The 55522-nt window shown below is 64.0% G+C and carries 54 protein-coding genes, 1 other RNA gene and 1 pseudogene (2 of these 56 only partly in view); 27 read left to right on the top strand and 29 right to left on the bottom strand.

The window, feature by feature from the left end; translation table 11 throughout:
* Positions 1-128: the end of a glutamine synthetase family protein gene (locus tag CAG18_RS18700; RefSeq protein WP_015272222.1), read on the top strand. Its footprint begins 1249 nt before the window's first position; only the last 128 of its 1377 coding nucleotides appear in the window; the start codon falls outside the window, past its left edge; it ends in the stop codon at positions 126-128.
* A gap of 151 nt (positions 129-279) precedes the next feature.
* Here the strand turns inward: CAG18_RS18700 and argA are convergent, their stop codons facing one another.
* Positions 280-1578, bottom strand: a complete 1299-nt coding sequence (argA, locus tag CAG18_RS18695) for an amino-acid N-acetyltransferase (RefSeq protein WP_013974710.1) — start codon at positions 1576-1578, stop codon at positions 280-282.
* 124 nt (positions 1579-1702) lie between these two features.
* Positions 1703-2845 carry an acetylornithine deacetylase gene (gene argE, locus CAG18_RS18690; protein WP_085721352.1) on the bottom strand — a complete coding sequence of 381 codons (1143 nt, stop codon included), beginning with the start codon at positions 2843-2845 and terminating at the stop codon, positions 1703-1705.
* 156 nt (positions 2846-3001) lie between these two features.
* Between argE and CAG18_RS18685 the strand changes: the two genes are divergently transcribed.
* Entirely contained in the window at positions 3002-4369 is a 1368-nt protein-coding gene (locus CAG18_RS18685; RefSeq protein WP_015272224.1) for a CYTH domain-containing protein, read from the top strand.
* Between the two features lie 85 nt (positions 4370-4454).
* Here the strand turns inward: CAG18_RS18685 and CAG18_RS18680 are convergent, their stop codons facing one another.
* Positions 4455-4925 (bottom strand): Lrp/AsnC family transcriptional regulator, encoded by a 471-nt coding sequence (locus CAG18_RS18680; RefSeq protein ID WP_085721351.1) that lies wholly within the window; start codon positions 4923-4925, stop codon positions 4455-4457.
* Positions 4926-5051: 126 nt separating this feature from the next.
* Here CAG18_RS18680 and CAG18_RS18675 point away from each other — a divergent pair, with 126 nt between their 5' ends.
* From CAG18_RS18675 to CAG18_RS18665, 3 genes are all read left to right on the top strand, one after another.
* Complete coding sequence (locus CAG18_RS18675) at positions 5052-5357, top strand: hypothetical protein (RefSeq protein ID WP_003259353.1); 306 nt, start codon at positions 5052-5054, stop codon at positions 5355-5357.
* Between the two features lie 203 nt (positions 5358-5560).
* Complete coding sequence (locus tag CAG18_RS18670; protein ID WP_015272226.1) at positions 5561-7246, top strand: GspE/PulE family protein; 1686 nt, start codon at positions 5561-5563, stop codon at positions 7244-7246.
* A gap of 89 nt (positions 7247-7335) precedes the next feature.
* Positions 7336-7650: a DUF2388 domain-containing protein gene (locus CAG18_RS18665; protein WP_085721350.1), complete on the top strand. Its 315-nt coding sequence runs from the start codon at positions 7336-7338 to the stop codon at positions 7648-7650.
* A gap of 119 nt (positions 7651-7769) precedes the next feature.
* Here CAG18_RS18665 and gcvP read toward each other — a convergent pair whose 3' ends face one another.
* The 10 genes from gcvP to CAG18_RS18615 all read right to left on the bottom strand — a co-directional run bounded on the left by gcvP (position 7770) and on the right by CAG18_RS18615 (position 20282).
* Entirely contained in the window at positions 7770-10643 is a 2874-nt protein-coding gene (gcvP, locus tag CAG18_RS18660; RefSeq protein ID WP_085721349.1) for an aminomethyl-transferring glycine dehydrogenase, read from the bottom strand.
* 193 nt (positions 10644-10836) lie between these two features.
* Positions 10837-11220, bottom strand: a complete 384-nt coding sequence (gcvH, locus tag CAG18_RS18655) for a glycine cleavage system protein GcvH (protein ID WP_085721348.1) — start codon at positions 11218-11220, stop codon at positions 10837-10839.
* A gap of 51 nt (positions 11221-11271) precedes the next feature.
* Positions 11272-12354 carry a glycine cleavage system aminomethyltransferase GcvT gene (gene gcvT / locus CAG18_RS18650; protein WP_013974716.1) on the bottom strand — a complete coding sequence of 361 codons (1083 nt, stop codon included), beginning with the start codon at positions 12352-12354 and terminating at the stop codon, positions 11272-11274.
* Positions 12355-12479: 125 nt separating this feature from the next.
* Entirely contained in the window at positions 12480-14102 is a 1623-nt protein-coding gene (locus CAG18_RS18645; RefSeq protein WP_085721347.1) for an iron ABC transporter permease, read from the bottom strand.
* Positions 14103-14245: 143 nt separating this feature from the next.
* The gene (locus CAG18_RS18640) at positions 14246-15247 is read right to left on the bottom strand and encodes an extracellular solute-binding protein (RefSeq protein WP_015272231.1); all 1002 of its coding nucleotides are present in this window, start codon (positions 15245-15247) and stop codon (positions 14246-14248) included.
* 219 nt (positions 15248-15466) lie between these two features.
* Complete coding sequence (locus CAG18_RS18635; RefSeq protein WP_178075736.1) at positions 15467-16684, bottom strand: 2-octaprenyl-3-methyl-6-methoxy-1,4-benzoquinol hydroxylase; 1218 nt, start codon at positions 16682-16684, stop codon at positions 15467-15469.
* Between the two features lie 9 nt (positions 16685-16693).
* The gene (locus tag CAG18_RS18630; protein WP_013974720.1) at positions 16694-17179 is read right to left on the bottom strand and encodes a DUF4442 domain-containing protein; all 486 of its coding nucleotides are present in this window, start codon (positions 17177-17179) and stop codon (positions 16694-16696) included.
* Positions 17176-18375 carry a 2-octaprenyl-6-methoxyphenyl hydroxylase gene (ubiH, locus tag CAG18_RS18625; RefSeq protein WP_015272233.1) on the bottom strand — a complete coding sequence of 400 codons (1200 nt, stop codon included), beginning with the start codon at positions 18373-18375 and terminating at the stop codon, positions 17176-17178. The genes CAG18_RS18630 and ubiH overlap by 4 nt, the downstream gene beginning before the upstream one ends.
* The gene (pepP, locus tag CAG18_RS18620) at positions 18372-19706 is read right to left on the bottom strand and encodes a Xaa-Pro aminopeptidase (protein ID WP_085721345.1); all 1335 of its coding nucleotides are present in this window, start codon (positions 19704-19706) and stop codon (positions 18372-18374) included. The genes ubiH and pepP overlap by 4 nt, the downstream gene beginning before the upstream one ends.
* A gap of 21 nt (positions 19707-19727) precedes the next feature.
* Entirely contained in the window at positions 19728-20282 is a 555-nt protein-coding gene (locus CAG18_RS18615) for a YecA family protein (RefSeq protein WP_013974723.1), read from the bottom strand.
* A 181-nt stretch (positions 20283-20463) separates the two neighbouring features.
* Here CAG18_RS18615 and CAG18_RS18610 point away from each other — a divergent pair, with 181 nt between their 5' ends.
* The 4 genes from CAG18_RS18610 (at position 20464) to CAG18_RS18595 (ending at position 21847) form a co-directional block, all read left to right on the top strand.
* Positions 20464-20646, top strand: coding sequence for a TIGR02449 family protein (locus tag CAG18_RS18610; RefSeq protein ID WP_029886233.1), 183 nt, complete (start codon positions 20464-20466; stop codon positions 20644-20646).
* Positions 20643-20963, top strand: a complete 321-nt coding sequence (locus CAG18_RS18605) for a cell division protein ZapA (RefSeq protein WP_003259368.1) — start codon at positions 20643-20645, stop codon at positions 20961-20963. The genes CAG18_RS18610 and CAG18_RS18605 overlap by 4 nt, the downstream gene beginning before the upstream one ends.
* 17 nt (positions 20964-20980) lie before the next feature.
* A non-coding RNA gene (ssrS, locus tag CAG18_RS18600) (6S RNA) lies at positions 20981-21160 on the top strand.
* A 78-nt stretch (positions 21161-21238) separates the two neighbouring features.
* Entirely contained in the window at positions 21239-21847 is a 609-nt protein-coding gene (locus CAG18_RS18595; protein WP_003259369.1) for a 5-formyltetrahydrofolate cyclo-ligase, read from the top strand.
* 18 nt (positions 21848-21865) lie between these two features.
* On the opposite strand, the gene CAG18_RS27125 is transcribed toward CAG18_RS18595, so the two are convergent.
* Positions 21866-22018, bottom strand: coding sequence for a hypothetical protein (locus CAG18_RS27125; protein ID WP_178075735.1), 153 nt, complete (start codon positions 22016-22018; stop codon positions 21866-21868).
* A gap of 179 nt (positions 22019-22197) precedes the next feature.
* Between CAG18_RS27125 and CAG18_RS18590 the strand changes: the two genes are divergently transcribed.
* From CAG18_RS18590 to CAG18_RS18575, 4 genes are all read left to right on the top strand, one after another.
* The gene (locus CAG18_RS18590; protein ID WP_015272237.1) at positions 22198-22647 is read left to right on the top strand and encodes an EVE domain-containing protein; all 450 of its coding nucleotides are present in this window, start codon (positions 22198-22200) and stop codon (positions 22645-22647) included.
* 248 nt (positions 22648-22895) lie between these two features.
* A complete protein-coding gene (locus tag CAG18_RS18585) occupies positions 22896-23855 on the top strand; it encodes an HlyD family secretion protein (RefSeq protein ID WP_085721344.1) in 960 nt (319 codons plus the stop codon).
* Positions 23852-26572: a ribosome-associated ATPase/putative transporter RbbA gene (rbbA, locus tag CAG18_RS18580; RefSeq protein ID WP_085721343.1), complete on the top strand. Its 2721-nt coding sequence runs from the start codon at positions 23852-23854 to the stop codon at positions 26570-26572. Before CAG18_RS18585 ends, rbbA begins: the two co-directional genes overlap by 4 nt.
* Before the next feature lies 1 nt (position 26573).
* Positions 26574-27686: an ABC transporter permease gene (locus CAG18_RS18575; RefSeq protein WP_054573424.1), complete on the top strand. Its 1113-nt coding sequence runs from the start codon at positions 26574-26576 to the stop codon at positions 27684-27686.
* 198 nt (positions 27687-27884) lie between these two features.
* On the opposite strand, the gene CAG18_RS18570 is transcribed toward CAG18_RS18575, so the two are convergent.
* The gene (locus CAG18_RS18570; RefSeq protein WP_003259380.1) at positions 27885-28289 is read right to left on the bottom strand and encodes a flagellar basal body-associated protein FliL; all 405 of its coding nucleotides are present in this window, start codon (positions 28287-28289) and stop codon (positions 27885-27887) included.
* Between the two features lie 169 nt (positions 28290-28458).
* Between CAG18_RS18570 and CAG18_RS18565 the strand changes: the two genes are divergently transcribed.
* On the top strand, positions 28459-29436 hold the full coding sequence (locus CAG18_RS18565) for an NADPH:quinone oxidoreductase family protein (protein ID WP_015272242.1): 978 nt from the start codon (positions 28459-28461) through the stop codon (positions 29434-29436).
* 132 nt (positions 29437-29568) lie between these two features.
* On the opposite strand, the gene CAG18_RS18560 is transcribed toward CAG18_RS18565, so the two are convergent.
* From CAG18_RS18560 to trxA, 5 genes are all read right to left on the bottom strand, one after another.
* Positions 29569-30219 carry a gamma-glutamylcyclotransferase gene (locus tag CAG18_RS18560; RefSeq protein WP_043935995.1) on the bottom strand — a complete coding sequence of 217 codons (651 nt, stop codon included), beginning with the start codon at positions 30217-30219 and terminating at the stop codon, positions 29569-29571.
* Between the two features lie 245 nt (positions 30220-30464).
* Positions 30465-31433, bottom strand: a complete 969-nt coding sequence (locus CAG18_RS18555; protein ID WP_013974732.1) for a CDP-6-deoxy-delta-3,4-glucoseen reductase — start codon at positions 31431-31433, stop codon at positions 30465-30467.
* Positions 31433-32899: a 4-hydroxy-3-polyprenylbenzoate decarboxylase gene (gene ubiD / locus CAG18_RS18550; RefSeq protein WP_013974733.1), complete on the bottom strand. Its 1467-nt coding sequence runs from the start codon at positions 32897-32899 to the stop codon at positions 31433-31435. The genes CAG18_RS18555 and ubiD overlap by 1 nt, the downstream gene beginning before the upstream one ends.
* 219 nt (positions 32900-33118) lie before the next feature.
* Positions 33119-34378 (bottom strand): transcription termination factor Rho, encoded by a 1260-nt coding sequence (rho, locus tag CAG18_RS18545; RefSeq protein ID WP_003253661.1) that lies wholly within the window; start codon positions 34376-34378, stop codon positions 33119-33121.
* A gap of 373 nt (positions 34379-34751) precedes the next feature.
* Positions 34752-35078, bottom strand: a complete 327-nt coding sequence (trxA, locus tag CAG18_RS18540; RefSeq protein WP_012274768.1) for a thioredoxin TrxA — start codon at positions 35076-35078, stop codon at positions 34752-34754.
* Between the two features lie 256 nt (positions 35079-35334).
* On the opposite strand from trxA, the gene ppx reads away from it, so the two are divergent.
* On the top strand, positions 35335-36837 hold the full coding sequence (gene ppx / locus CAG18_RS18535; RefSeq protein ID WP_004375529.1) for an exopolyphosphatase: 1503 nt from the start codon (positions 35335-35337) through the stop codon (positions 36835-36837).
* Here ppx and ppk1 read toward each other — a convergent pair.
* Positions 36824-39064: a polyphosphate kinase 1 gene (gene ppk1, locus CAG18_RS18530; RefSeq protein ID WP_013974735.1), complete on the bottom strand. Its 2241-nt coding sequence runs from the start codon at positions 39062-39064 to the stop codon at positions 36824-36826. The two genes, ppx and ppk1, sit on opposite strands and share 14 nt — an antisense overlap.
* A gap of 213 nt (positions 39065-39277) precedes the next feature.
* On the opposite strand from ppk1, the gene CAG18_RS18525 reads away from it, so the two are divergent.
* Positions 39278-39922: a DedA family protein gene (locus CAG18_RS18525; protein ID WP_085721342.1), complete on the top strand. Its 645-nt coding sequence runs from the start codon at positions 39278-39280 to the stop codon at positions 39920-39922.
* Between the two features lie 501 nt (positions 39923-40423).
* On the opposite strand, the pseudogene CAG18_RS27335 reads toward CAG18_RS18525, so the two are convergent.
* A pseudogene (locus CAG18_RS27335) lies at positions 40424-40852 on the bottom strand (sterol desaturase family protein); the annotation flags it as partial.
* A 310-nt stretch (positions 40853-41162) separates the two neighbouring features.
* Between CAG18_RS27335 and elbB the strand changes: the two are divergent.
* Positions 41163-41822, top strand: a complete 660-nt coding sequence (elbB, locus tag CAG18_RS18515; protein ID WP_004375530.1) for an isoprenoid biosynthesis glyoxalase ElbB — start codon at positions 41163-41165, stop codon at positions 41820-41822.
* A gap of 179 nt (positions 41823-42001) precedes the next feature.
* On the opposite strand, the gene CAG18_RS18510 is transcribed toward elbB, so the two are convergent.
* Positions 42002-42454, bottom strand: a complete 453-nt coding sequence (locus CAG18_RS18510) for a YaiI/YqxD family protein (protein ID WP_013974739.1) — start codon at positions 42452-42454, stop codon at positions 42002-42004.
* 172 nt (positions 42455-42626) lie between these two features.
* Here CAG18_RS18510 and CAG18_RS18505 point away from each other — a divergent pair, with 172 nt between their 5' ends.
* Positions 42627-45482 (top strand): class I adenylate cyclase, encoded by a 2856-nt coding sequence (locus CAG18_RS18505; protein WP_085721340.1) that lies wholly within the window; start codon positions 42627-42629, stop codon positions 45480-45482.
* Between the two features lie 115 nt (positions 45483-45597).
* On the opposite strand, the gene rnk is transcribed toward CAG18_RS18505, so the two are convergent.
* The 3 genes from rnk to cyaY all read right to left on the bottom strand — a co-directional run bounded on the left by rnk (position 45598) and on the right by cyaY (position 46713).
* Positions 45598-46008 carry a nucleoside diphosphate kinase regulator gene (gene rnk / locus CAG18_RS18500; RefSeq protein WP_023661830.1) on the bottom strand — a complete coding sequence of 137 codons (411 nt, stop codon included), beginning with the start codon at positions 46006-46008 and terminating at the stop codon, positions 45598-45600.
* A gap of 146 nt (positions 46009-46154) precedes the next feature.
* A complete protein-coding gene (locus tag CAG18_RS18495; protein WP_013974742.1) occupies positions 46155-46379 on the bottom strand; it encodes a DUF1289 domain-containing protein in 225 nt (74 codons plus the stop codon).
* 1 nt (position 46380) lies between these two features.
* Complete coding sequence (cyaY, locus tag CAG18_RS18490) at positions 46381-46713, bottom strand: iron donor protein CyaY (RefSeq protein ID WP_004375540.1); 333 nt, start codon at positions 46711-46713, stop codon at positions 46381-46383.
* Positions 46714-47046: 333 nt separating this feature from the next.
* Between cyaY and CAG18_RS18485 the strand changes: the two genes are divergently transcribed.
* From CAG18_RS18485 to CAG18_RS18460, 6 genes are read left to right on the top strand one after another with little or no spacing between them, the layout of a single operon-like run.
* Complete coding sequence (locus CAG18_RS18485; protein WP_004375542.1) at positions 47047-47262, top strand: lipoprotein; 216 nt, start codon at positions 47047-47049, stop codon at positions 47260-47262.
* 9 nt (positions 47263-47271) lie between these two features.
* On the top strand, positions 47272-48519 hold the full coding sequence (lysA, locus tag CAG18_RS18480; protein ID WP_015272250.1) for a diaminopimelate decarboxylase: 1248 nt from the start codon (positions 47272-47274) through the stop codon (positions 48517-48519).
* Between the two features lie 4 nt (positions 48520-48523).
* On the top strand, positions 48524-49354 hold the full coding sequence (gene dapF, locus CAG18_RS18475) for a diaminopimelate epimerase (protein WP_013974744.1): 831 nt from the start codon (positions 48524-48526) through the stop codon (positions 49352-49354).
* Positions 49355-49367: 13 nt separating this feature from the next.
* A complete protein-coding gene (locus CAG18_RS18470; RefSeq protein WP_054573426.1) occupies positions 49368-50078 on the top strand; it encodes a DUF484 family protein in 711 nt (236 codons plus the stop codon).
* Positions 50078-50977, top strand: coding sequence for a tyrosine recombinase XerC (xerC, locus tag CAG18_RS18465; protein WP_015272253.1), 900 nt, complete (start codon positions 50078-50080; stop codon positions 50975-50977). Before CAG18_RS18470 ends, xerC begins: the two co-directional genes overlap by 1 nt.
* Positions 50974-51669, top strand: a complete 696-nt coding sequence (locus CAG18_RS18460) for an HAD family hydrolase (RefSeq protein WP_085721339.1) — start codon at positions 50974-50976, stop codon at positions 51667-51669. The genes xerC and CAG18_RS18460 overlap by 4 nt, the downstream gene beginning before the upstream one ends.
* 180 nt (positions 51670-51849) lie before the next feature.
* Here the strand turns inward: CAG18_RS18460 and sutA are convergent, their stop codons facing one another.
* The 3 genes from sutA to glnK form a co-directional block, all read right to left on the bottom strand.
* A complete protein-coding gene (sutA, locus tag CAG18_RS18455; protein ID WP_013974748.1) occupies positions 51850-52179 on the bottom strand; it encodes a transcriptional regulator SutA in 330 nt (109 codons plus the stop codon).
* 430 nt (positions 52180-52609) lie between these two features.
* Complete coding sequence (locus tag CAG18_RS18450) at positions 52610-53941, bottom strand: ammonium transporter (RefSeq protein ID WP_015272254.1); 1332 nt, start codon at positions 53939-53941, stop codon at positions 52610-52612.
* 46 nt (positions 53942-53987) lie between these two features.
* Entirely contained in the window at positions 53988-54326 is a 339-nt protein-coding gene (gene glnK / locus CAG18_RS18445) for a P-II family nitrogen regulator (protein ID WP_002555808.1), read from the bottom strand.
* Positions 54327-54727: 401 nt separating this feature from the next.
* Between glnK and CAG18_RS18440 the strand changes: the two genes are divergently transcribed.
* The 3 genes from CAG18_RS18440 to CAG18_RS18430 all read left to right on the top strand — a co-directional run.
* Positions 54728-54994: an accessory factor UbiK family protein gene (locus CAG18_RS18440; protein ID WP_015272255.1), complete on the top strand. Its 267-nt coding sequence runs from the start codon at positions 54728-54730 to the stop codon at positions 54992-54994.
* Complete coding sequence (locus CAG18_RS18435; RefSeq protein WP_015272256.1) at positions 54995-55348, top strand: gamma-glutamylcyclotransferase family protein; 354 nt, start codon at positions 54995-54997, stop codon at positions 55346-55348.
* 162 nt (positions 55349-55510) lie between these two features.
* On the top strand, positions 55511-55522 hold the beginning of the coding sequence (locus CAG18_RS18430; RefSeq protein ID WP_085721338.1) for a YifB family Mg chelatase-like AAA ATPase. Its footprint extends 1479 nt past the window's final position; only the first 12 of its 1491 coding nucleotides appear in the window; it begins with the start codon at positions 55511-55513; its stop codon lies beyond the right edge, outside the window.

The following is a 55522-nucleotide window of genomic DNA, read 5'->3' as shown; positions in this document are numbered from 1 at the left end:
AGATCCTGAACAAGTACATCGATCCGAAGTACATCGACATCTTCGTCGCGTGCAAGGAGAGCGAGCTGGAGGAGTTCGAGCACTCGATCTCCGACCTCGAGTACAACTGGTACCTGCATACCGTGTAAACGAAAACGCCGCCCACAAGGGCGGCGTTTTTGTTCGAGATCGGTGTCGCCTGCTTCGCGGGTAAACCCGCTCCCACAGGGACCGCGCCGGCCTCAGGTCCGGTGAAGATCCTGTGGGAGCGGGTTCACCCGCGAAGCGGCCAGTACAGGTTTACAAGGGCTTCTCGAAGATCTTCGAATTACGCTGGTAGTTGTACAGCGAAGCCCGCGCCGCTGGCAGTCGCTCGACCCCACTCGGCGCAAACCCGCGTTCGCGGAACCAGTGCGCGGTACGCGTCGTCAGCACGAACAAGGTGTTCAGCCCCAACTGTCGCGCCCGGCTTTCGATGCGCTCCAGCAGCTCGTCGCCACGCCCGCCATGGCGGTACTCCGGGTTCACCGCCAGGCACGCCAGCTCGCCGGCATCGGAGTCGGCAATCGGGTACAACGCCGCACAGGCGATGATCATGCCTTCGCGCTCGACCACGCTGAACTGCTCGATCTCCCGCTCCAGCACCTCACGCGAACGGCGTACCAGGATGCCCTGCTCTTCCAGCGGGCTGATCAGCTCCAGCAAACCGCCCACGTCCTCGATGGTCGCCTCGCGTACCACTTCGAACTGCTCCTGCGACACCAGCGTGCCGCCACCGCCACGGGTGAACAGCTCGGTCAGCAAGGCGCCGTCCTCGGCATAGCTGACGATATGGCTGCGCGCCACGCCGCCTTTGCAGGCTTCGGCCGCGGCATCCAGCAATTCGCCCTGGTAATCGCTGCCCAGGCGCTGCAGATGCGGGGCAACCTGCTGCGGGCGCAGCTCACGCACCAGCTTGCCATCGGCATCCAGCAAGCCCGGCTCGGCACCGAACAGCAGCAGCTTGTCGGCACCCAGTTCGATGGCGGCGCGGGTGGCCACGTCTTCGCAGGCCAGGTTGAAGATTTCACCCGTGGGCGAATAGCCCAGCGGTGACAACAGCACGATGGAGCGCTCGTCGAGCAGGCGGCTGATGCCCTTGCGGTCAACTCGACGCACTTCGCCGGTGTGGTGGTAGTCCACGCCTTCTAGCACACCGATCGGCCGCGCCGTGACCAGGTTGCCGGACGCCACGCGCAGGCGCGAGCCCTGCATCGGCGAAGCGGCGATGTCCATCGACAGGCGTGCCTCGATGGCCAGGCGCAGGGCGCCGACGGCATCGATCACGCAGTCCAGGGTGGCGGCATCGGTGATGCGCAGGCCACGGTGGTAGTGCGGGGTCAAGCCGCGATCAGCCAGGCGGCTTTCGATCTGCGGGCGCGAGCCATGCACCAGTACCAGGCGCACGCCCAGGCTGTGCAGCAGCACCAGGTCGTGGACGATGTTGCCGAAATTAGGGTGTTCCACCCCATCGCCAGGGAGCATGACCACGAAGGTGCAGTCGCGATGGGCATTGATATACGGGGAGGCATGACGCAGCCAGTTGACGTAGTCGGGCATGACAGGGCCTGTGGATAAGTGGACGGAGAACGGCGATACAGGGGGCGTTCAGGATCATCGTCGGAACAGGCTTGCGGTCACGCGCGGTCTCCTCTAGGCAGGAACGAAACAGTTCGGTTGACGTTTAGTCCAGGCAATAGTGCCGGATCAGGTCACGCAATAGACGCACGGTAGGCTCGATTCGTGACATTTCCAGGTATTCGCCGGGCTGGTGAGCACAGGCGATGTCGCCGGGGCCCAGCACGATGGTCTGGCAACCCAGTTGCTGAAGATAAGGCGCTTCGGTGCCGAACGCCACCGCTTCGGCGCGATGGCCGGTCAGGCGCTCCGCCACTTGCACCAACTCGGCGTCGGCTGCCTGCTCGAAAGGCGGCACCTCCGGGAACAACGGCGCATAGTCGATGCGCACCTCAAAGCGCTCTGCCACCGGCATCAGCTTGGCGCGAATGGCCGCGCGCAGTTGCTCCACATCCATGCCTGGCAGTGGGCGCAGGTCGAACTCCAGGGCACATTGGCCGCAGATACGGTTGGGATTGTCGCCGCCGTGGATGCAGCCGAAGTTCATGGTCGGGGTCGGTACGGTGAACTGCGGGTTGCGGTAGGTTTGCTGCCATTGCTGGCGCAACCCCATCAGCTCGCCCATCACTGCGTGCATGGCCTCCAAGGCGCTGCGGCCCAGGCTTGGGTCCGAGGAGTGGCCGCTGCGCCCGAGGATGTCGATGCGGTCCATGAGGATGCCTTTGTGCATGCGGATCGGCCGCAGCCCGGTGGGCTCGCCGATCACCGCCGCACGGCCGAGCGGCTGGCCGGCCTCGGCCAGGGCACGGGCCCCGGACATGGAGCTTTCTTCGTCACAGGTGGCGAGGATCAGCAGCGGCTGCTTGAAATCGTGCTCCAGCAGCGGGATGACCGCTTCGATGACCAGAGCGAAGAAGCCCTTCATGTCACAGCTGCCCAGGCCGACCCAGCGGCCGTCGGTTTCGGTCAGTTTCAGCGGGGCGCTGGCCCACAGCTGTTCGTCGTAGGGCACCGTGTCGCTGTGCCCCGCCAGCACCAGGCCACCCGGGCCGGTGCCACGGCTGGCCAGCAGGTTGAACTTGCCGGGGCTGACCTGCTGGATGTCGCACTTGAAACCCAGGTCGCCCAACCAACCGGCCAGCAGGTCGATGACCTGGCGATTGGACTGGTCCAGCGCAGGCTGGGTGCAACTGACCGAGGGCGCGGCGATCAGGGCGGCGAACTGGTCTTTCAGCGTCGGCAACGGCATGCGCGTACTCCTCGGAAGCGTTGCCCATCATAGCAATGCCGTCCAATCGTGTGGGCTTCTTCGCGGGTTCACCCGCGAAGAAGCCTCCACGATCCAACAGACGAGAGCCGACTCCTGTAGACTGCTGGGCAACCACGCCCCTCCTTCGAGCCTGTGATGCACAAAGAAACCGAACTCAAGCTCCGCGCCAGCCGCGAGACCCTTGCCGCCCTGCGCGAGCACCCTCTGCTGAAAAAGCGCAACAAGTCCGGCTGGCAGACCCGCGAACTGCTCAACCAGTACTTCGACACCCCCGAACGCGAGCTCTCTGCTGCCCGTGTCGCCCTGCGCCTGCGCCGCGATGGCGAGGCCATCATCCAGACCCTCAAGTGCCGCGGCACCAGCGTGGCCGGCCTGTCCGAACGCAACGAGCACGAATGGCAGTTGGACAAGGTCAAGCTCGACCTGAAGAAGCTCGACGACAGCTGCTGGCCCGCGCAACTGGCCAACCTGGACAAAAAGACCATCAAGCCGCTGTTCACCACTGACTTCAGCCGTGAATACGCCGAAATCGCCTGGGGCCGTGGCAAGAGCAAGGTGGTGATCGAGGCCGCACTGGACCAGGGTTTCGTGATCGCCGGCAAGCGCAAGGAAGAAATCTGCGAGTTGGAACTGGAACTGCGTGAAGGTGAGCCGCAGGCACTGCTGGAACTGGCCGCCGAGCTGGCCGCCAGCCTGCCGCTGATGCCATGCGACATCAGCAAGGCCGAGCGTGGCTATCGCCTGCTGGAGCCGGACAGCTACGAGCTGGGCCTGCCGCACACCGAGCTGGAAGCCGAAATGGCCGTGGACGACGCCTACGCCGCACTGGCCTGGCAACTGCTGGGCAGCAGCCAGCGCCTGGCCGAGCAATACCGCCACAACGGCCACTGGCGCCTGCTGCAGGACTGGGTCGAGTGCCTGAGCGAGCTGCGTGCCATTACCGCCAGCCTGGGCCAGGCCGCGCCACGCGCCATCACCCGTGACCTGCGCAGCAGCCTGGACGCCTTGCTCGAAGACTGGCGCCCGCTGGTGCAGGCCGGTAACGAAGACGAAGATATCCGCCGCGCCGCCCCCGAGCAGTTCGCCGAAGAACTGGAAGACGTGCGCTGGGGCCAGTTCTCGCTGGAAACCTCGCGCTGGCTGCTGGCCCGTGCCTGGACCGTGGAGCGCAAAGGCCGTGGCGAGCGCCAGGGCAAGGCGCAGCTGGCAAGCTGGCTGGCGCACCTGCTGGGCGAAGAAGGCCGAGCGTTGAAGCTGCCGCTGTACACCCAGCGGCCGGAAGACCTGGCCGAGCAACTGCCGCGTATCGAGCAGCTGCTGGCCTGGCTGCACCATGCTCGTCAGGTGCTGGAAGCGCCCCAGATGGACCGCCTGTATGGCGACCTGAAGAAGCTACATGAGCTGGCTGAGCAGCCGATCAGCGATGAGGTACTGGAAGCGCGTATCGAGCAGGCTCGGGCGGTGGATCAGAGCCGCGGCTGGAAGCACCTGCTCAAGGCTTGATACCGCGTCGCCTGCTTCGCAGCACAAGGCTGCTCCTACAGGGCACCGATATCCCCTGTAGGAGCAGCCTTGTGCTGCGAAGACCTCACCGCGACAGTGGCAGGCTGGTGGTGGACTTGATCTCCGACAGCGCCACGATCGAGTTCACCTCCTGAATCCCCGGCACGTTCGACAGCTTTTCGAAGAAGAACCGTTCATAAGCCTCGATATCCGGGGTGACGATGCGCAACAGAAAGTCCACCGACCCCATCAGCACATAACACTCCAGCACCTCCGGAAACCCGCGGATCGCTTCGGTGAACTCTGTGAAGTTGGAGCGCCCGTGGGCGTTCAGTTTCACCTCGGCGAAAATCTGCGTGTTCAGGCCGACCTTCTTGCGGTCCAGCAAGGTCACCTGCCCACGAATCACTCCCTCCTCCTTCAACCGTTGGACACGCCGCCAGCACGGCGATTGCGACAGCCCCACGCGTTCGGCGATCTGCGCGCTGGACAGCGAAGCGTCCTCCTGCAGCAGTTTGAGGATACGGCGGTCGTAGGCATCCAGCTCGCTGTGCAAAGACAATTCTCCTGAAAATCATTTTATGAATAGATCAATTCGCCAATACCGCGAAATGCTCAAATAATAGCGAAAAAATACCGCCACCAACGTGCAAGAATTTCTCCAACATTTGCGGAGACCAGCATGAACGCACAGCCCCGTACCGACGCCTGGGCCGCCAGCAGCGCCCACAGCACCGTGCACTATCGCCTGCAGGCCGAGGCCGAGCCTGACAGCCTGTGCCGGGTACTCAACCTGTTTGCCCTGCAGTTCCTGACCCCGCACAGCGTGCAGGTCAGTCAGCAGGACGACTGGCTGGATATCGAGGTCGGCATCGGCGGCCTGAGCTGGCACCGGGCCGAGGTGATTGCGCAAAAACTGCGTAACCTGGTGTGTGTGGGTGAGGTGAGCCTGAGCAACCTGCAGCGGGTGGAGCTGGCGGTTGTGTAAGCATTTACCGACCCTATCGCCGGCAAGCCGGCTCCCACAGGTACAGCGCAATCTTCGAGCCTGTGGTGGTCCTGTGGGAGCTGGCTTGCCAGCGATAGGGCCAGTACAGGCACAGTAAATTTCCGAAACTTTTCACTTCCGTTAACCTTCCGCCGTCCGGCTAGCCTTGATCAGCACTCCCCTATCAGGCACGGACGCCAACCATGCACTCCCCCGACAACCCGGCACTCGACCTCAAGCGCGTGCTCCAGGCCCTGCTCGCCGACCAGCACCTGCACGCCAACGACACCCTGCAGGTACTCGAACACGCCGCCAATCACCCCACCGCCCACCCGCTGGAACAGATCGCCGCCTGCGCCCTGGAAGACCGCCGACACCCTGGCGAGCCCCTGGACCTGGATCGCCTCTGCCAATGGCTGGCCAACAAGGTCGGCCAGCCCTACCTGCGCATCGACCCGCTGCAACTGGACCTGCCCCAGGTCACCGGCCTGATATCCCCGGCCTTCGCCCAGCGCCACGGCATCCTTATCGTCGCCGCCGACGCCTCCAGCGTCACCGTCGCCAGCGCCCAGCCCTACCAGGACGACTGGCTGGCCGACCTCACCCGCAGCCTGGGCCGGCCGATACGGCGCGTGCTGGCCAGCCCGCAGCAGGTCCGCCAGGCAGGGCAGTCGTTCCACCGCCTGGCCCAATCGGTAAAGGGCGCGCAACACCAGCAGTCAGCCAGCCTGGGCGAACTCGAACAGCTGCTGGAGCTGGGCAAGCGCCAGGCCGAGGCCAGTGCGGACGACGCGCACATCGTGCATATCGTCGACTGGCTGCTGCAGTACGCCATCGAGCAACGCGCCAGCGATATCCACCTGGAACCACGCCGCGAACAGGGCCAACTGCGCTACCGTATCGACGGCCTGCTGCACAACGTCTACGCCTTCCCCGCCGGGGTGACCCTGGCGCTGGTCAGCCGCCTGAAACACCTGGGGCGCATGGACGTCGCGGAAAAACGGCGGCCGCAGGATGGCCGGCTGCATAGCCGCCTGCCTGGCGGCGGCGAGGTGGAACTGCGACTGTCGACCTTACCGACTCCGTTCGGCGAGAAACTGGTGCTGCGCCTGTTCGACCCGCAACAGTTGCAAGAGGGCTTCGACCGGCTCGGCCTGGACGGGGCGCAACTGGACCAGTGGCAAGGCCTGCTGCGTCATCGTCAGGGCATCATCCTGGTTACCGGCCCCACCGGGTCCGGCAAGACCAGCACGCTTTACGCCAGCCTCAAGTTGCTGGCCACGCCGCAGGTCAACCTGTGCACCATCGAAGACCCGATCGAGCGCCTGGAACCCGCCTTCAACCAGTTGCAGGTGCAACCCGCCCTGGACCTGGGATTCGCCAATGGTGTGCGGGCCATGCTGCGCCAGGACCCGGACATCATCATGATCGGCGAAATCCGTGATCGCGAGACCGCCCTGGTGGCGGTACAGGCAGCCCTTACCGGGCACCTGGTCCTGTCGACCCTGCATACCAACGACGCCTGTGGCGCGATCACCCGCCTGCAGGAGCTGGGTGTGGCCGACTACCTGATCAAGGCGACGCTGGTGGGGGTCATGGCCCAGCGGCTGGTGCGCACACTGTGCGCGGATTGCCGGGGTGATACAGCGCTGCGCGAAGGGCAGCCATGCCGTACCTGTCGTGGCACGGGGTTCCATGGCCGCACAGGGTTGTTCGAGCTGCTGATACCCAGCGACAGACTGCGCGCCCTGATAGGCCCGGACAGCGATCTGGCCAGTTTGCGTCGTCAGGCCGTGGCCGATGGCTTGCTCGATCTGCGCCGCTGCGGCGATGCCAAGGTAGCCTGTGGGCAGACCCGCCAAGAGGAAGTGCTACGGGCCTGTTCCTGAGCAAAAATCCTTTGTATTCAAGGAACTTGCCCCCCTGTGGCAGGATCAAACCGCGCATCTTCAACCCTCACCCTTCGAGGTGTTTCAACATGCGTTTCAAAACCGCCATCGCTGCCGCTGCCTTGCTTTCGCTGCCTATCGGCTCGGCCATGGCCGATACCTTCTGGCGTAACGTGATGACTACCGGTGCTACCACGGCATCGAGCTACCTGACTTCCGGGGATCACAAGCTGGTGATGGCGGCGCAGGATGACGCCGGCAGCTTCGTGGCCAGCAAAGGCGCGATCCGTGGGCCGTTCCTCGAAGCGGCGATTCGCCAGGCTCGCGCGGAGAACCCGGGGATGCAGGCTTCCGACATGGAACTGGCCAATGCCATCCTGGCCAAGAATGCGGTAGCCGAGTAACCGCGTCGCCTGCTTCGCGGGTGAACCCGCTCCCACAGGTACTGCACAGTATTCGAAACTTGTACAAGTCCTGTAGGAGCGGGTTTACCCGCGAAGGGGCCGGCACAGGCAAACCACAATTAGCGATACGCCTCCACCGGCACACAAGCACAGAACAGATTCCTGTCCCCATACACGTTGTCGACCCGGTTCACCGCTGGCCAGTACTTGTGCTGGCGCACGTGAGCACTGGGCGCCACCGCCTGCTCCAGGCTGTAAGGCCTGTCCCACACCGTCAGCACATCGGCCAGGGTATGCGGCGCATGCTTGAGCGGGTTGTTCTCCGCAGGCCAGTTGCCCTCCTGAACTTCGCCAATTTCCGCCCTAATCGCCAGCATCGCCTCGACGAAGCGGTCCAGTTCAGCCTTCGATTCACTCTCGGTCGGCTCGACCATCAGCGTGCCCGGCACCGGGAACGACATGGTCGGCGCATGGAAGCCATAGTCCATCAGGCGCTTGGCCACGTCCTCTTCACTGATGCCGGTCAGCGCCTTCAGCGGCCGCAGGTCGAGGATGCACTCATGCGCCACCCGCTGGTTGCGCCCGCGATAGAGCACCGGGAAGGCACCACCCAGCTGGCTGGCCAGGTAATTGGCCGAGAGGATCGCCACCTCGCTGGCATCGGCCAGTTGCGGGCCCATCATGGCTATGTACATCCAGCTGATCGGCAGGATGCTCGCACTGCCCCAGGGCGCAGCACTGACCGCGCTGTTGTTCGGGTCCAGGCCGGGTACCGGCACCACCGGATGGCTGGCAACGAACGGCTTGAGGTGCGCGCGAATGCCGATCGGGCCCATGCCCGGGCCGCCACCACCGTGGGGGATGCAGAAGGTCTTGTGCAGGTTCATGTGTGAAACGTCGGCGCCGATATCCGCCGGACGCGCCAGGCCCACCTGGGCATTGAGGTTGGCACCATCCATATACACTTGGCCACCGTGCTGGTGGACCACTTCGCAGATTTCGCGAATCCCCTCTTCATAAACGCCGTGGGTCGACGGGTAAGTGATCATCAGGCACGACAACCGATCCCCGGCCGAGTGGGCCTTGGCCTTGAGGTCGGCCAGGTCGACGTTGCCATCGTCGTCGCAATCGACGATCACCACCTCCATGCCGGCCATTTGCGCCGATGCCGGGTTGGTGCCGTGGGCCGACGACGGGATCAGGCAGAGCGTGCGTTGCGGTTGGTGGCGGCTGCGATGATAGCGGGTAATGGCCATCAGGCCGGCATACTCGCCCTGGGCGCCGGAGTTGGGCTGCATGCAGATGGCATCGAAGCCGGTAATGGCGCACAGCCAGCTTTCCAGTTCGTCGATCATCGCCTTGTAGCCGGTGGCCTGGGCCGCCGGGGCAAACGGGTGCAGCTGGGCAAAGCCGGGCCAGGTGATGGGGATCATCTCGCTGGTAGCGTTGAGCTTCATGGTGCACGAGCCCAGCGGGATCATCGACTGGTTCAGCGCCAGGTCCTTGTTCTCGAGTTGCTTGAGGTAGCGCAGCATCTCGGTTTCGCTGTGGTGCAGGTTGAACACCGGGTGGGCGAGAAACGGCGTGCGCCGCACCAGGCTGGCAGGGATGCCTTCGGGCAGGGCCAGTTGGTCGAGTGCGGCTATATCCAGGCCGTGATCCACCCCCAGGAAGATATCGAACAGGCGCAACACCGTCTGCTCCGAGCAAGTCTCGTCCAGGCTCACGCCCAGATGCCCGCGGCCAAGGATTCGCAGGTTGATCTGGGCGGCCTCGGCGCTTTCGATGATGGCCGCCTGGGCACCGCCGACGTCCAGGGTAAGGGTGTCGAAGAAGTGCTGGTTGAGGCGCTTGATGCCCTTGGCCTCAAGGCCGGCGGCCAGGATGAAGGTCAGCCGGTGCACGCGCTGGGCAATGCGCTGCAGGCCTTCGGGGCCATGGTATACCGCATAGAAGCCGGCAATGTTGGCCAGCAGCACCTGGGCCGTGCAGATGTTGGAGTTGGCCTTCTCGCGGCGGATATGCTGCTCGCGGGTCTGCAGTGCCATGCGCAGCGCGGTGTTGCCACGGGCATCGCGCGACACGCCGATGATGCGCCCCGGCATGGCTCGCTTGTAGTCATCGCGGCAGGCGAAATAGGCCGCGTGGGGGCCGCCATAGCCCATCGGTACGCCAAAGCGTTGGGTTGAACCCAGCACAACATCGGCTCCCAGCTCCCCGGGCGGTGCCAGCACCACCAGGCTGAGCAAGTCGGCGGCTACGCAGGCCAGGGCATGCTGGCTGTGCAAATGGTCGACCAGCGGGCGCAGGTCGCGCACCTCGCCATGAGTATCCGGGTACTGCAGCAAGGCCCCGAAAACCGCGTGTTTGCCAAGGTTATCCACAGAGTCGACGATCAGCTCGAAGCCGAAGCCCTCGGCACGGGTCTTGAGTACCGACAGGGTTTGCGGGTGACAGTGCTCGTCGGCGAAGAAGGCATTGCTCTTGTTGCGCGCCACCCGCTTGGCCAGGGCCATTGCCTCGGCGGCGGCGGTGGCTTCGTCGAGCAGCGAGGCATTGGCCAGGGCCAGCCCGGTGAGGTCGATGACCATCTGCTGGAAGTTCAGCAGCGCCTCCAGCCGGCCTTGGGCAATCTCGGGTTGATAAGGCGTGTAGGCGGTGTACCAGCCCGGGTTCTCCAGCACGTTGCGCAGGATGACCGTGGGGGTGATGGTGCCGTGGTAGCCCATGCCGATCAGACTGGTCCAGACCTGGTTCTGCCCGGCGTAACCGGCGAGCTTGGCCAGAGCGGCCTGTTCGTCCAGTGCCGGCGGCAGGTCGAGGGGGCGGTTGAGGCGGATGTCTGGCGGTACGGTCTGCTCGATCAGCTCACTGCGGCTGGCGACACCCAGCGCGTTGAGCATGGCCTGCTGCTCCGTGGCATCCGGGCCAAGGTGGCGACGCAGGAATGGGTTGAGCTCTTGCAGTTGATGCAGGGATGGCGACTGGGACATGACGACGCTCTCTTCCTGGAACAGCTCTCATGGAGACTTACAAGTCTAGGAAGGGATTGCCGATTCTGCGGGGAAACTTGTTTTGCCAGTACCGGCCCTATCGCCGGCAAGCCAGCTCCCACAGGTAACCACAGGCCCTGAGGCGCGCGCTATCTCTGTGGGAGCTGGCTTGCCGGCGATGAGGCCTGAAGCCCTATTCGCCGATAGCGGCCGCGTAACCAGCAGCATCCAGCAGCTTGTCCAGCTCAGACTTGTCGCTTGGCATCAGCTTGAAAATCCAAGAATCGTAAGGTTCTTCGTTGAGCAGCTCAGGGCTATCAGCCAGCTCTTCGTTGACCGCAATCACTTCGCCACCGACCGGGGCGTAGATGTCCGAAGCGGCCTTGACCGACTCGACCACACCGGCCGCATCGCCAGCGGCGAATACCTTGCCGACTTCGGCCAACTCGACGAACACCACGTCACCCAGGGCTTGCTGGGCGTGGTCGCTGATACCAACAGTCACGGTGCCGTCGGCTTCCAGGCGAGCCCACTCGTGGCTTTCGGCAAAACGCAGTTCGGCGGGGATATTGCTCATGTCTTGAATTCCTCGATTGGCTCAGCGGTACGCCCGCCGGTTAAAAATTGTTCAGATCAGGATCTTGCCGTGGCGCACGAAGGTCGGTTTGACCACCCGCACCGGGTACCACTTGCTGCGAATTTCCACCTCGGCCCGGTCGCCGGTGGCCATGGGCACGCGTGCAAGGGCAATGGACTTGCTCAGCGTAGGCGAGAAACTACCACTGGTGATCTCCCCTTCGCCAATCCCGGCTACACGCACCACCTGGTGGGCACGCAGCACGCCACGCTCTTCCAGCACCAGGCCGACCAGTTTTTCCTGCACGCCGTGCTCGATTTCCGCCAGCAGCCCGGCGCGCCCGATGAAATCGCGCTCGGCCGGCTCCCAGGCGATGCTCCAGCCGAGGTTGGAGGTGAGCGGTGTGTGGTTTTCGTCGATGTCCTGGCCGTACAGGTTCATGCCGGCTTCCAGGCGCAGGGTATCGCGGGCACCAAGGCCGCTGGGGGCGATGCCGGCACCGACCAGGTCGTTGAAGAAGGCCACGGCCTGCTCGCCGGGGAGGATGATCTCCAGGCCGTCTTCACCGGTATAACCGGTGCGGGCAATGAACCAGTCGCCTTCGGCAAAGCCTTCGAAAGGACGCAGTTCGCGGATCAGCGCCGCACGCGAGGGGCTGAGCAGGGCTGCAACCTTTTCTCGAGCATGCGGGCCCTGGATGGCAAGGATGGCCAGGTCTGGGCGGACCTGGAAGTCCACGGCAAAACCGTCACGCTGCTGCTGCAGCCAGTCGAGTACCTTGGCACGGGTGGCGGCGTTGGTGACCAGGCGATAGCCATGTTGTGTGCGGTAGACGATCAGGTCGTCGATCACCCTGCCCTGTTCCTGCAACAGCGGGCTGTACAGCGCCTTGCCGGTGTCGTCGAGGCGGGCCACGTCGTTGGCCAGCAGACGCTGCAACCAGGCAGTGGCGTCGCTACCATCGACATCGATCACGGTCATGTGGGAAACATCGAACACCCCGCAATCGCTGCGCACCTGATGGTGCTCCTCGACCTGCGAGCCATAGTGCAGGGGCATGTCCCAGCCACCGAAATCGACCGTCTTGGCGCCAAGCGCCAGGTGCAGGTCATACAAAAGCGTGCGCTGTCCCATGGGTTTCTCCTTCCGGGCGTGGCGAAGCGGCGGCGGTCGATGACGTCGGGTCGTCAGCTCTTCTTGTGTAGGACCCGCCGCGCGAATGCCGCGCATTGTAGCCGCAAGGGCGCGGGCTGGCACCCTCAGTGACTGTGACCGGGTCGACGTGCCGAACGGCGGATCAGGCCGATGACCGGCAGCAGGCCCACCAGCACCAGGGTCAGTGCCGGCAACGATGCACGCGCCCACTCACCCTCGCTGGTCATCTCGAACACCCTTACCGCCAAGGTGTCCCAGCCGAACGGGCGCATCAGCAAGGTGGCCGGCATTTCCTTGAGCACGTCGACGAACACCAGCAGGGCGGCGCTGAGCGCGCCAGGCACCAGCAGCGGCAGATACACCTTGAAAAACAATCCCGCGCCACCGACGCCCAGGCTGCGGGATGCCTCGGGCAGTGACGGGCGGATCCGCTCCAGGCTGCTCTCCAGCGGCCCGTAGGCCACCGCGATGAAGCGCACCAGGTAGGCCAGCAGCAATGCGGCCAGGCTGCCCAGCAGCAGCGGCTTGCCGGCACCGCCCAGCCAGCTGGACAGCGGGATGACCAGGTGGTTGTCGAGGTAACTGAAGGCCAGCATGATCGAAACCGCCAGTACCGAGCCGGGCAAGGCATAGCCCAGGTTGGCCAGGCCCACCCCGGCGCGAATACCACCCGTCGGCGCCTGGCGCCGGGCAAAGGCCAGCAGCAACGCCACGCACACCGTGACCAGCGCCGCCATGCCGCCCAGGTACAGGGTGTGCAACACCAGGCCGACATAGCGCTCGTCCAGGTCATGTCGGCCACGCTGCCAGAACCACGCCAGCAGTTGCAGCAGCGGGATGACGAAGGCGCAGGCGAACACCAGCAAGCACCAACCGCTGGCCAGCAACGCCTTGACCCCGTGCAGGTGGTACAACGCCTGCCCGCGCGGCCGCTCGTTGCCGCTGCGGCTGGCCCCCCTGGCACGGCGCTCGCCATACAGCACCAGCATCACCGCCAGCAGCAGCAGGCTGGCCAGCTGGGCAGCGCTGGACAGGCTGAAGAAGCCGTACCAGGTCTTGTAGATGGCCGTGGTGAAAGTGTCGAAGTTGAATACCGCAACCGCGCCGAAGTCGGCCAGTGTTTCCATCAGGGCCAGGGCAATACCGGCGCCGATCGCCGGCCGAGCCATGGGCAGAGCCACGCGCCAGAACGCTTGCAGCGGGGACAGCCCCAGCACCCGCGCGGCTTCCATCAGGCCCTTGCCCTGGGCCAGGAATGCGCTGCGCGCCAGCAGGTAGACATAGGGGTAGAACACCAGCACCAGTACGACGATCACCCCGCCGGTGGAGCGAACCCGCGGCAGGCGCATCGGCCCGAACACCTCGCGCAGGGCGCTCTGCACCGGGCCGGCGAAGTCCAGCAGGCCGACGAAGACGAACGCCAGCACATAAGCAGGGATGGCGAACGGTAGCATCAGCGCCCAGTCCAGCCAGCGCCGGCCAGGGAACTCGCAGAGGCTGGTCAACCAGGCCAGGCTGACCCCCAGTACCGTGACGCCGATGCCCACACCCGCCACCAGCGTCAGGGTATTGCCCAGCAGGCGAGTCATCTGGGTGTCGAGCAGGTGCGACCAGATCTGCAGGTCGATCGACTGCCAGGACAACAGCAGGACGCTCAGGGGCAGGAGCACCAGGGCGGCGACCAGGGTGACCGGGAGGTACCAGCGGCGTTGGGGGGTGTGGGGCAAGTTGAATGTCTCTGTGGCTGATTTGCGACCGCTATGCGGTCGTTCGCGGGCACGCCCGCTCCCACAGAGATCGAGTAAACCTGTGGGAGCGGGCATGCCCGCGAAGAGGCCCTGAAAGGCCCCGGAAGGATAAAGCCTGGCGCTTAGTTCCAGCCAGCCCGATCCATCAAGCGAATCGCTTCAGCCTGGCGCTTGCCAGCGATTTCAACCGGAATGCTGTCAGCCTTGAAGCTGCCCCACGCTGCCACTTCTTCCGATGGCTTGACCTTCGGGTTGGCCGGGAACTCCTGGTTGATGTCGGCGAACAGCTTCTGCGCCTCTTCACCAGTCATCCATTCAACCAGCTTCTTCGCCGCCTCCGGGTGTGGTGCATGCTTGGTCAGGCCGATGCCCGACAGGTTCACGTGCACGCCACGGTCACCCTGGTTGGGCCAGAAGATCTTCACCGGCAGTTTCGGGTTCTGATTGTGCAGACGACCGTAGTAGTAGGTGTTGACCACGCCCACGTCGCACTGGCCGGCCTCGATGGCCTGGATCACTGCGTTATCGTCGGAGAACACGTCGGTGGACAGGTTGTTGACCCAGCCTTTGACGATCTGCTCGGTCTTCGCCTCGCCGTGGGTTTCGATCAGGGTGGCGGTCAGCGACTGGTTGTACACCTTCTTCGCCGTGCGCAGGCACAGGCGGCCTTCCCACTGCTTGTCGGCCAGGGCTTCGTAGGTGCTCAGCTCTTGCGGCTTGACCCGCTCGGTGGAGTAGATGATGGTGCGGGCGCGCAGGCTCAGGCCGGTCCAGTCGTGGGACGAGGCACGGTACTGCGGCGGGATGTTCTGGTCGATGATGTCGGACTTGATCGGCTGCAGGATGCCCATCTGCTCAGCCTGCCACAGGTTGCCGGCATCGACGGTCAGCAGCAGGTCGGCCACGCCGTTTTCGCCCTCGGCCTTGATGCGCTGCATCAGCGGGGCTTCCTTGTCGGTGATGAACTTGATCTTGACCCCAGTCTTGGCGGTATAGGCATCGAACACCGGCTTGATCAGCTCGTCGATGCGCGAGGAGTACACCACCACTTCGTCCGCTGCCTGGGCGGTGCCGCCGAACAGGGTCAGGGCCAGGGCGGCCAGTAGGGGCTTGCGTGGCAACATGGAAAGCACTCCTCGGATCGTATGAGAGGTGCAAATGGTAGTGAATCCCATTTTCCGACTCATCTACCTAGCCGTTACCGGATGTTGCAGAACTTGCTTCGTCTGTGTAGGAGCAGCCTTGTGCTACGAAAGGGCCGGCAGCCCAATCTGAATGATTGACTGGCTTCCCGGGCCTCTTCGCAGCACAAGGCTGCTCCTACAGCTCATCGTGCAAGACCTTCAGGCTTTGGCCAGATCCGGCAGGTCACCGCTCAAACCCAGCGCCTGTCGCACAAACATCGCCTTGGCCTCCGGCATCTGCTCCACCAGCTTCAACCCGCTGTTACGCAACCAGCGCAACGGCAACGGGTTGGCCTGGAACAACCGCTCGAACCCTTCCATCGCCGCCATCAGCGCCAGGTTGTGCGGCATGCGCCGCCGCTCGTAACGGCTCAGTACCTTCACATCCGCCAGCCGCTCGCCACGCTCACAGGCGTTGACCAGCACCTCGGCCAGCACCGCAGCATCGAGGAAACCCAGGTTGACGCCCTGCCCGGCCAGCGGGTGAATGGTGTGCGCGGCATCGCCGATCAATGCCAGGCCTTCATCCACATAGCGCTTGGCGTGGCGCTGGCGCAGCGGCACACAGACCCGAGGGTCGGCTTGCAGTACATCACCCAGGCGCCCCTCGAAAGCCCGCTCAAGGGCCTTCAGGAACGCAGTTTCATCCAGCGCCATCAACTGCTCGGCATGCTCCGGCGTGGTCGACCAGACGATCGAGCACCAGTCCTGCTCGCCGTCGCGGGTCAGCGGCAGGAACGCCAATGGCCCTTCATCGGTGAAGCGCTGCCAGGCCGTGGCCTGGTGCCCGGCGCTGCAACGCACGCTAGTGACAATGGCGTGGTGCAGGTAATCCCACTCGCGGGTTTCGCAGCCGGCCAGGCGCCGCACTGCCGAGTTGGCACCGTCGGCCGCGATCACCAGCGGCGCACGCAGCTGGCGGCCATCGGCGAGGGTCAGCAGCCACTCGTCGCCGGAGCGTCGCAGCTGTTCGAGCCGCGCATTGGGCAGCAGGCCGATATCGCTGTCATGCAGGCGCTCCAGCAGGCCATCCTGCACCACCCGGTTCTCGACGATGTGGCCGAGCACCTGGGCATGCACGCTGGCAGCCGAGAAGTGAATCTGCCCGGTGCCGCTGCCATCCCACACATGCATGTCCGAGTATGGCGTGGCACGCCGCCGGGCAATGCCATCCCAGGCGCCAAGGCGCTCGAGGATGCGCTGGCTGGCTGCCGACAGCGCGCTGACACGCGGCTCGAACGGGGCCTGGGCATCGAACGGCTTGACCGTCAGCGGGCCGCCGTCGAGCAAGAGGATTTGCAAGCCACTGTGGCGCAACGCCAGGGCCAGGGCGCTGCCGACCATACCGGCACCGACAATCAACAGATCTGCGCGCATTTCCATGCCTTACGCCAGCCTCGCTTGCGGCTTGAGCCGCACATATAGGGTTTTATCGACCCGCGCCACCAGCTCGCCGGCGCCGTCGCGGATATCGACCTGCAAACGCGGCAGGCACTTCTTGCCGGTGGCAGTCTGCTGGCGGATTTCGTCCAGCAGCGCGTCATCGACGTGGAGTTCGGCATACACCGGGCCTTTGCCCGGCGAAATGAAATCGATGCTGGCGGCCTTGTCCCAGACGATGTAGTCACGCCCCAGCTGCTCGATCAACAGCAGCATGTAGAACGGGTCGACCATGCCGTACAGGCTGCCGCCGCACTGGGTGCCGACGTAGTTGCGGTTCCAGCGGGTCAGCTTCATCGCCACCTTGACGCTGCGCAGGTCCGGGCTGATGTGCTGTACGCGGATACCAGCGCCGAGGTGCGGCGGGAACAGGTTCAGCCGCCAGCGCAACAGGCACGCCCGGCGCGCCAGCCTGCGCGTGTTGTCACTCATGCCTGACCTCGCGGATCGGGGCGGGTGCCCAGGCCCATGGCCTGGCGGGCGAACCAGCTTTTGGCCGGTGGCAGCAGGTCGAGCCCGAGCAGGCCAAGGTTGCGGCCGGCGGCCAGCAATGGCTGGCTGCTGCCGAACAGACGGGTGACCTGATCGGAAAAGCCGATGGTCATGGCCTGGTCCACGCGCTGGCGCTGGTGGTAGGCCTGCAATGTTGTCAGGTCGCCAGGCTGCTGCGGGCCGGCCAGCAGCGCCTCGGCAAGCGCCTGCACGTCACGCAGCGACAGATTGAAGCCTTGGCCGGCAATAGGGTGCAGGCTGTGCGCGGCGTTACCCAGCACCACCAGATGCGGCCGCACCTGCTCCTGGGCCTCGATCAGCGACAGTGGGTAGAGGTGCCGCGCGCCGACCTGGCGCAAGGCGCCCAGGCGATAGCCGAACACGCCCTGCAGTTCACGCAGGAAATTGCGCTCGTCGATGTCGGCCAGACGCCTCGCGTCCATGCCCTGGCGGGTCCAGACCAGCGCGCAGCGGTTATCCGGCAGCGGCAGCAGGGCCATGGGGCCTTCTTCGGTGAAACGTTCGAAGGCCTGGCCGCCGTGGGCCTCGCCCGGGGTTATGTTGGCGATCAGCGCGCTCTGTTGGTAGGGCGTGTGGCGCACGTGGATACCCAGCTGTTCGCGCAGGCCGGAACGGCCACCGTCGGCCAGTACAGCCAGGTCGCACTCCAACTGGGTGTCATCGTTCAGCTGCAGGCGGTAGCCACCCTCGATGGCCTGCATCGCAGTCACTTCCGCCGGGCAGCGCCAGCTCACCACCTCGCTGTCCAGCCCTTGCCAAAGGCACTGGCCCAGCCAGGCGTTTTCCACCACGTAGCCAAGCGCCGGCACACCCTCTTCCCGGGCATCCAGGCGGGTGGCACCGAAACGGCCGCGGTCGGACACGTGAATCTGCAAGATCGGCTCGGCGCGATGGCCGATGGCCTGCCACAGGCCCAACTGCTGGTAGATCTGCTGGGTACCGAACGACAGTGCCGACGAACGCGCGTCGTAGCTGGGCTGGAAGCTGTCACCGGGGGCGAACGGCTCGATCAGCAGGATCTTCCAGCCTCGCGCCTTGGCCCCCGCCTGCAGGGCCAGGGCCAGGCTCGCGCCCACCAGGCCGCCACCGATGATCGCCAGGTTTACCCGATTCATGCCGCGTCCTTGCGGGCGGCCTGCATCAGCGCCTCGATCTCGGCGACCGTGCGCGGCACGCCCGAAGTCAGGATTTCACAGCCTTGCCTGGTCACTACCACGTCGTCCTCGATCCTTACACCAATGCCGCGCCATTTCTTGGCCACGGCCTGATTGTCGGCGCCTATGTAGATGCCCGGCTCGACGGTCAGCGCCATGCCGGGTTCAAGCACCCGCCACTCACCGCCCACCTTGTAATCGCCCACATCGTGCACATCCATGCCCAGCCAGTGCCCGGCGCGGTGCATGTAGAAGGCACGATAGGCCTCGCTGTCGATCAGCGCCTGTACCTCGCCGGTCAGCAGGCCCAGTTCCACCAGGCCCTCGGTGATGACCCGCACGGTCGCCTCATGGGCGTGGTTCCAGTGCTTGCCGGGGGCAATTTCGGCAAACGCCGCTGCCTGGGCCTTGAGCACCAGCTCGTAGATGGCCCTCTGCTCGGGCGAAAAACGCCCGCTGACAGGGAAGGTACGGGTGATGTCGCTGGCGTAGCAGTCGATCTCGCAGCCGGCGTCGATCAGCACCAGGTCGCCATCCTTGAGCGGGGCGTCGTTCTGCTGATAGTGCAGGATGCAGCCATTGCGCCCGGCCGCGACGATCGAGCCGTAGGCCGGCATCTTCGCCCCGCCCTTGCGGAACTCATAGTCCAGCTCGGCTTCCAGGCTGTATTCGTGCAAGCCGGCCCGGCAGGCCTGCATGGCCCGCACGTGGGCCCGCGCCGAGATGTCTGCGGCAGCGCGCATCACCTTCACTTCCGCTGCCGATTTATACAGGCGCATGTCGTGCAGCAGATGATCCAGCGCAACGAACTCGTTCGGCGGCTGGGCCCCCAGGCGGGCCTTGGAGCGGATCACGTTGATCCAGTCCATCAGCCGGCGATCGAACTCGGGGTTGCTGCCCATGGCGCTGTATACCCGCTCACGGCCTTCGATCAGGCCCGGCAGGATCTCGTCGATGTCGGTGATGGGGAAGGCATCGTCCGCGCCAAAATCGCGCACCGCACCTTCCTGGCCGGCCCGCAGACCATCCCACAGCTCGCGCTCGGGGTTGCGTTCACGGCAGAACAGCACGTATTCGCCATGCTCGCGCCCGGGGATCAGCGCAATCACCGCTTCCGGCTCGGGGAAACCACTGAGGTACTGGAAGTCGCTGTCCTGGCGGTAAACGTGCTCGACGTCGCGGTTGCGGATGGCAACCGCGGCGGCGGGCAGGATAGCGATGCTGTTGGGGACCATCTGCGCCATCAGCGCCTTGCGCCGACGGGCATACTCGGCCTTGGGAATGTGGCTCATGGGCAGACTACCCCTGGTTGATCAGTGCAGCGATGGCTTGGGTGCAGGGGCGGCCGGCTTGGCCAGCTCGGAGAACAGCAGCAACGGCGCCACACGCAGGTATTCCATGACTTCCATGTAATCGCTCTCGCCATCCTCGGACTCCTCGAGGGCTTCCTGGACCTGGGAAATGGCCACCAGGTCCTGCAGCACTTCCTTGGCCTCGTCGGACAGGTCCTTGCCACCGGCATTCAGGCCGAAACCGGTGATGAAGCCCTGGCACCACTGACCCAGCGCAGTGGCGCGATCGCTCAGGGCGGCGTCGTCGGAAGGCAGCAGCAGGACGATCGCCATTTCGTCGCTGGTCAGTTCGCCCTTGACCATTTCCTGCAGGCCGACCAGGGCGTTACGTACGGTGTCACCGGGCTCGGTTTCCAGCAGCTGGGCGGCATCGGCCAGCCAGCCGTCGGCGTCGAAGCCGGCACCGGCGCAGCTGCGGCCGATCAGCAGGCCGTGCAGTTCGGCCGGGGTTACAGGATGGCCATTGCTGGACAGCAGCATGGCGAAGGCGATGTAGGGCGATTGGGTATTGGGCATGGGCAGCTAGGCGCCAGACGGCGCAATGACTAGAATGGAGACCTTGTATCCTAGCACCGGCAGGCGCGCCAAGACCATCGGCACTGGCCGTCGCCGCCCAGGGAGAGGCATCATCGCCAGGTGACTCAACGACGGAGCGAATCGAGTGCAACCCACGCAAGAGAACGACCTGCAGGCACTGATGAGCCGATTCGAGTTGCTGATCGAACGTGTCGAGCAACTAAAACGGCAAAATGCACTCCTAGTAGCTCAGGAAAAGTCCTGGCGCGAAGAGCGCGCCCACCTCATCGAAAAGAACGAGATCGCCAAGCGCAAGGTCGAGTCGATGATTTTACGCCTCAAGGCTCTGGAGCAAGACTCATGAGTTCAAGCAATAGCGTCACCGTGCAGATCCTCGACAAGGAATATTCGATCATCTGCCCGCCGGAAGAGCGCAACAACCTGGTCAGTGCCGCGCGCTACCTGGACGGCAAGATGCGCGAAATCCGCAGCAGCGGCAAGGTGATCGGCGCCGACCGCATCGCGGTCATGGCAGCGTTGAACATCACCCACGAAATGCTGCACCGCCAGGAAGACCGCAACGATGCTCCGGCAGGCGGCACCACCCGCGAACAGGTGCGCGACCTGCTGGAACGGGTCGACCAGGCACTGTCCGACGACGCGGATACCAAAATCGGCTGAGATTGGTATACTGGCGCCACTCCCTGGGGGATGCGCCAGTCGGTTATGTCCCTGAGCCGATACGCACAACCACGGGGGTTGCACGCTGGGGCCGGTGTGCATGTCCGCCCGACGGAAAGCCTTAACGCCCCCTGCAATCTCCACCTTGAACTTTCGGGTTCAAGGGCTACACCGATAGCGGTCTTATCGGGGAGCCTGAATTCTCTTGCCCGCCCTTCCGGCGGGCAATTCGTTTTGGCCGACCACGTCGGCCAGCACCTGGGATCGCCCGTGCCATGACCGACACCGCGCAGCTCACCCGCCCCCAGCTCCGTCGCCTGCTCCGCAATGCCCGCCGCGCCCTTACCCCTGCCCAGCAACGCCAGGCCGCCCTTGGCCTGTATCGCCAGCTTGCGCAGCACCCGCTGTTCCGCCGCGCCCGGCACATTGCCCTGTACCTGCCCAACGACGGCGAGATCGATCCTTACCTGCTGCTGCGCGAAGCCCAGCGCCGCGGCAAGCGCACCTACCTGCCGGTGCTGCACGCCTGGCCGCGCACGCGCATGGTGTTCCAGCGCTTCGAGCAGGGCGAGAAGCTCAAGCCCAACCGCTTTCGCATTCCCGAGCCGGTCACCGAGCGCAAGCGCCAGCGCCCGATCTGGTCGCTGGACCTGATCCTGCTACCGCTGGTCGGTTTCGACGAAGTGGGCGGTCGCCTGGGAATGGGCGGTGGTTTCTATGATCGCAGCCTGGCCTACCAAGCGCGTCGCCAGACCTGGAAAAAGCCGTTGCTGTTGGGGCTGGCACATGAATGCCAGAAGGTCGAGCGGCTGGCTCAGGCCAGTTGGGATGTACCGCTGCAGGGGACGGTCTCGGACCGTGGCTGGTACCTGGCGCCGCGTTGAGCGGCGCCAGCGGGGGCATCAACGTTGCGGCTGGCTGGCGTCGACCGGCATCTGATAGGCGTTGTCCAGCTTGCGCTCCCAGATCCCTTGCGCATAACCGGTAGTGACCACACCCAGGCCGAAAATGAACACCAAGACCCACAGCAGATCCGGCTTGTTACGTTGATTCATCGAAGATTGCCCCCCAGGCAAACTGTTCACGCTCGGCAACTTTCTGGGTATTGCCGGAGCATCGCGCTTTAAACGGGGCGCATTTTCCGACAACCTGCGTCTGCACGCAAACCTTGACGCCAACCGGCTGTCGGTTTCGTGCAACAGGTTATTTCAAACCTTTTCAGGAGCAGCACCCCATGGCCTACTGGCTGATGAAATCCGAGCCCGACGAGCTCTCCATTGAAGCCCTCGGCCGGCTCGGCGAAGCGCGCTGGGACGGCGTGCGCAACTATCAGGCACGCAATTTCCTGCGGGCCATGAGCGTTGGCGACGAGTTCTTCTTCTACCACTCCAGCTGTCCGCAGCCGGGCATCGCCGGCATTGCCAGGATCACCCGCGCAGCCTACCCGGACCCAACCGCGCTGGACCCGCAGAGCCCCTACTACGATGCCAAGGCCACGGCCGACAAGAACCCTTGGAGCGCGGTCGATGTGGCCCATGTGCAAACCCTGCCACGGGTGCTGGAGCTGGGCTGGCTGAAACAGCAGACAAGCCTGGCCGAACTGCCGCTGGTGCAGAAGGGCAGCCGCCTGTCGGTAATGCCCGTGACGCCAGAGCAATGGGCGGTGATTGTCGCTTTGCGTTGAAACTGCGGCTAAGGTCAGTCTTTGCGCAGTTACTCGGTAATGTGGGAGCGGCCTTGCGTCGCGAAAGGGCTGCGAAGCAGCCCCATAGATTTGTGCAGGGGCGCGAAAATCCTGGGGCCGCGTTGCGCGCCCTTTCGCGACACAAGGCCGCTCCCACAGGCACCGCATAAGGACTTTGACCGGCATCAACACATCGCTCATGGCCGCAGGCCATGATGCAGTGTGCATGACCGCAAGGATGCAGACCGATGAACCGATACGCCCCCAGGATCTTCGCCACCGCGCTGATCGCCCTACTCGCAACAGCCGGTGGGCTGGGGTACTGGAAGTCGATCCACGACCAGTTGCCCGAAGGCCTGAGCATGGGCAACGGCCGCCTGGAAGCCACCGAAGTGCAGATCGCCAGCAAAATCCCCGGCCGCCTGGCCGAAGTGCTGGTCGACGAAGGTGACAAGGTAACTCGCGGCCAGCTGCTGGCGCGCATCGACACCCGTACCATGGAAGCCCAGCGCAGCCAGGCCGAAGCCGAAGTACTGCGCGCCCGGGAAAACTACGCCGCCGCCCAGGCCAGTGTGCAGCTGCGCCAAAGCGAACTGCTGCTGGCCAGCCAGGAGCTCAAGCGCGTGCGCGAGATCTTCCAGCGCAAATACGCCAGCCAGCAGTTGCTCGACCAACAGCAGGCGCGCTTCGACACGGCCAACGCCGCCGTAGTCGCCGCCCGCGCCCAACTGGCGGCGATCAAGGCCGCCATCGGCGCCGCCGAGGCCCAGGTAGCGCAGCTCACCAGCGAAATCGACGACAGCAGTCTGCGCGCACCGATCAACGGCATCATCCAGCTGCGCCTGGCCGAGCCCGGTGAAGTGCTGGGTGCCGGCGGCCGCGTGCTGATGTTGATCGACCCCAGCGACCAGTACATGAACCTTTACCTGCCCGCCTCCACCAGCGGCCGGCTGACCGTCGGCGACCAGGCACGGATCGTGCTCGACGCCCTGCCCGAGCGGGCGCTGCCGGCGAAGGTTGCCTTTGTCGCGGCCAAGGCCCAGTTCACCCCCAAGCAGGTGGAAACCCGCGACGAGCGGCAGAAGCTGGTGTTCCGGGTCAAGTTGCGCCTGACCGACCCGGGCGCCGTGCCGCAGGCCAAACCGGGCATGCCAGGCGCCGGCTACGTACGCACGGCTGAGGTAGACTGGCCGGCCAACCTGCAATGAACGCCCCGGCACTGCTGGCCGAGGGTATCAGCCATCGCTACGGCGACCTGGTCGCCTTGCACCCCCTCGGGTTCAGCCTGCCGGCGGGCACCCGCTGCGCGCTGATCGGCCCTGACGGGGCTGGCAAATCGACCCTGCTGGGGCTGATCGCCGGCGTCAAGCGCCTGCAACAGGGCGAACTGCAGGTGCTGGGTGGCTCGATCCGCCAGCGGCGCCATCGCGCGGCGCTGTACCCGAAAGTGGCGTTCATGCCGCAGGGGCTGGGCAACAACCTGTATCCGGAGCTGTCGATCAGCGAGAACATCCGCTTTTTCGCCACCCTGTTCGGCCTCGGCCGTCGCGAATGCGAACAGCGCATGGCCAACCTGCTACAGGCCACCGACCTGCAGCGCTTTGCCGAGCGCCCGGCGGGCAAACTGTCGGGCGGCATGAAGCAGAAGCTTGGCCTATGCTGCGCGCTGATCCACGAGCCGGACCTGCTGATCCTCGACGAGCCGACCACCGGCGTCGACCCACTGTCGCGGCGGCGCTTCTGGGAGCTGGTCGAACAGGTACGCGCACAGCGCCCGCAACTGACCCTGCTGGTGGCCACCGCCTACATGGAAGAGGCCGAACAGTTCGAGCATTGCCTGATGCTCGATGGCGGCCGTCTGCTGGCCGCCGGCCCCAGCCATGAACTGGGCGCAGTCACCCCCAGTGGCAAGCTGGACGACGCCTTCACCCACTACCAGGGCGCGGGCAAGGCACAACACCCTCCGCTCATCATCCCGCCGCGCCCGGCCGCTGACAGCCCGGTCGCCATCGAGGCCCACGACCTGACCCTGCGCTTTGGCGATTTCACTGCTGTGAACAAGGTCAGCTTCGCCATTGGCCGCGGCGAGATTTTCGGCTTCCTGGGCTCCAACGGCTGCGGCAAGACCACCACCATGAAAGTGCTTACCGGGCTGATGCCGGCCAGCGAAGGCAGCGCCAGTCTGCTCGGCTGCCCGGTGGATGCCAGCGACCTGGCCACGCGCAAGCGGGTCGGTTTCATGTCGCAGAGTTTTTCGCTGTATGGGGAGCTCAGCACCCGGCAGAACCTGACCCTGCATGCACGCCTGTTCGACCTGCCCAAGGCCGAGAGCGCCCAGCGCATCGACGAGCTGATCGAGCGCTTCGACCTGGTTGTCATCGCCGACCAGCCATCCGGCGCCCTGCCCCTCGGCCTGCGTCAGCGCCTGTCACTGGCGGTAGCGGTGCTGCACCGCCCGGAAGTGCTGATCCTCGACGAACCCACCTCCGGCGTCGACCCGGCTGCCCGTGACGACTTCTGGCGCCTGCTGGTGGAGCTTTCACGCGAGCAGGGCGTGACCATTTTCCTTTCTACCCACTTCATGAACGAAGCCCAGCGCTGCGACCGTATCTCGCTGATGCATGCAGGCCGGGTGCTGGCCTGCGACACGCCGGATGCCCTGCAACGCCACTATCAGGGCAACACTCTGGAAGACGCGTTCGTGCGCTGCCTGGAACAGGCTCAGGAACTGGCGCCGCAAGCCACCGGCAACGCCGTGCTGGAACAGGCCGCCGCGCCTGCGCCGCCGCTGCGCCAGGGCTTCAGCCTGCGTCGCCTGCTGGCAGTGGCCAGCCGTGAGGGCAAGGAGCTGCTGCGCGACAAGGTGCGCCTGGCCTTCGCCCTGCTGGGGGCGATGTTCATGATGGTGATCTTCGGCTATGGCATTTCACTGGATGTGGAAAACCTCGCCTTCGCCGTACACGACCAGGACCAGAGCCCGCAAAGCCGGGCCTACCTCGAAGCCTTCCGTGGTTCACGCTATTTCGCCGAACAGGCGCCCATCCGCGACACCCGCGAAATGCACCAGCGCCTGCAGCGCTCGGAAATCAAACTGGCACTGGAAATTCCACCCGGCTTCGGCCGCGACCTCTACGCCGGGCGTCAACCGGTGGTGGCCGCCTGGCTCGATGGCGGTATGCCGTTCCGCGCCGAAACCAGCCGCAATTACGTGGAAGCCGTGCACCAGGCCAATCTCGAGCAACTAGCCAAAGCCAGCCCACAGCCGCAGCCGCGCCAGGACCTGGTGCGCCTGGAAACCCGTTTTCGCTACAACCAGGATGTGGTCAGCGTGAACGCCATCGGCCCTGGGGTAATGGCGCTGATCCTGGCCTTCATCCCGGCCATGCTCACCGCGCTAGGTATCGTCCGCGAGAAAGAGCTCGGCTCCATCACCAACTTCTACGCCACACCCCTCACCCGCTTGGAGTTTCTGCTCGGCAAGCAGATGCCCTATCTGGCCGTGAGCCTGGTCAACCTGGCGCTGCTGGTGGCGATGAACCGCTGGCTGTTCGCCGTGCCGCTCAAGGGCAGCGTGCTGGCCCTGGCCTGTGGCGGCGTCGCCTACCTGCTGGCTACCACCAGCCTGGGCCTGTTGATCTCGGCCTTCACCCGCACACAGATCGCCGCCATCCTGGGCACCATGATCATCACCAGCTTGCCGACCATCCAGTTTTCCGGGCTGATCGTGCCACGCTCGTCGCTGGACGGCGCGGCGGCGGTGATGGGCCAACTGTTCCCGGCGGGCTACTTCCTCGATATCGCGGTCGGCACCTTCACCAAGGCGCTGGGACTGCGCGAGCTGTGGCCGCAGTGCCTGATCCTGCTCAGCTTTTTTGCCGTGTTCACCGGCCTGAGCCTGGCCATGCTGAAGAAGCAGGAGGCCTGATATGTCACGCCTGAACCACACCCTGCGTCTTGGCCTGAAAGAGCTGACCAGCCTGCGCCATGACAGCGTGCTACTGCTGTTCCTGCTGTATGCCTTCAGCGTGGCCATCTACATGCCGGCAGCCGGCTCGGTGATCGGCGTGCACAACGCCAGTGTCGCGATGGTGGACGAAGACCACAGCCTGCTATCGCGCAAGCTTGGTGAAGCCCTGCAACCACCCGAGTTCCAGCCCGCCGTGCCACTGGCCCCGCAGCGTCTGGACCAGGCCATGGACAGCGGCCAGTACACCTTCGTGATCAACGTGCCGGTGAACTTCCAGAGCGACCTGCTGGCCGGGCGCTCGCCGGAACTGCAGATCTATGTCGACGCCACGGCCATGAGCCAGGCGTTCATGGGTGCCGGCTACATCGGCCGCATCTTCGAACGCGAGTTGCTCGACTACAGCCAGCGCAGCAACACACAGAGCCCGGTGATAATAAACGCCAAGGCTCTGTTCAACCCCAACCTGGAGGGCGGCTGGTTCCTTGCGGTGATCCAGATCGTCAACAACATCACCATACTGGCGATCATCCTCACCGGCACCGCGTTGCTGCGCGAGCGCGAGCACGGCACCCTCGACCACCTGCTGGTGCTACCGCTGACCGCGCTGGAAATCATGCTGGCGAAGATTGCCAGCAACGCGCTGGTAGTGGTGATCTGTACCTGGATTTCGCTGGTGGTGGTGGTCAAGGGCGCGCTTGGCGTGCCGCTGTCCGGTTCGATGGGCCTGTTCCTGGCCGTGACGGCGCTCTACCTGTTCGCCAGTACCGCACTGGGCATCTTCCTCGCCACCCTGGCGCGCTCGACGCCACAATTCGGCCTGCTGGCGATCCCGGTGATCATCCCGATGCTGTTGCTGTCCGGCGGCAGCACACCGCTGGACAGCATGCCGCAGTGGCTGCAGTGGGTGATGCAGGGGTCGCCGTCAACGCACTTTGTCAGCCTTGGCGCCGCAATTCTGTTTCGTGATGCCGGTTGGACGGTGGTGTGGCCGGACATCCTGGCGCTGGCCGTGATCGGGCTGGTGTTCTTCGGCGTGGCGCTGGCGCGGTTTCGCCGAAGCCTGGCGTCCTGAGCAAAACTCAAGACCACCTGCCCGGTTCAAATATAAGAGTCTGCGCGATCCCTGTGGGAGCGGGCACGCCCGCGAACACCGGCGAAGCCGGTGCCACTCACCGCGCCGCCTGCTTCGCGGGCTTGCCCGCTCCCACAGGTCCCTGCCAAGCCATTGAAAGTAGATTGCACCCGAAGCGCGACAACTCGAACGAGCGGATCACTGCACGATCAGGTTGTTGAACAGCAGGTCTTCAACGATCGGCTTGCCCTCTTCGGCTTCCATCACCTGCTGCACCTGTTTCAGCGCTTCCTGGCGAAGATGCTCCTTGGCCTCGACATTGCTCATGCTGTCCACCGACTGTTGGGTGAACAGCGCCACCAGCTGGTTGCGGATCAGCGGCTCGTGGTGCTTCACCGCCTTGGCGGCTTCGTCGCCGGTCACGCGCAGGGCCACGTCGGCCTTGTACACGCGCAGCCGCGGGCTACCGTCGAGGGCGTAGTTGCCCACAAAGGGCGGGCTCAGGCTGATGTAGGCGACTTTCGGCGCCCCTTCCTTGGCTTCCTCGCCCATGGCCGCAGCCGGCAGCAGCAGCGCCAGCACCATCAAGATCCACGCTTTCAAGAATTCGCTCCTCAATACAGTTGGTGCCAGCTTACCCAGCATGCCGCTCAAACCCAAGCCCGTGCTTGTGCCGCCGCTTATGCCTGCACATCAGGGCGCCCCATGCTCGTTGACCGGGCAGGCGGCCCTCCTACACTTATCGGCCACGACCCGCAAAGGAATAGCCCCGATGAAAGCTGTGTTGTGCAAAACCCTGGGCCCGGCGCGCGACCTGGTGCTGGAAGAGGTGGCCAGCCCGGTGCCGAAGAAAAACGAGATCCTGCTGGATGTGCAGGCCGCAGGGGTCAACTTCCCCGACACCCTGATCATTGAAGGCAAGTACCAGTTCCAGCCACCGTTGCCGTTCTCCCCCGGCGGCGAGGCAGCGGGCGTGGTGGCCGCAGTCGGGGAAAAGGCCGGCGCGTTCAAGGTCGGTGACCGGGTCATGGCGCTGACCGGCTGGGGTGCATTCGCCGAGCAGGTGGCGGTGCCGTTCTACAATGTGTTGCCGATCCCGGCGAGCATGGACTTCACCACTGCCGCGGCATTCGGCATGACATACGGAACCTCCATGCACGCCCTGCGCCAGCGCGGCCAGTTGCAGGCGGGCGAGACGCTGTTGGTGCTGGGTGCGTCCGGCGGGGTCGGCCTGGCGGCGGTGGAGATCGGCAAGGCCATGGGCGCGCGGGTGATCGCGGCCGCCAGCAGTGCGGAAAAACTGGCCGTGGCCAAGGCAGCCGGCGCGGATGAACTGATCGACTACAGCCAGGCCAGCCTGCGTGACGAGATCAAGCGCCTGACCGGTGGCCAGGGCGTAGACGTGATTTACGACCCGGTGGGTGGCGAGTTGTTCGAGCAGGCCGTGCGCGGGCTGGCCTGGAATGGCCGGTTGCTGGTGGTGGGCTTTGCCAGCGGGACCATCCCGCAGCTGGCGGCCAACCTGGTGTTGCTCAAGGGTGCGGCGGTGCTCGGGGTATTCTGGGGGGCGTTTGCCCAGCGTCAGCCGGAGGACAATGCGGCCAACTTCCGGCAACTGTTTGCATGGCATGCCGAAGGCAAGTTGAAGCCGCTGGTGTCGCAGACTTATCCACTGGCTGAGGCAGGGGCTGCCATTGAAAAGTTGGGGCAGCGTCAGGCTGTGGGTAAGTTGGTGGTGCTGGCCAGGTAAGGATTGAGAAATCTGTTGCCTGTCAGGGCCCTATCGCCGGCAAGCCGGCTCCCACAGGATCTCCACAGTGTCCAAGGCCAGTGGAGTACCTGTGGGAGCGGGCGTGCCCGCGAAGAGGCTGGTGCAGGCCAATCAGACTTCGCGCAGGTTATGGCAGCGCCTGAACCGCGCCTCCAGGTTGCGATCGGGCATCTGGTGGCTGCGCAGGGCATTCAAGGTCTGTTCGACATAATCACGCGTAGTGCCATAGCGCCCCTTGGCACTGGCCAGGATCTGGCTTAGCAGGGTGTCCGGCAGGTTCCCGGCATAGCACGGCAAATGCCGCTCCAGCACGAAACCCAGGGCCTGCACCTTGCTGCCATCACCCAACCGGCAGCTGAGCCAGTGCGGCCGGTACGCCGGGTACGGCATCTCGCGCTGCCACAAGGCCATCAGCGAATCGTCCAGGCTGCTGTCATCCAGCCGGTAGGCAAAACCGCTGCAGGAGCCACCACGGTCCAGGCCGAACACCAGGCCAGGGGTTTCCGGGGTGCCACGGTGCTCATGCGACCACAGGTACAAGCCACGGTGGTAACCATGCACCCGCGCGCGCTGGCGCTCCACCGAGTTGCACTCCGGCCGCCAGATCAACGAACCATAGGCGAACAGCCACACCGGCCCACCCTGATGGCGAGACATGGTTGTTTTCATGGAGTTGAACAACTGTTCGCGAGTATGTTGCTGACCGAAGTCGAGTGTCGGTGGATATGAAACTTCCCAGGACATACTTTCAAGTGCCGACATAAGCTGCCGCCATTATCCCTGTGAACTACGGATGTAGCGAGATTCGATTACGATGCGCCCCCAGCCTCTGTACCAAGGGCGCTTGCAGTAACCATAGGACAGAAGTGCAGGAATACTCAAGCCCTCGCGCCAGAGTTTCATCCTCGCTCCCGACGACTGGAAAGTACTGTTTCAGCAACTGTGAAAGTTATTAGCCAAGGCGGTAACAATTACCGCCTTATACCAATACTTTCAAACTCCAGTTATTAGCCGCGCGGTGCGTAGGCAAACACATCGGCACGCATGCGATGCGCATCCATGCCGGCTTCGACCAAGGCGTCGAGCGTGGCATAGATCATGTTCGGGGAGCCGCTGGCATATACATGCACGCTGTTGAGGTCGGCGATGTCTTCGCAGACCGCCTCATGCAGCATGCCGCAACGGCCTTCCCAACCGCACAGGTCGCTGACCACCTGGTGCAGGAACAGGTTGGGCAGGCGCTGCCATTCGTCCCAGTGCTCGATCTGGTAGAAGTCCTCGGGCCGACGCACGCCCCAGTACAGGTGCACCGGATGCTTGAAACCCTGTGCCCGGCAATGCTCGACCAGGCTGTGCATCTGGCCCATGCCGGTGCCAGCAGCGATCAGCACCAGCGGCCCATCGGGCAACTCGGCCAGGTGGGTGTCACCGAACGGCATTTCAATGCGCGCCAGGCCGTCGCGCTTGAGCTGCTCGATAAGTTGCAGCGCACTGGGCTCGCGCGCCAGCACATGCAGCTCCAGCTCGCGCCCGGCATGGGGTGCGGAAGCCAGCGAAAACGCCGCCTGCTTGCCGCCTTCGCGCTCGATCATCAGGTACTGCCCCGCGTGGTAGCGCGGCGGCCTGCCAGCCGGCGCGCGCAACCGCACGCGCCAGACGTCGCCACCGACCTCGACGCACTCACTGACACTGCACGCCAGTTTGCGCACCGGCAGCTCGCCAAGGGCGAGCACACCATCCCAGAGCAACACGCAGTCCTCCAGCGGTTCGGCAATGCAGGTGAACAGCTCGCCATGGTCGCGGACTTCGCCGTCCTGGCGTACCCGGCCTTCGACCAACAACGCGGCGCAGACATGGCAATTGCCATTGCGGCAGCTGTTCGGGCAGTCATAGCCCAGCCGCCGCGCTCCATCCAGGATCCGTTCCCCGGGTTCGAGCGCCAGCACCGCCCCGGACGGCTGCAACGTTACCTGCATCAATCTATTCCCAACTGATCCCACAGCTCATCGATACGGCGGGTGACGGCTTCGTCCTTGACGATGACCCGTCCCCATTCGCGTGTAGTCTCGCCCGGCCACTTGTGCGTGGCATCCAGGCCCATCTTCGACCCCAGCCCGGATACCGGTGACGCGAAGTCCAGGTAGTCGATCGGGGTGTTGTCGATCATCACCGTATCACGCTTGGGGTCCATGCGTGTGGTGATGGCCCAGATCACGTCATTCCAGTCACGGGCATTGATATCGTCATCGGTGACAATAACGAACTTGGTGTACATGAACTGTCGCAGGAACGACCACACACCCAGCATCACGCGCTTGGCGTGGCCCGGGTACTGCTTCTTCATGGTCACCACCGCCATGCGATACGAGCAGCCTTCCGGCGGCAGGTAGAAATCGACGATTTCCGGAAACTGCTTCTGCAGGATCGGCACAAACACTTCGTTCAGCGCCACGCCGAGGATCGCCGGCTCATCTGGCGGCCGGCCGGTGTAGGTGCTGTGGTAGATCGGTTTCTGCCGATGGGTGATGCGCTCCACGGTGAACACCGGGAAGCTGTCCACTTCGTTGTAGTAGCCGGTGTGGTCGCCATACGGGCCTTCCGGGGCCATTTCGCCCGGGTGGATCACGCCTTCCAGGATGATTTCGGCGGTGGCCGGTACCTGCAGGTTGCTGCCCCGGCACTTGACCAGTTCGGTGCGGTTGCCACGCAGCAGGCCGGCGAAGGCATACTCGGAGAGGGTGTCCGGCACCGGGGTCACGGCGCCGAGGATGGTGGCCGGGTCGGCGCCCAGGGCCACGGCGACCGGGAACGGCTGGCCAGGGTTCTTCTCACACCATTCGCGGTAGTCCAGGGCGCCGCCACGGTGGCTGAGCCAGCGCATGATGACCTTGTTGCGGCCGATAACCTGCTGGCGGTAGATGCCCAGGTTCTGACGGTCCTTGTTCGGGCCGCGGGTGACGGTAAGGCCCCAGGTGATCAGCGGTGCCACGTCGCCCGGCCAGCAGTGCTGGATTGGCAGAGCGCCGAGGTCGACGTCATCGCCCTCGATGACCACTTCCTGACACACCGCGTCCTTGACCACTTTCGGCGCCATCGACACGACTTTCTTGAAGATCGGAAGCTTGGACCAGGCATCCTTCAGACCCTTCGGCGGCTCGGGCTCCTTGAGGAAGGCCAGCAGCTTGCCGATTTCCCGCAGTTCATCGACCGACTCGGCGCCCATGCCCATGGCCACACGTTCCGGGGTGCCGAACAGGTTGCCCAGCACCGGGATGTCGAAGCCGGTGGGCTTTTCGAACAGCAATGCAGGGCCCTTGGCACGCAAGGTGCGGTCGCAGACCTCGGTCATTTCCAGGACGGGGGAGATCGGAACCTGGATGCGCTTGAGCTCGCCGCGCTGTTCCAGGCCACGGATGAAGTCGCGCAAGTCGCGATACTGCATGCAGAAGCCTCATGTTGGCCGTATCGGTCGGGGGTGCAGAGTGTAGCGCCGTTCAGTACCCAATGGCCAAAAATGACTTGGGGCCGCTTCGCGCCCCATCGCCGGCAAGCCAGCTCCCACAGAGTCCGCACAAGCTTCAAGAGCTGTACAGTACCTGTGGGAGCTGGCTTGCCGGCGATGGGCTGCGAAGCAGCCCCAATCAAATCCGGCCTGAAACGCTTACTTGCGCTTCATCGACAGGAAGAACTCGTCGTTGGTCTTGGTCTGCTTGAGCTTGTCGACCAGGAACTCAATGGCGGCGATTTCGTCCATCGGGTGCAGCAACTTGCGCAGGATCCACATGCGCTGCAGCTCGTCGTCGGCAGTCAGCAGCTCTTCGCGGCGGGTACCGGAGCGGTTGATGTTGATGGCCGGGAACACGCGCTTCTCGGCGATGCGGCGGTCCAGAGGCAGCTCCATGTTGCCGGTGCCCTTGAACTCTTCGTAGATCACTTCGTCCATCTTCGAGCCGGTTTCGACCAGCGCGGTAGCGATGATGGTCAGCGAACCGCCTTCCTCGATGTTACGCGCTGCGCCGAAGAAGCGCTTCGGCTTCTCCAGGGCGTGGGCGTCGACACCACCGGTCAGTACCTTGCCGGAGCTCGGGATCACGGTGTTGTAGGCACGCGCCAGGCGGGTGATCGAGTCCAGCAGGATGACCACGTCCTTCTTGTGCTCGACCAGGCGCTTGGCCTTCTCGATTACCATTTCGGCAACCTGCACGTGGCGGGTTGGCGGCTCGTCGAAGGTGGAGGCAACCACTTCGCCGCGCACGGTGCGCTGCATTTCGGTCACTTCTTCCGGGCGCTCGTCGATCAGCAGGACGATCAAGTGGCACTCGGGGTTGTTACGGGTGATGTTGGCCGCGATGTTCTGCAGCATGATCGTCTTGCCCGCTTTCGGCGGAGCAACGATCAGGCCACGCTGGCCTTTGCCGATCGGGGCGCACAGGTCGATGACGCGGCCGGTCAGGTCTTCGGTGGAGCCGTTACCGGCTTCCATCTTCAGGCGCTTGTTCGGGAACAGCGGCGTCAGGTTTTCGAACAGGATCTTGTTCTTCGCGTTTTCCGGGCGGTCGAAGTTGATGGTGTCGACCTTCAGCAGGGCGAAGTAACGCTCCCCTTCCTTCGGCGGGCGGATCTTGCCGACGATGGTGTCGCCGGTACGCAGGTTGAAGCGGCGGATCTGGCTGGGCGAGACGTAGATATCGTCAGGGCCGGCCAGGTAGGACGCATCAGCCGAACGCAGGAAACCGAAACCATCCTGGAGAATCTCCAGCACGCCGTCACCCGAGATCTCTTCGCCGCTTTTCGCGTGCTTCTTCAGCAGGGCGAAAATCACGTCCTGTTTGCGCGAACGGGCCATGTTTTCGATGCCCATCTGTTCGGCCATTTCCAAAAGATCGGTAATCGGCTTTTGCTTGAGTTCAGTCAGGTTCATAAGGGGAATGACGTAATCATGTAAGAAGGGAGAATTAAGCTTCTGGCTTAATGAGGCCGCGCCGCTAGATGGCGACAGGATCGCGTACTGATTCGAATTGGGGATGCTTCGGCGACGGCATGTAGAGGGCACTGGAAAAGCAGTGCGAGGCCGAATGTAACACTTGCTTTTTTCTGCGTCTAGTGGTTTTGCCCTGCCATTTTCAGCTGCAACACACCTGTCTGTAGGAGCAGCCTTGTGCTGCGAAGAGGCCATCAGCCGCAGCGACAACGTCAGCCTTACCGGCCCTTTCGCAGCACAAGGCTGCTCCTACATGGGCAAGACTGCCGTTGCAGAGGCAAAAAAAACCCCGCATCTGCGGGGCTTTTTTACATCACAGGTGGGCGTCGAGGAACGCGGCCAGCTGCGATTTGGACAGGGCGCCGACCTTGGTGGCTTCGACGTTGCCGTTCTTGAACAGCATCAGCGTCGGGATACCACGCACGCCGTGCTTGGCCGGGGTTTCCTGGTTCTCGTCGATGTTCAGCTTGGCGACGGTCAGCTTGCCCTCGTAGGTGGCAGCGATGTCGTCCAGAACCGGAGCGATCATCTTGCATGGGCCGCACCATTCAGCCCAGTAGTCGACCAGCACCGGGCCTTGAGCCTGCAGTACGTCGGCTTCGAAGCTGGCGTCGGTGACGTGTTTGATTTTGTCGCTCATGGAAATCTCCAAGGTCGTAAGCAATAAAAAACGTTGCCCATCATAGCCGCACCCGTCTCCTACAGGAAGCCGCGGACGATTGAGTGTAACTATAGTTGTGCAAGACGCCACGAATCGAAACTGTCATGCAAACGTCATAGCATCGAATGGCACATTGCCTTGCATCAAGGCCAGCTCAACGGCTGTGTGCCACGCGTTGGCGACAGCCTGCTATCGTGGCACGATTGCCGGGTTAACGACCGAGAACAACCAGATCATGCCGCATACCATCGCGAAGAACTTGTCCCTGATCGCCGCCATCGACCTTGGCTCCAACAGCTTCCACATGGTCGTGGCCAAGGCCCACCATACCGAAATCCGCATTCTCGAGCGGCTCGGCGAGAAGGTTCAACTGGCCGCCGGCATCGACGAAGAACGCATGCTCAGCGAAGAGGCAATGGAACGAGGCCTGGATTGCCTCAAGCGCTTTTCCCAACTGATCAACGGCATGCCGGCAGGCTCCGTGCGCATCGTCGGTACCAACGCCTTGCGCGAAGCGCGCAACCGCAACGAATTCATCCAGCGCGCCGAAGCCATCCTTGGCCACCCGGTCGAAGTGATCTCCGGCCGTGAAGAAGCGCGCCTGATCTACCTGGGTGTGTCGCACACCCTGGCCGATACACCCGGCAAGCGCCTGGTGGCCGATATCGGCGGCGGCAGTACCGAGTTCATCATCGGCCAGCGTTTCGAGCCGCTGCTGCGCGAAAGCCTTCAGATGGGCTGTGTAAGCTTCACCCAGCGCTACTTCCGCGACGGCAAGATAACCCCGGCCCGCTACGCCCAGGCCTACACCGCCGCGCGCCTGGAGCTGATGAGCATCGAGAATGCCCTGCACCGCCTGACCTGGGACGAGGCCATCGGCTCGTCCGGTACCATTCGTGCAATCGGCGCCGCCATCAAGGCAGGCGGCCTGGGCAATGGCGAGGTCAACGCCGAAGGGCTGGCCTGGGTCAAACGCAAGCTGTTCAAGCTGGGAGAGGTCGACAAGATCGATTTTGAAGGCGTCAAGCCGGACCGCCGCACCATCTTCCCGGCGGGCCTGGCGATTCTCGAAGCGATCTTCGATGCCCTGGAACTGCAGCGCATGGACCACTGCGACGGCGCCCTGCGCGAAGGCGTGCTGTTCGACCTGCTGGGCCGCCACCACCACGAAGACGTGCGCGAACGCACCCTGAACTCGCTGATGGAGCGCTACCACGTGGATCAGGGCCAGGCCGCGCGCGTCGAGCGCAAGGCATTGCACGCCTTCGACCAGGTGGCCGACGCGTGGGACCTAAAAGACGGTAATTGGCGCGATCTGCTGGGCTGGGCGGCGAAAGTGCACGAAATCGGCCTGGATATCGCCCATTACCACTACCATAAGCACGGCGCCTACCTGATCGAACACTCCGACCTGTCGGGCTTCTCCCGCGAGGACCAGCAGATGATGGCCTTGCTGGTGCGCGGCCACCGCCGCAACATCCCCAAGGACAAGATCGCCGAACTGGGTGAGGAAGGGGTCAAACTGCTGCGCCTGTGCGTGCTGCTGCGCTTCGCCATCCTGTTCCACCACATCCGTGGCAATCAGCAGATGCCGAAGGTCGAGCTCAAGGCTGCCGACAGCAGCCTCGATGTCGCCTTCCCTGAGGGCTGGCTGGAACAGAACCAGCTGACCCAGGCCGACTTCGCCAACGAGGCGGAGTGGCTGGCCCGGGTCGGCTTCGTCCTCAGCGTACGTTGAGGACCGGGTTGCTCAGGCGCTCCAGCAGGGTCGCCTGGGCACTGCGCGGGTTCTGGTTGCCGGTCGGCGTGCTGCGCACATAGCGCCCGTCCGGCTGCAGGGTCCAGGCGTGGGTGTTATCGGTCAGGTAGCCTTCCAGCTCCTTCTTCACCCGCAGCAACAGCTTCTTGCCTTCCACCGGGAAGCAGGTTTCGACGCGCTTGTCGAGGTTGCGCTCCATCCAGTCGGCACTGGACAGGTAGATCTGCTCTTCGCCGCCATTGAGGAAGTAGAACACCCGCGTGTGCTCGAGGAAGCGGCCGATGATCGAGCGCACCTGGATGTTGTGCGAAACCCCCGGAATGCCTGGGCGCAGGCAGCACATGCCACGCACCACCAGGTCGATCTTCACGCCCGACTGGCTGGCCTTGTACAGCGCCTTGATGACCTTCGCGTCGGTCAGCGAGTTGAACTTGGCGATGATATGCGCCGGCTTGCCTTCGAGGGCAAACTGGGTTTCCCGCGCGATCATGTCGAGCATGCCCTTCTTCAGGGTGAACGGCGCGTGCAGCAGCTTCTTCATGCGCAGGGTCTTGCCCATGCCGATCAACTGGCTGAACAGCTTGCCGACGTCCTCGGTGAGGGCGTCGTCGGAGGTCAGCAAGCTGTAGTCGGTATACAGGCGGGCGTTGCCGGCGTGGTAGTTACCGGTGCCCAGGTGCGCATAACGCACGATCTCGCCGTGCTCGCGCCGCAGAATCAGCATCATCTTGGCGTGGGTCTTGAAGCCGACCACGCCGTAGATCACCACCGCACCGGCCGCTTGCAGGCGGCTGGCCATCTGCAGGTTGGACTCTTCGTCGAAGCGTGCCCGCAACTCGATCACCGCAGTGACCTCCTTGCCGTTACGCGCCGCGTCCACCAGCGCATCGACGATTTCCGAGTTGGCCCCGGAACGGTACAGGGTCTGGCGCACGGCAAGCACGTGCGGGTCCTTGGCGGCCTGGCGCAGCAGGTCGATCACCGGGGTGAAGGACTCGAACGGGTGCATCAGCAGGATATCCTGCTTGCCGATCACGCTGAATATGTTGTCGGCGTTCTGCAGCAGCTTGGGGATCGCCGGGGTGAACGGCGTGTACTGCAACTCGGGGTGGCTGTCCAGGCCAGTGATGCTGAACAGGCGGGTAAGGTTGACCGGGCCGTTGACCTGGTAAAGCTCGCTTTCGCTGAGGCTGAACTGCTTGAGCAGGTAGTCCGACAGGTGTTTCGGGCAGGTGTCGGCCACCTCCAGGCGAACGGCGTCACCGTAGCGGCGCGAGAACAGCTCGCCGCGCAGCGCGCGGGCCAAGTCATCGACCTCTTCGGAGTCCAGCGCCAAGTCGGCGTTACGGGTCAGGCGGAACTGGTAGCAGCCCTTCACCTTCATGCCCTGGAACAAGTCGTCGGCGTGCGCGTGGATCATCGACGACAGGAACACATAGTTGGCGCCCGGCCCACCCACTTCTTCCGGCACCCGGATGACCCGCGGTAGCAGGCGCGGGGCCGGGATGATCGCCAGGCCCGAATCGCGGCCGAAGGCGTCGACACCCTCGAGCTCGACGATGAAGTTGAGACTCTTGTTCACCAGCAGCGGGAACGGGTGGGTCGGGTCGAGGCCGATCGGGGTGATGATCGGGGCGATTTCGTCGCGGAAGTAGCGGCGCACCCAGGTCTTGAGCTTGGGCGTCCAGTAACGCCGGCGGATGAAGCGGATATGGTGCTTTTCCAGCTCGGGCAGCAGCACGTCGTTGAGGATCGCGTACTGGCGCTCCACTTCGCTGTGCACCAGGTCGCTGATACGCGCCAGCGCCTGGTGCGGCTGCAGGCCGTCGGCACCGGCCTGTTCACGGGCAAAGTTGATCTGCTTCTTCAGGCCGGCGACGCGGATCTCGAAGAATTCGTCGAGGTTGCTGGAGAAGATCAACAGGAACTTGAGGCGTTCGAGCAGCGGGTAGTTCTCGTCCAGCGCCTGCTCCAGCACACGGATATTGAACTGCAGCTGCGAGAGTTCGCGATGAATGTACAGGCTGCTGTCGTCCAGGCCTGGGATGACGATCGCCGGGGCCGGCGCAGGGGCCGGGGCCGCAGTCTCTGCCACCGGTTCGGCAGGCAGGGGCGCTGGCGGCAGGTCTGGCGGGGTCTGCACCATCTCTTCGGGGAGTTCCTGAGCATCCTTGATCGCGACAGGGGTTAGCACTTCATTATTCATCTGGCGTTCCTGAGGACGTTAACGCCCTATCATCTATTGAGCGGCAAGATAAGCGCCCATTATGACGCCTGTGTTACACGCCAGGGCAAGCCGTGGCGCGTGGCTTCTGGCATTCTCCAAGCAGGAATTGTTCATGTCGAGACACATCTGGACACTTTCACGAACGCGCGCGAAGGGGTAGGCTTCGCGTTCATTTCGCCAGCACCTCAGAAAATGCTTCAACAATTCCTGCAGGATTTCGGCTACTTCGCCCTTTTTCTAGGCACCTTCTTCGAAGGCGAGACCATCCTGGTGCTTGCAGGATTCCTTGCGTTCCGCGGTTACATGGACATCAACCTGGTGTGTCTGGTGGCATTTTTCGGCAGCTATGCCGGCGACCAGCTGTGGTACTTCATGGGCCGCCGCCACGGGCGCAGGATCCTGGCGCGCAAGCCACGCTGGCAGGCGATGGGTGACCGGGCGCTGGACCACATCCGTCGCCACCCCGACATCTGGGTACTGAGTTTCCGCTTCGTCTATGGCTTGCGCACGGTCATGCCGGTGGCCATTGGCCTGTCCGGCTACCCGCCACGCCGCTACCTGCTGCTGAATGGTCTTGGCGCTGCCATCTGGGCAGTGGCCCTGGGCGCGGCCGCGTATCACTTCGGCGCCATCCTCGAAGGCCTGCTGGGCAACGTGAAGCGCTACGAGCTATGGGTGCTCGGTGGCCTGTTGGCGCTGGGCGGCCTGTTGTGGCTGCGCCGGCGCTTCCGCACGTTGCGCGCGGAGCGCAAGGCGGCGGGCAAAGCCCAGGCCCCAGAGGCTGAGCAGGCTGTAAGCCACGAGGAACAACCAGGTCGGCGGCACGACCACCGCTAGGCCCAGTGCGCCCGCCAGGTACAGCGCCGGCGCATTCGCCAGCAACCGTACCAACTCCAGGCGCATGGCCCATGGTCGGTTCTCCAGCAGCGCGCCAAGTACGAACAAGCCAAATGCCATCTGCGCCCAGCCAAGTACCAGGGCGGCGATTGGCACGCGCTCGGCCACCTCCATCAGATAGCTGCCTAGCGCCACGTAACCCACGAATTGCGCCGCCACATAGGCCTGCTGCGCACGGCCCAAGGCAACCTCGAACTTGCGAAACAACGCCAGGTCCTGCTTGGCCTGCGGGTAGCGTGCGGCCACATCGGCCGGGCGCCAGCCGGTGGGCATGAACCAGATGCGCAGCTTGTCCCACAGGCTGTCGGCGCGCCGGGCGTCGTGCCAGAGCTGGGCATAGAACTGCAGGTTGGCCCACAGCGGGTTCCAGCTGGCCAGCGGCGTGGTCACCCCGAACACCACCGGCTCGGCTGGGTCCTCCTCTTTGAAGGTGCCGAACAGACGATCCCAGAGAATGAACACGCCGCCGTAATTGCGATCCAAGTAAGCAGGATTTTGCGCATGGTGGACGCGATGGTTGGATGGCGTGATCAACACCCACTCAAGCCAGCCCAGCTTGGGAATGTGCCGGGTATGCACCCAGAACTGGTACAGCAGGTTGAGCGATGCCACCGTGATGAACACCAGCGGCGGCACACCGAGCAACGCCAGCGGCAGGTAGAACAGCCACGAGAAGATGAACCCACTGCTGGTCTGGCGCAGCGCCGTGGTGAGGTTGTACTCCTCGCTCTGATGATGCACCGAATGCGCAGCCCACAGCACGTTGCGCTCGTGGCCAAGACGATGCAGCCAGTAGTAGCAGAAGTCGTACAGGACAAAGGCCAGCAACCACACCCACCAGGCCTGCGGCGGCAGGCGCAGCAACGCCATGTGTTCGAACGCCAGGGCATAGGTCACCAGCCCCACCCCTTTGGTCAGCAACCCGGTACTGGTCGACAGCGCACCGGTGCTGAGGCTGTTGATCGAGTCGGCCAGGGTGAAGTTGCGCTGGCCGCGCACACGGTCGGCCAGCAGTTCGACGGCGATCAGCACGAAGAAGAACGGCACAGCCAGCAGGATCAGGTCCATGGGTACGACCTCAGACGTTATCCGCCAAGATTAGGCCGCGCTTGCAGGAATCCCTATGGCTACATCTGCCAAACTAGAGGACATTTAGCGCCTCGACACTGGAGTAGAAAGCATGACAAAAAAAGTAGCGGTGATTCTTTCCGGCTGTGGCGTTTATGACGGCGCCGAAATCCACGAAAGCGTGATCACCCTGCTGCGCCTCGACCAGCGTGGTGCGCAGGTGCAGTGCTTCGCGCCGAACATTGCGCAGATGCATGTGATCAACCACTTGACCGGCGAGGAAATGCCCGAATCGCGCAATGTGCTGGTGGAGTCGGCGCGCATTGCCCGCGGCGAGGTCAAGGACATCCGCGAGGCCAAGGCCGAAGACTTCGATGCGCTGATCGTGCCGGGCGGTTTCGGGGCGGCGAAGAACCTGTCCAACTTTGCCGTGGAAGGCGCCAACTGCACCGTTAACCCGGATGTGCTGGCCCTGGCCGAGGCCTTTGCCGACGCCTGCAAGCCGGTTGGCCTGATCTGCATCTCGCCGGCGCTGGCGGCGAAGATCTACGGGCCAGGCGTGGTCTGCACCATCGGTACCGACGCTGGCACTGCGGCGGCCGTGCAGAAGATGGGTGGCACTCATGAAGAATGCGATGTGCACGATATTGTCGAGGACACCCAGCGCAAGCTGGTGACCACCCCGGCGTACATGGAGGCCAAGTCGATCAGTGAAGCGGCTGGCGGGATCTACAAGCTGGTGGATCGGGTGCTGGAGCTGACGCACGAGTAACTGGTGCAAGATTCAGAATCTGACGCGGTCCCTGTGGGAGCGGCCTTGTGTCGCGAAAGGGCCGCAGCGCGGCCCCGGCAATTTATGCGGCGAAGCTGAAATCCTGGGGCCGCTTCGCGGCCCTTTCGCGACACAAGGCCGCTCCCACACGTCGTGTCCATCCTGCCAGCCGGGTCGCTTCAGGGTTTGGACAACCGGGCAATGATCCGGTCCAGCGCATTGGCAAAAGCCTGCTTCTCGCGCTCGCCATAAGGCGCCTGCCCTCCCCCCACCTGGCCCTGCTCGCGCAACTCGGTAAACAAGTTGCGCGCCGCCAGCCGGTCACCCATGTTGCGCTCGTCGAACTCGCGCCCGCGCGGGTCCAGTGCCGCCACGCCCTTTTTCACCAGGCGGTCGGCCAGCGGCACGTCACTGCAGATCACCAACTCACCAGGCACGGCGTGCTCCACCAGGTAATCGTCGGCTGCGTCCATGCCGCTGGGTACCACGATCAGGCGCACGATAGCGAACGCCGGCTTGGCCACAGCCTGGCCCGCCACCATCACTACCTCGAACTTGCGCTTGAGGGCGAACTTGACGATCAGATCCTTGGCTGCCTTGGGGCAGGCGTCGGCATCGATCCACACACGCATCGGAAAACCTCGCAATCAGCTTGAGGCCCCCATCATGCCTCAAGCGCAACGAAAGCTGCAGCAGTCACCCATGGGCGCTGGAAAAATGGCGCCAATATTTCAATTGCCGCTTATCCGACCTCGCCACTCAGGCTACACTCGCCACAGCCCCGCTGGCCTGCCCGAGTGCGCAATGAACCACCCCCACGAAATCCGCCCCGACCTGGACGAAGGCATCGACCGCAAGGTCCTGGCGACATTGCGTGCGCGCTTCCTGCGGCTCAACCAAGGCCGGCTGCAGCGGGCCCTGGAGGGCCTGTCGACGCGCCAGCAACAGGTGCTGACACTGCTGCCGCTGCTGTTTCATGTGAACCACCCGCTGCTGCCAGGCTATGTTTCCGGCAGCACCCCTGCCGGCGTATCGGGCTACGAGCCAGGCGCCGATCTTGTAGTCGAGGCACAGCGTCTTGCCCGCTCGTTCACCTACAAGGCCCGCCATGGCAACCCACCGCGGCCGATCCACGGCCTGTTCCTGATGGGCAGCCTGGGCTCACTGGCCCAGGCCGAGCAAAGCGATATGGACCTGTGGGTTTGCCACGCCCCGGGCCTGGCCGATGAGCTGCTGGACGAACTGCGCCGCAAATGCCAGCTGCTTGAGGCATGGGCGGAAAGCCTGGGTGCCGAGGCGCACTTCTTCCTGATCGACACGCAAGGTTTCGCCCAGGGCCAGCGCGAAGGCCAGCTCGGCTCCGACGATTGCGGTACCACCCAGCACTATCTGCTGCTGGACGAGTTCTACCGCACAACTATCTGGCTGGCCGGGCGCACGCCACTGTGGTGGCTGGTGCCGGTCTACCAGGAACACGATTACCACACCTATACCCAGACCCTGCTGTCCAAGCGTTTCATCCGCAGCCAGGACGCCCTCGATCTCGGCAACCTGGCGCACATCCCGCCCGGCGAGTTCGTCGGCGCCGGCTTGTGGCAGCTGTTCAAAGGCATCGACTCGCCCTACAAGTCGCTGCTCAAGCTGCTGCTGACCGAGGCCTATGCCAGCGAGCACCCCACCGTTCGCTGCCTGAGCCTAGACTACAAGCAGGCAGTGTTCGCCAACCAGCTAGACCTCGACGAGCTGGACCCCTACGTGATGGTGTACCGGCGCATCGAGCGCTACCTGCTGCAGCGTGGCGAACACGCGCGCCTGGAGCTGGTGCGGCGCAGCCTGTACCTGAAGGTTAACAAGAAGCTCAGCGACCCGACCCGGGCCAATGGCTGGCAACGCCGGCTGTTGCAGCGCCTGGCCGACGAATGGGGCTGGGACGAGCGCCAGCTGGCCCTGCTGGACAGTCGCAACCAATGGAAGGTGCAGCAGGTTGCCATCGAGCGCCGTGAACTGGTGGCCGAACTGAACCATAGCTACCGATTTCTCAGCCAGTTCGCTCGCACCCAAAACGCCAGCAGCCGCGCCGACCAACGCGATCTCAATGTGCTGGGCCGGCGCCTTTACGCCGCCTTCGAGCGCCGCGCCGGCAAGGTCGAAGTCATCAACCCCGGTATCGCCCCGGACCTGGCCGAAAGCACCCTGACCCTGGTACAAGCGCCTAATCGCAAGGAGCCCGGCAGCCATCACTGGGAGCTGTACACCGGCAACCTGAGCCCCCATGAGGTGGACCACTTCAGCCCGCTCAAGCGCTGCCGCGAGCTGCTCGAGTTGCTGACCTGGGCTTATCGCAACGGGGTGATCGACAGCAGCACGCGCCTGGCGCTGCACCCGGGTGTCAGCGACCTCAGCGAATTCGAGCTGTTCAACCTGATCGGCTGCCTGCAGCAAAGCATTCCCCTGCCCTTGCCGACCGTCAGCGAGGTGCGCTTGTTGCAGCCGAGCGTTGCCGACGAGGTGCTGTTGCTGGTCAACGTCGCCATCGACCCGCTGCGCCACCACCGCGACCTGAACATCCTGATGACCACCGAGCGCACCGACTCTTTGAGCTACGCAGGCGTGCGCGAAAACCTGGTCCTGACCCTGGACCAGGTCATCCTCAACAGCTGGAACGAAGTACTGGTCCAGCGCTATGACGGCGAGCACGCACTGGTGCGCTGCCTGCGCGACTTCCTCAACAGCCCCGTGCCGCGCGGACACCGGCCGAAGGTGCGGGTGCGTTGCTTCTGCCAGAGCCGCGCCCAGGCCATCGGCCAACGCGTGGAGGAAATATTCGACACCGTACAACTGCTGCTGGACCAGGGCCTGAACCACCGCTACCTGCTGCAGGTGGCCCAGCACACCCATGTGCTGGAGCTGATAGCCGGGCATGTCGGCCTCACCACCTTGGCCGAGCATGAGGCACTGCTGAACCACCTGGGCGAAGAACGCAGCGCCTACAGCCCACTGTACCTGGATGCCAACGCCCTGCAGGACCACGACCTGCACCTGGTGCTGGAGCAAGGCCGGCCTTTCTGCATCCAGGTGTTCTACCGCCTGCAGGGTGGCTGGGCCGAGTTGTACGTGCTGGATGAATACAATGCCCTGTGGCAGCAACGCCTACCGCTGCACGACGAAGCTCACTTGCTGTTGCCGCTGCAGCGCTTTCTGCGCTCGGTGGTGATGCGCCGTGATGCCCGGCTGCCGCTGGACACCCAGCGCGCGGCTTCACTGGACATCCACTACGCGCAACTGTTGCCTTCCGGGCCAGGCAAGGCGCGCAGCATCGAGCCGCGCCAGGCGCCGGTCGAGGGTAGCGACCAGCCTTACTATGAGGTGCAGGCGATCATCCAGGCCGGGGTGGCAGGCGCGGCGCACGTGACGCTGTATTGCGACCAGCAGGAGTTTTCCGAACTGGAGCATGGTGAGCAGTTGTATGCGGTGGTGGCCCGGCAGATCATCGGGCAGCGACGTGGTGCAGGGCAGTACCGCTGCTACATCACGGACCTGGATTTGTCCGAGTTGCTGGATGACCAGCTGGGGTCGACGCAGCTGTACCTGCGCTACAAGCGGGAGCTGGAGCAGGCTTTGAACGAGGGGTTGGAGCAGGTTTTGGCGCAAGAGGCTTGAATTGCCGGGGGCGCGTTGCGCCCCTTTCGCGACACAAGGCCGCTCCTACAGGGAATGCGTAATCCTGTAGGAGCGGCCTTGTGTCGCGATGGGCCGCAAAGCGGCCCCCTAGCCCTTACAGGTCAAAATCGCCCGCCGCTTCCGGCTGGTATTCCACTTCCAGCAGCTTCAGCTTGAGGGTCTTGCCCCCCGGGGCCGGCCAGTCGATCTGTTCGCCCACCGACAACCCCAGCAAGGCGCAACCGATCGGCGCCAGGATCGAGACCTTGCCTTCCGGCCCGGCATCCTTCGGGTATACCAGGGTCAGGTGGTAGTCCTTGCCGCTGGCTTCCTCACGGCAGTGCACACGCGAGTTCATGGTCACCACGCCAGCCGGGACTTCCTCGTGACCGACCACCTGCTCGGCGCGGTCCAGCTCGCCCTGCAGGGCGAGCACACCCGGCGTACTCTCGTCGAGGCTGTCGATCAGACGCTCCAGACGTTGTACGTCCAATCGGGTGAGGATGAGGGAAGGCTTGGTGCTCATGATCCAGTCAGACTCCTTTGAACAGGCGGTTTTCATCGTGCAGATAAAGCAAAACCCCGCCCAAGGGCGGGGTTTGTGAAGGCTTTGGCGTCACCGACGCAGAACCCGACGTTACCACAGCCGGGTAAATACTCAAGTCCCTGCGATCAGTGTGCCTTAGCCTGGTCGCGCAGGGCCTGGGCCTCGCGGCAAATCTGCCGGCGCCGTTCGTCATCGGCCGAACGCCATTCACGGATATGCTCGACATGCCGGTGGCAACCTGTGCACACCCGCTGTTCGTCCAGCCGGCAAACGCTGATGCACGGCGACGGCACGGCGGGGCTGACGTTGCTGTAGAGCGGTTTGGGCGGCCGGGCCTGGGTACTGCTCATGTCAGATCTCGTCGAAGTCCAGCTTCTCGCCGGCCCGCTCCCAGACGATGCGCTCGAGCATTTCGCCCAGCAGCTCCTCGCTCTTCTCGCACACCCATTTGCCGCTTTCTTCGTCGTAGTCGAAGTGGAAACCGCCGGAACGGTCGGCCAGCCACAGCTGGCGCAGCGGCTCCTGGCGGCTGAAGATCAGCGTGCTGCCATTGTCGAACTTGATGGTCAGGACACCGGCGGAGTTCTCCATGTCCAGGTCCAGGCCGCTCTCGTCGAACAGGTCTTCCAGGGCCTGTTGGGTCGCGTCGACCAGATCATGGAAACGCGCTTCACTCAAACTCATTGCAGGAACCTCGAAATTGGCTGCGTTACAGGCAAGCCCGGCAAGATACGGGCGCTTGCCGCCGAATGCAAAGGTTTAGCCGCTACCTTCACTGGCATGAACTCAAAGCCAGAGCAGTACCTGTGGGAGCGGGCATGCCCGCGAATCAGGCGCCGCGGTGTGTGGCACCGGCTTTGCCGGTGTTCGCGGGCACGCCCGCTGCCACAGGTACTGCGAAAGGGCCCTTGCAGGCGGTAAGAATAGCCCGCCCGGCGGGCCGGCCCTTGCATAGGCAAGCCGTCGGTCGCTCGGTATACTCGGGCGCAATACTGCATATTTCTAAGGATTTCACCCATGAAGCGCCTGATTTCCTCCCTCGCGGCGCTGGTCGCTGTTGCCTGCCTCGTTTCGGCCTGCGGCCAGAAAGGCCCGCTGTACCTGCCTGAAGACGGCAAGGACGGCAAGGCCAGCCACAAGTCGCACCAGTACCAGCCAAAAGCCAAGCCGGCCCCGACGCAGGAGCAGCAACCCGAGCTGCAGTCCGAGCCCGAGCAGTCGCCAGCGCAGTAAGGAAACCAGATGAACGCTTTCAACTACCGCGACGGCGAGCTGTTCGCGGAAGGCGTGGGCCTGTCGGCCATCGCCGAACGCTACGGCACCCCTACCTACGTGTATTCGCGCGCCCACATCGAGGCTCAGTACCGTAGCTACGCCGATGCACTGCAAGGCACCGAGCACCTGGTGTGCTTCGCGGTCAAGGCCAACTCCAACCTTGGCGTGCTCAACGTGCTGGCGCGCCTGGGCGCAGGCTTTGACATCGTCTCTGGCGGTGAGCTGGAGCGCGTGCTGGCCGCTGGCGGCCGTGCCGACCGCGTGGTGTTCTCCGGTGTCGGCAAGACCCGCGAGGACATGCGCCGTGCCCTGGAAGTCGGGGTGCACTGCTTCAACGTCGAATCCACCGACGAACTGGAGCGCCTGCAAGTGGTGGCCGCCGAGATGGGCAAGGTTGCCCCGGTCTCGCTGCGGGTCAACCCGGACGTCGACGCCGGCACCCACCCGTACATCTCCACCGGCCTGAAAGAGAATAAGTTCGGCATCGCCATCGCCGACGCCGAGGCCATCTACGTGCGGGCCGCGCAGTTGCCGAACCTGGAAGTGGTCGGCGTCGACTGCCACATCGGTTCGCAGCTGACCACCGTCGAGCCTTTCCTCGATGCCCTTGACCGCCTGCTGGTGCTGGTAGACCGCCTGGCCGAGTGCGGCATCCATCTGCGCCACCTGGACCTGGGTGGCGGCGTCGGCGTGCGTTACCGCGATGAGGAGCCGCCGCTGGTGGCCGACTACATCAAGGCGATCCGCGAGCGCGTCGGCGACCGCGACCTGGCCCTGGTGTTCGAGCCGGGCCGCTACATCGTGGCCAACGCCGGCGTCCTGCTGACCCGCGTGGAATACCTCAAGCACACCGAACACAAGGACTTCGCCATCATCGATGCGGCGATGAACGACCTGATCCGCCCGGCCCTGTACCAGGCCTGGATGGGTGTCAGCGCGGTCAAGCCACGCGCAGGCGAAGGCCGTGCCTACGACCTGGTCGGTCCTATCTGCGAGACTGGCGACTTCCTCGGCAAGGACCGCGTGCTGAACCTGGCCGAAGGTGACCTGCTGGCCGTACAGTCCGCGGGCGCCTATGGTTTTGTCATGAGCTCCAACTACAACACCCGTGGCCGTTGCGCTGAAATCCTGGTCGACGGCGACCAGGCCTTCGAAGTACGCCGCCGCGAGACCATCGCCGAATTGTACGCTGGCGAAAGCCTGCTGCCGGAGTAAGCCCATGCTGCTGCGTTTTACCAAGATGCATGGGCTGGGCAACGACTTCATGGTCCTCGACCTGGTCAGCCAGCACGCGCACATCCAGCCCAAGCACGCCAAGCAATGGGGTGACCGCCACACCGGCATCGGCTTCGACCAGTTGCTGATCGTCGAAGCGCCGAACAACCCGGAAGTGGACTTCCGCTACCGCATTTTCAATGCCGACGGCTCCGAGGTCGAGCAGTGCGGCAACGGTGCGCGCTGCTTCGCCCGCTTCGTGCTGGACAAGCGCCTGACCGCGAAAAAGCGCATCCGCGTGGAAACCAAGAGCGGCATCATCGAGCTGGACGTGCAGAACGACGGCCAGATCAGTGTCGACATGGGCCCACCGCGCTTCATCCCTGCCGAAATCCCCTTCGTCGCCGACGAGCAGGCGCTGAACTACCCACTGGAAGTCGACGGCCAGGTGCATTCGATTGCCGCCGTGTCCATGGGGAACCCGCATGCCGTGCTGCGTGTCGACGACGTGCGTACCGCTCCTGTGCATGAGCTGGGCCCGAAGATCGAAAACCACCCACGCTTCCCGCAGCGGGTAAATGCCGGCTTCCTCCAGGTCATCGACCGCCACCGCGCCAACCTGCGTGTGTGGGAACGTGGTGCGGGCGAAACCCAGGCCTGCGGCACCGGCGCCTGCGCCGCCGCCGTGGCGGCGATCAGCCAGGGCTGGATGGACTCCCCGGTATCCCTCGACCTGCCCGGTGGCCGCCTGCACATCGAATGGGCCGGCCCCGGCAAGCCCGTGCTGATGACTGGCCCAGCCGTACGCGTCTACGAAGGACAGGTTCGTCTCTAAGCGAGTAACCGCCATGACCGATCAGCCCCAGGTTGTACCCCAGCAGTCCGCCGAGCTCGATGCCGAAGCGGTGGTCGCCTACCTGCGCGCCCACCCCACCTTTTTCGCCGAGCACGACGAGTTGCTGATCGAACAGCGCATCCCTCACCAGCGTGGCGACAGCGTGTCGCTGGTGGAGCGCCAGCTCAAGTTGCTGCGCGACCGTAACATCGAGATGCGTCACCGTCTGTCGCAACTGATGGACGTGGCCCGCGACAACGATCGGCTTTTCGACAAGACCCGCCGGCTGATCCTCGACCTGCTCGACGCCGGCAGCCTGGAGGAAGTGGTGATGGCAGTCGAAGACAGCCTGCGCCAGGAATTCCAGGTGCCCTTCGTCAGCCTGATCCTGTTCGGCGAAAACGTCGCGCCGGTCGGGCGCTGGGTGAGCAACGCCGAAGCGCAGCAGGCCATCGGTGCCCTGCTGGGCGGCGGCAAGACGGTCAGCGGCAACCTGCGTGAGCACGAGCTGGCATTCCTGTTCGGTGAAGAACAGCGCCGGGAAGTGGGCTCCAGCGCCGTGGCTGCCCTGGAACACCAAGGCCTGCACGGGGTGCTGGCCATCGGCAGCCGCGACCCGCAACACTACAAGAGCAGCGTCGGTACCTTGTTCCTTGGCTACATTGCCGAGGTGCTTGGCCGCGTTGTGCCACGCGTTACCCAGACCCTGCGCCCGGTACGCTGATGGAACGCCAGCTGGAGGCTTATTGCGCACACCTGCGCAACGAGCGCCAGGTGTCCGAGCACACCTTGCTGGGCTACCGTCGCGACCTGGACAAGGTGGTCGCCTACTGCAAAGAACATGGCATTACCGGTTGGGAGGCGCTGCAGATCCAGCAGCTGCGCCAGCTGATCGCCCGCCAGCACCACCACGGCCAGTCCTCGCGCAGCCTGGCCCGGCTGCTGTCGGCGGTGCGTGGCCTGTACCGCTATCTCAACCGCGAAGGCCTGTGCCAGCACGACCCGGCCAGCGGCCTGAGCCCGCCCAAGGGCGAACGCCGGCTGCCCAAGGTGCTGGACACCGACCGCGCCCTGCAACTGCTGGATGGCGGTGTCGACGATGACTTCATCGCCCGTCGTGACCAGGCCATCCTCGAACTGTTCTATTCGTCGGGCCTGCGCCTGTCCGAGCTGACCAACCTCGACCTCGATCACCTCGACCTCGCAGCCGGCCTGGTGCAGGTGCTGGGCAAAGGCGGCAAGGCCCGCGTGCTGCCGGTCGGCCGCAAGGCCCGCGAGGCATTGCAGGCCTGGTACCGCCTGCGCGGCATCGGCAACCCGCGCGACCGCGCGGTTTTCATCACCCGCCAAGGCAACCGCATCAGCCCACGGGCCGTTCAGCAACGGGTGAAGGCGGCCGGTGAGCGCGAGCTGGGCCAGCACCTGCACCCGCACATGCTTCGCCATTCCTTCGCCAGCCACGTGCTGGAATCGTCCCAGGACCTGCGCGCGGTGCAGGAGATGCTCGGCCACGCCGACATCGGCACCACGCAGATCTACACCCACCTGGACTTCCAGCACCTGGCCGCGGTGTACGACAGCGCCCACCCTCGGGCCAAACGCAGCAAAGGCACAGACTCATGAGCATCAAGCTGATCACCTTCGACCTCGACGACACCCTGTGGGATACCGCGCCGGTGATTGCCAGCGCGGAAGTCGTGCTGCGCGACTGGCTCGAAGCCAACGCCCCGATCCTTGGCAGCGTACCGGTGGAGCACCTGTTCGCCATTCGCGAGCGCCTGGTACAAGCCGAACCCGGCCTGAAGCACCGTATCAGCGCCCTGCGTCGACGGGTGCTGTTTCATGCCCTGGAAGAAGTCGGCTACAGCGAAAAACATGCGCAGGAACTGGCCAACGAAGGTTTCGAAGTGTTCCTGCATGCCCGCCATCAGGTGGAGATTTTCCCGGAGGTGCAGCCGGTGCTGGAGATCCTGCGCCATCACTACACCTTGGGCGTGGTCACCAACGGCAATGCCGACGTAAGCCGGCTGGGGCTGGCGGACTATTTCCGCTTTGCCCTGTGTGCCGAAGACCTCGGCATCGGCAAGCCGGACCCGGCGCCGTTCCTCGAAGCCCTGCGCCGCGGTGACGTGGAGGCCAGCGCAGCGGTGCACATCGGTGACCACCCGGGCGATGACATTGCCGGCGCCCAGCGCGCCGGGCTGCGGGCGGTGTGGTTCAACCCCCAGGGCAAGGCGTGGGTAGGCGAACAGGCGCCGGACGCCGAGATCCAGCGCCTGTCGCAGTTACCCGACATCCTCGCGCGCTGGCGCTGACAGGCGCCGCTTCGCGGCCCATTCGCGGGCACGCCCGCTCCCACAGGTTTACTGCCCTCTCAGCTTCTGCGCGATCCCAGTGGGAGCGGGCGAGCCCGCGAAGAGGCCGGTACAGGCAACACAAAACAGACAGGCACAAAAAAGCCCGCAGCGACGGCGGGCTTTTTTTCGATCAGCCACTCAGATAGGGCGGCTGCCGTACTTGTTGTCCGGCTTCTTGGGCGGATCGGCGACCACGTTGGCCTCGACTTCCTGGACCTTGCCGCCGCGAGCGAGGAACTCTTCCATGGCCTTGGCCAGGGCGTCACGCTCCTTCTGCTTGGCTTCCATGCTCGGCATCTCGTCTACCGAGACCGCGGCCTTGGATTTGCCCTTGGCAGCGGGTGCCGGGCTGCTGTCGTCATCGCCAGCGTCTTCGGCGCCATCATCAGCTGCCGCTTCGAGGCCTTCATCGCCCTCGTCTTCGTCGCCTACTTCGAGGTCATCATTTTCCAGATCGTCGTCGCTCATGTTCTACCTCATGACTTGCGAAAAGCAGGTTAGTTATAGACCAGTGCAGCCGTAGACCGGCAGCCACCAGTGAAAATTCAACTGGCCGTGGGTTAGGCCACTGCCCTAGGGTCGGCGCTCCTGATGGGAGGCGGCACCCAGCAGACCCTGCTCCTGGCAGGACCTGACAAATCCTTTAGCCCCTGCTGGCCACACGCTATTGGCAAGCCTAGCAAAGGCTGGCGAAGCGTGTGGACTACTCGTCAAACACCCTTCGGCGCGCATTCTAGCGCGCCAGCAGAAAAAGCAAAGCACCATGAATGCTCTGCGTTTTGTAAGATTTCCGCCTACGTCGCGAACGTGTCGGATAAACCGTTTGCCGTGCGGGAAATGCTAAAAATCTGGCAAAAAAAATGCCCGGCAAGCCGGGCAAGTTTTTACCGCGTCGCAGTTACAGGTTGTAGCCGCGCTCGTTGTGCTGAGCCAGGTCGAGGCCGACCGACTCTTCTTCTTCGCTTGCCCGCAGGCCCATCACCACATCAAGCACCTTGAGAATCACGTAGGTGACGATGGCGGTGTAGACCACGGTGAAGATCACGCCCTTGGCCTGGATCCAGACCTGCATGCCGATGTCGGTGACGGCACCGAAGCCGCCCAGCGCCGGAGCTGCGAACACACCGGTGAGGATGGCGCCGACGATACCGCCGATGCCGTGCACGCCGAAGGCGTCCAGCGAGTCGTCATAGCCCAGCTTGCGCTTGAGGCTGGTGGCGCAGAAGTAGCAGACCACACCCGAGACCAGGCCGATCACCAGGGCACCCATGGGGCCAACGGTACCGGCAGCCGGGGTGATGGCGACCAGGCCGGCGACCACACCCGAAGCAATGCCCAGGGCACTCGGTTTTCCGTGACCGATCCACTCGGCGAACATCCAGCCCAGAGCCGCGGCGGCGGTGGCGATCTGGGTCACCAGCATGGCCATGCCGGCGGTGCCGTTGGCAGCCGCGGCAGAGCCTGCGTTGAAGCCGAACCAGCCGACCCACAGCATGGCCGCGCCCATCAGGGTATAGCCCAGGTTGTGCGGAGCCATCGGGGTGGTCGGGTAGCCCTTGCGCTTGCCCAGCACCAGGCAGCAGACCAGGCCAGCGATACCGGCGTTGATGTGCACCACGGTGCCGCCAGCGAAGTCCAGCACGCCCCAGTCCCACATCAGTGCACCGTCACCGCTCCAGACCATGTGCGCGATCGGCGCGTAGACCAGGGTGAACCAGATGCCCATGAACACCAGCATCGCGGAGAACTTCATGCGCTCGGCGAACGCACCGACGATCAGCGCCGGGGTGATGATGGCGAAGGTCATCTGGAAGGTGATGAATACCGCTTCAGGGAACAGCGCGGCAGCCGAGGTCAGGTTCGAGGGCGTGACGCCGCTGAGGAACGCCTTGGAGAAGCCACCGACGAAGGAATTGAAGTTGAGCACGCCCTTTTCCATACCGGTGGTATCGAAGGCCATGCTGTAGCCATAGACGACCCAGAGAATGCTCATAAGGCCAGTAATTGCAAAGCACTGCATCATAACCGACAGCACGTTCTTGGAACGCACCATGCCGCCATAGAACAGGGCCAGGCCCGGAATGGTCATGAACAGCACCAGCGCCGTTGCGGTGAGCATCCAGGCGGTGTCGCCGGAATTCAGCGCTGGGGCAGCTTCCTCGGCCAGGGCAAGCCCGGGCATTACGAGGGACAATAGGGCTCCTAGCCCTGCGATCTTACGCAGAGTCATGTTGTTTTCTCCTGGGGCGTTGGGTTTGGTGAGGCTTTGTTGCTGCTTAGATCGCGTCGGTATCGGTTTCGCCGGTACGGATACGGATCGCCTGCTCCAGATTCACCACGAAAATCTTGCCGTCACCGATCTTGCCGGTGTTGGCTGCCTTGGTGATGGCTTCGATTACCCGATCAAGGTCCTTGTCATCGATGGCGACATCGATCTTCACCTTGGGCAGGAAATCGACCACATATTCAGCACCGCGATACAGCTCGGTGTGGCCCTTCTGCCGACCGAAACCTTTGACTTCGGTGACGGTGATGCCCTGCACGCCGATTTCCGACAGCGACTCGCGCACGTCGTCCAGCTTGAACGGCTTGATGATGGCTGTGACTAGCTTCATGAAACTCTCTCCCGATTTGGTGGACTTGCCCCAGGAAAACAAACCCGTCTCAAGTCTAAGCGCAGCGGTTGGCTTTGTAACGCGTCGTCGGCATCCGGCTCCGCGTGCGCACTGCCTGGTCACAAGGAACTGCATCAGTGCATGGCTCGCACTGGTCTTTGCAGAAACCTTGCCAGTTCCGTCAAAGCTCGGGAAAACAGGGAGTTATGTGAATCAGTCGGGATTGGCCAGTCGCCAGCATGGAAAACATGCACAATTCCGGTGCATCCCGACCTGGCGCGTTGCTCGAAAAATGTGCAGTTCCAGAGGAGCGCCGCTCCTACACGAGCCAGCGACGAGGCCGGATGTTCATGCATGCGTGTTACACTGCCGGCCATTTCCCAGTATCAGTGGACAGCCCCATGCTCGCGCCCAAAGCCCTTCTCGATGCCCTGAGCGACCAGGCATCGCGCCTGTTCAGCAGCGATACCGCCCAGCCCCGCGCCGAACTGGAAAGTCAGTTCAAGGTGCTGATGCAAGGTGCCTTCAGCAAGCTGGACCTGGTCAGCCGCGAAGAATTCGACAGCCAGATGGTCGTACTGGCGCGCACCCGCGCACGCCTTGAGGCTTTGGAAAAACAAGTGGCCGAGCTGGAAGCCCGGCTGAACCCGACCCCACAGGATGAGTGAATGCAACCCTCCAGCGCATACCCGGTACTGTTGTTTTCCTACGGCACCTTGCAGGACAAGGCCGTGCAGCTCACCAACTTCGGCCGCGAACTGAGCGGCCAGGCCGACCGCATGCTGGGCTACCGCCAGGACTGGGTCGAGATCACCGACCCGGCCGTGCTGGCAGCCAGCGGCAAGTCCCATCACCCTATCGTCGCTCCCAGCAGCCAGGCAGACGACAGCGTGGCCGGCATGGTCTTCCAGATCAGCGAAGAAGAGCTGGCAGCGGCGGATCGCTATGAAGTCGCAGACTACAAGCGCGTGGCCGTAACGCTCGCATCGGGCCTGACCGCCTGGGTTTATGTACGCGCCTGAGCCCTTCCGGCGCACAGCAGGCACGAACCCGACAGGGTGACAATGCAGGGGAAAACCCTGCCTGAAAAACCAGGACGCACACTTCTTTCGCCGGCCCGGGCCGCGCTCGCTATTCTTGCAAAGCCGCAGGAAGCGGCCCTCTTCAGCGACAACGGAGCGTCCATGTCCCTAGCC

It is taken from the genome of Pseudomonas sp. B22(2017) (genome assembly GCF_002113105.1).
In the GTDB taxonomy this organism is placed as follows: Bacteria; Pseudomonadota; Gammaproteobacteria; order Pseudomonadales; family Pseudomonadaceae; genus Aquipseudomonas; species Aquipseudomonas asiatica.
The sequence above is the reverse complement of the archived record's forward strand: the minus strand, read 5'-3'. Positions and strand labels throughout refer to the sequence as shown.

Coding starts and splice junctions, on each gene's coding strand:
- argA (WP_013974710.1), bottom strand. CDS start 1,578: ATGCCCGACTACGTCAACTGGCTGCGTCATGCCTCCCCGTATATCAAT.
- argE (WP_085721352.1), bottom strand. CDS start 2,845: ATGCCGTTGCCGACGCTGAAAGACCAGTTCGCCGCCCTGATCGCCGCG.
- CAG18_RS18685 (WP_015272224.1), top strand. CDS start 3,002: ATGCACAAAGAAACCGAACTCAAGCTCCGCGCCAGCCGCGAGACCCTT.
- CAG18_RS18675 (WP_003259353.1), top strand. CDS start 5,052: ATGAACGCACAGCCCCGTACCGACGCCTGGGCCGCCAGCAGCGCCCAC.
- CAG18_RS18670 (WP_015272226.1), top strand. CDS start 5,561: ATGCACTCCCCCGACAACCCGGCACTCGACCTCAAGCGCGTGCTCCAG.
- CAG18_RS18665 (WP_085721350.1), top strand. CDS start 7,336: ATGCGTTTCAAAACCGCCATCGCTGCCGCTGCCTTGCTTTCGCTGCCT.
- gcvP (WP_085721349.1), bottom strand. CDS start 10,643: ATGTCCCAGTCGCCATCCCTGCATCAACTGCAAGAGCTCAACCCATTC.
- gcvH (WP_085721348.1), bottom strand. CDS start 11,220: ATGAGCAATATCCCCGCCGAACTGCGTTTTGCCGAAAGCCACGAGTGG.
- gcvT (WP_013974716.1), bottom strand. CDS start 12,354: ATGGGACAGCGCACGCTTTTGTATGACCTGCACCTGGCGCTTGGCGCC.
- CAG18_RS18640 (WP_015272231.1), bottom strand. CDS start 15,247: ATGTTGCCACGCAAGCCCCTACTGGCCGCCCTGGCCCTGACCCTGTTC.
- CAG18_RS18635 (WP_178075736.1), bottom strand. CDS start 16,684: ATGCGCGCAGATCTGTTGATTGTCGGTGCCGGTATGGTCGGCAGCGCC.
- CAG18_RS18630 (WP_013974720.1), bottom strand. CDS start 17,179: ATGAGTGACAACACGCGCAGGCTGGCGCGCCGGGCGTGCCTGTTGCGC.
- ubiH (WP_015272233.1), bottom strand. CDS start 18,375: ATGAATCGGGTAAACCTGGCGATCATCGGTGGCGGCCTGGTGGGCGCG.
- pepP (WP_085721345.1), bottom strand. CDS start 19,706: ATGAGCCACATTCCCAAGGCCGAGTATGCCCGTCGGCGCAAGGCGCTG.
- CAG18_RS18615 (WP_013974723.1), bottom strand. CDS start 20,282: ATGCCCAATACCCAATCGCCCTACATCGCCTTCGCCATGCTGCTGTCC.
- CAG18_RS18610 (WP_029886233.1), top strand. CDS start 20,464: ATGAGCCGATTCGAGTTGCTGATCGAACGTGTCGAGCAACTAAAACGG.
- CAG18_RS18605 (WP_003259368.1), top strand. CDS start 20,643: ATGAGTTCAAGCAATAGCGTCACCGTGCAGATCCTCGACAAGGAATAT.
- CAG18_RS18595 (WP_003259369.1), top strand. CDS start 21,239: ATGACCGACACCGCGCAGCTCACCCGCCCCCAGCTCCGTCGCCTGCTC.
- CAG18_RS27125 (WP_178075735.1), bottom strand. CDS start 22,018: ATGAATCAACGTAACAAGCCGGATCTGCTGTGGGTCTTGGTGTTCATT.
- CAG18_RS18590 (WP_015272237.1), top strand. CDS start 22,198: ATGGCCTACTGGCTGATGAAATCCGAGCCCGACGAGCTCTCCATTGAA.
- CAG18_RS18585 (WP_085721344.1), top strand. CDS start 22,896: ATGAACCGATACGCCCCCAGGATCTTCGCCACCGCGCTGATCGCCCTA.
- rbbA (WP_085721343.1), top strand. CDS start 23,852: ATGAACGCCCCGGCACTGCTGGCCGAGGGTATCAGCCATCGCTACGGC.
- CAG18_RS18575 (WP_054573424.1), top strand. CDS start 26,574: ATGTCACGCCTGAACCACACCCTGCGTCTTGGCCTGAAAGAGCTGACC.
- CAG18_RS18565 (WP_015272242.1), top strand. CDS start 28,459: ATGAAAGCTGTGTTGTGCAAAACCCTGGGCCCGGCGCGCGACCTGGTG.
- CAG18_RS18560 (WP_043935995.1), bottom strand. CDS start 30,219: ATGTCGGCACTTGAAAGTATGTCCTGGGAAGTTTCATATCCACCGACA.
- CAG18_RS18555 (WP_013974732.1), bottom strand. CDS start 31,433: ATGCAGGTAACGTTGCAGCCGTCCGGGGCGGTGCTGGCGCTCGAACCC.
- ubiD (WP_013974733.1), bottom strand. CDS start 32,899: ATGCAGTATCGCGACTTGCGCGACTTCATCCGTGGCCTGGAACAGCGC.
- rho (WP_003253661.1), bottom strand. CDS start 34,378: ATGAACCTGACTGAACTCAAGCAAAAGCCGATTACCGATCTTTTGGAA.
- trxA (WP_012274768.1), bottom strand. CDS start 35,078: ATGAGCGACAAAATCAAACACGTCACCGACGCCAGCTTCGAAGCCGAC.
- ppx (WP_004375529.1), top strand. CDS start 35,335: ATGCCGCATACCATCGCGAAGAACTTGTCCCTGATCGCCGCCATCGAC.
- ppk1 (WP_013974735.1), bottom strand. CDS start 39,064: ATGAATAATGAAGTGCTAACCCCTGTCGCGATCAAGGATGCTCAGGAA.
- CAG18_RS18525 (WP_085721342.1), top strand. CDS start 39,278: ATGCTTCAACAATTCCTGCAGGATTTCGGCTACTTCGCCCTTTTTCTA.
- elbB (WP_004375530.1), top strand. CDS start 41,163: ATGACAAAAAAAGTAGCGGTGATTCTTTCCGGCTGTGGCGTTTATGAC.
- CAG18_RS18510 (WP_013974739.1), bottom strand. CDS start 42,454: ATGCGTGTGTGGATCGATGCCGACGCCTGCCCCAAGGCAGCCAAGGAT.
- CAG18_RS18505 (WP_085721340.1), top strand. CDS start 42,627: ATGAACCACCCCCACGAAATCCGCCCCGACCTGGACGAAGGCATCGAC.
- rnk (WP_023661830.1), bottom strand. CDS start 46,008: ATGAGCACCAAGCCTTCCCTCATCCTCACCCGATTGGACGTACAACGT.
- CAG18_RS18495 (WP_013974742.1), bottom strand. CDS start 46,379: ATGAGCAGTACCCAGGCCCGGCCGCCCAAACCGCTCTACAGCAACGTC.
- cyaY (WP_004375540.1), bottom strand. CDS start 46,713: ATGAGTTTGAGTGAAGCGCGTTTCCATGATCTGGTCGACGCGACCCAA.
- CAG18_RS18485 (WP_004375542.1), top strand. CDS start 47,047: ATGAAGCGCCTGATTTCCTCCCTCGCGGCGCTGGTCGCTGTTGCCTGC.
- lysA (WP_015272250.1), top strand. CDS start 47,272: ATGAACGCTTTCAACTACCGCGACGGCGAGCTGTTCGCGGAAGGCGTG.
- dapF (WP_013974744.1), top strand. CDS start 48,524: ATGCTGCTGCGTTTTACCAAGATGCATGGGCTGGGCAACGACTTCATG.
- CAG18_RS18470 (WP_054573426.1), top strand. CDS start 49,368: ATGACCGATCAGCCCCAGGTTGTACCCCAGCAGTCCGCCGAGCTCGAT.
- xerC (WP_015272253.1), top strand. CDS start 50,078: ATGGAACGCCAGCTGGAGGCTTATTGCGCACACCTGCGCAACGAGCGC.
- CAG18_RS18460 (WP_085721339.1), top strand. CDS start 50,974: ATGAGCATCAAGCTGATCACCTTCGACCTCGACGACACCCTGTGGGAT.
- sutA (WP_013974748.1), bottom strand. CDS start 52,179: ATGAGCGACGACGATCTGGAAAATGATGACCTCGAAGTAGGCGACGAA.
- CAG18_RS18450 (WP_015272254.1), bottom strand. CDS start 53,941: ATGACTCTGCGTAAGATCGCAGGGCTAGGAGCCCTATTGTCCCTCGTA.
- glnK (WP_002555808.1), bottom strand. CDS start 54,326: ATGAAGCTAGTCACAGCCATCATCAAGCCGTTCAAGCTGGACGACGTG.
- CAG18_RS18440 (WP_015272255.1), top strand. CDS start 54,728: ATGCTCGCGCCCAAAGCCCTTCTCGATGCCCTGAGCGACCAGGCATCG.
- CAG18_RS18435 (WP_015272256.1), top strand. CDS start 54,995: ATGCAACCCTCCAGCGCATACCCGGTACTGTTGTTTTCCTACGGCACC.